This window comes from Bacillus sp. SB49 (genome assembly GCF_000469135.2).
Classification (GTDB): Bacteria; Bacillota; Bacilli; order Bacillales; family Halobacillaceae; genus Halobacillus.
In genome coordinates, this window is record NZ_CP048117.1 from 3,660,422 (window position 1) to 3,718,092 (window position 57,671).

Below are 57,671 nucleotides of genomic sequence, written 5' to 3' on the forward strand. Positions count from 1 at the left end.
ACCAATTCTTTGTTTCAATGAACTTCTCCCCTCTCTTTCCTTATTCATACGGGAGGTCGAGCAGAGAAGATTCATTTATTTTCCAATTATTTCTGATTTCCGGGAAGCAGCTGCTGCAGCGTCTCCTTCAACTGAAGGATGTCCGCTTCTTCCATATGCAGACGTTCGAGCAGCAGGTCCGGAATGCACTCCGCTTTCTCTTCCGCTTCCTTCCCTTTATCCGTCAAAACGACGTCAACGCTCCGTTCATCGCGTGTCGAACGCTCTCTCCTGATCAGACCTTCCGACTCCATCCGCTTCAGCATCGGCGTCAGCGTCCCGGAATCCAAATAAAGCCGGCGGCCAAGCTCCTTCACCGTCAGCGGACTCTCCTCCCATAAAGCGAGCAGCACCAAATATTGTGGATACGTAATATTCAAATCGGCTAAAAGCGGACGGTACATCTTCGTCATCTCGCGCGTCGCCGCATACAAAGAAAAGCAAATCTGATTTTCCAACTTCATTTTTTCATCGGCCATTCGGCAACCCTCCTGGTTCCATTATAGCAAATGCCTTGCCAAACACAATTCAATTGTGTACTATTTAATTGTGCACAACCTAAATAACAATTAAGGAGTTGTTGAACATGGTTAAACCTCTATACACAGCGAAAGCGACAGCAGAAGGTGGACGTCAAGGCGTCGTCAAATCTTCAGACGGAACATTGGAACTGGATCTTACGATGCCGAAAGCGCTCGGCGGCAACGGAAAAGAAGGCGCAACAAACCCGGAACAGCTATTCGCAGCAGGTTATTCTGCGTGCTTCGACAGTGCTCTCCAACTAGTCGCATCCCAGGCGAAAAAGAAAATCACATCGAAAGTGACAGCGGAAGTGAGCATCGGCAAACAAGGCGAAGGCTTCGGACTTGCAGTTAAACTGTTCGTCGAAATCGAAGGCGTAAGCCAGGACGAAGCAGACGAACTCGTCAAGAAAGCCCACCAAGTCTGCCCTTACTCCAACGCTACGCGCGGAAATATCGAAGTCGATCTGGAAGCAAAAGCCGTTTAATTTTTATCATAGAAGAAAATTTTTTAGAAACATTAAAAGGAAGGGATTATGCCCTCAAAGCCTTATTCCCTACAAGCTTAAGGAAGTAAATAGCAGCAGAGGGCGTAGGGAAGAGGGGCAGACTCCTGCGGGAGATGCGGCACAGGTGAGACCCCGGAAGAGCAGCGCGATGAGGAGGCTCACCGGCCGCCCCGCGGAAAGCGCCCCTCTTCCCGGAGCCCTCCTCCCTGCAGTAAAAAACGAAAGGCCGATGACGGTCTTTCTTTTTTTGCAGAAAAAGGATTACTGAACAGAAACCGTTCGGAGCACCATAAGAACAGGCTGTTTGCTGCCGAACCAGCCGACAATTACGGACAAAATCCGAAGCATATCGGTTGAACTCTCAACTTCAAGATATTATAATACGTGTGTTAATAAACTTGTGAGGACAACAACTTAGGAGGTTTTACAAGTGAACGTATTAGTTATAAAAGCAAACAACCGTCCAGACGGTATTTCAACGAAGATGTACGACGCGTTTTTGGAAAATATTGAGCAGAATCAAGACGTCAACGTCGAAACGTATGATCTGTTCGCCGAAGATACACCATATTTGAGCCAGGATCTATTCACTGCGATCGGTAAAATCCAGGAAGGTGCCGCTATGAACGAAGACGAGCAGCGCTTGATGGATGCGAAGCAGAAAGCGAAAGACGCGTTGAGCAAAGCAGACGTCGTCGTTGTCGCGTTCCCACTATGGAACTTGACGATCCCTGCGAAACTGCAGACGTTCATCGACTATGTAGCCGAAGCAGGCTTCACATTCAAGTACACGCCGGAAGGTCTGAAGCCGCTTATGACAGACAAACAGGCGATCCTTCTGAACGCCCGCGGCGGCAACTATTCCGATCCGTCCATGGCACCGATGGAAATGTCCTTGAACTACATGCGTAACGTTCTTGGTGGACTATTCGGCATGAAGATTACAGAAGAAGTAATCATCGAAGGCCACAATGCGAACCCGGATCAAGCGGAAACTATCGTTAACGAAGGTCTTGAGAAAGTCGCACAAGCTGCGAAAAACGTCGCTTACCAAAACGTATAAGGATTACAGAAAAGGCACTGGGATCGTTCCCAGTGCCTTTTTTCAATTTGATTTATCTTCTTTTCACCAACACCTAACTTTAGCCATTGATATCGAATAACAGCGGATTATTGGGCCGGTCCTTATCTGTATTTGATAATGAAGGGCCATGTCAGGCAAAGGACGGAGGGGAATGGAGCAGACTCCTGCGGGAGAAGTGGCTCAGGTGAGACCCCGGAAGAGCAACGCGATGAGGAGGCTCACCGGCCCCCCGCGGAAAGCGCTCCATTCCCCGGAGTCCGCCCTCTTCTCCAATCTTTTTCAATAAAAAAGAGACACCGGATCCGGTGCCTCTTTTCGCATGTGATTAATGGCCTTCTGCTTCATCGACGTGATGGACGTGCTTCGCGTTTACAGCGACAAACAGCACAGATACCAGCACGACAACCCCCGCCACATAGAACGGTACGCTTGAGTTATATACTTCCGCCAGTTTACCCGCAAGGAACGGTGCCAGCGCACCACCCAAAAAGCGCAGGAAGCTGTAGGCCGCAGAAGCCGTCGAGCGTTCGACAGGGCTTGCGTTCATGACCGCTGTCGTAATGAGCGTATTGTTATTACCGAGCAGCGCACCAGCGAAGATGACCGCAGCGATGACGACCCATTGTGTAGATGTCCAAGCTCCCATAGCAAGGAGAACAAGACCGAAGACGACGAGCATCAGGCACATCGACTTCACGGTTCCGAACCATTTTTGCAGCTTCGGAGCAGTGAAGACGGATGTGACGGCAAGCAGAATTCCCCAACCGAGGAAGACGAATCCGAGTCCGTGTTCATCCAGTCCGAGAACGAACGGGGAATAGGCGAGCAGCGTAAAGAACCCGAAGTTATACAAGGCGGCCGTAATTCCGAGCACCAAGAGAGAACGGTGCTTCAATGCACGGAACGGATCGCCGAGCGATGTTTTTTTCTTAGCAACGCCTGCTGCCGGCTTCGCTTTTGGCATGAGCGTCGTCAGACCGATGAAAGCAATGACCATAAGCGTCGCAACCCCAAGGAACGGTCCTCTCCATGACATCGCTCCAAGCCAACCTCCAAGGAGTGGACCGACGGAAATGCCGAGACCGATGGCTGCTTCATACAGGATGATCGCTTTTGCGTTTCCGCTGTTGGACAACGTGACGATCGCTGTTAGAGCTGTGGCAACGAACAGGGCGTTACCGAGTCCCCAGCCTCCGCGCAGGAAGACAAGCTCCCAGATTCCGTTGGAAAGACCACCAAGGGCGGAGAAGATCGCGATAATGACGATCCCTGCAAGAAGCGTCTTCTTCATTCCGATTCTCGAAGTGATGAACCCCGTGACGAGCATCGCAACGGCCATGACGGCATTATAACTAGTGAATAAGAGCGTAACCTGACTTGGTTCTGCATCCAGCTGCTCGGCTATGGCAGGCAGGATCGGATCGACAAGACCCAGTCCCATGAAAGCGATGATACAGGCGAAAAAGACCGCCCACACCGATTTCGGCTGATGTAAAATTCCAGGTTCCTCGGCAATAGTCACCGGTGGGACCTGGTTTGTTTGTGTAGACATAATAACATGTCCCCTTTCCTTATAATTTCGAATGGAAGATGTGGCGGATCACATCACCGCGGCTGATGATCCCGACGAGTCTGCCGTCCTCTTCAACCGGAAGCTTTTTGACCTCGTCTTTCCCGAGCAGGGCGGCGACTTCCTCCCCTGCTGTCTCCACCGACGCCGTAAGAACGGAATCATCCGCAAGCTCCATAACGTTCAAGTCGAGGACCTCTTCAATCCGCTCATCGAACGGATGACGATCTCCGGGTATGACCGCTACTGTGTACAAAGAATCGACGAAGAAGTCTTTGTGCTTCCCTATATAACGCATGATGTCTTCCTCACTGATATAGGCGACGATGTTTCCAGATCGATCCGTCACCGGCATCCCGCTGATCTCCTCATGAATCAACTTGGCAAGAACGGTCCGAATCGAATCCGTGTGATTTACGCGATGCACGTCATGCATCATCATATCTTGTGCCTGCATGGTATCTCCCTCTCCCATTTAGTTGCATGATACAAACAATTACTTGTATAATACAACTATAAAAGTTCTTATGTCAAGACAATGCGTTCAACTATGTTATGATAAAAGGAGGAAAAGGATTAATGGAGGTGGCAGGATTGAGTGACAGATCCGTAGAAGTGATCGAACGACAAGTCACAGACTTCATCCGCCGGATCGTATTGACAGAGAAACAGGACGACAGTCTGGAACGTTCGGCATATATTCTGCTCCGTCAGCTGACTACTTATGGTCCGGCCGGAGTGAAAGCCCTTTCGGAAGACCTGCATCTGGACGTTTCGACGATCAGCAGGCAGGCGGCGGCTCTTGTTGCCAAAGGGTATGTAGAGAAGATACCGAATCCAAACGATGGGCGCGCCTACTTCTACCGGATTACAAAGCTCGGTTCCGAAGAACTGGAGGGCAATAAACAGCGCCGGTTTGAGCGTTTGTCCCGCGTGCTTTCTGACTGGACGGACGAAGAACAGGAAACGTTCGGAAGACTATTGAAGAAATACAATGAAACGATCAATAAACGGCTCAACTTATAGCCGAAAAAAAGCCAGGCATGGGTCTCTCCCGTGCCTGGCTTCTATTTGTTCTCAGGAAGCTTGGTTTTCATCGACTTTCGTCAGTGCTTCCTCGAGCGGTTCCCTCAATCCGACAGCGAGCGTCTTCGAATAAAGCGTTCCGATATGGTGTTCATCCCGGTACACGTACACGTTGCCGATAACCGGCTTACAGCTGTCTTCCTCACAGAAGTAATCCGACAAATCAGCATAGGTCACGTTCCCAGGCAGGTCTTCTGTATTTTCCCACGGTACGACGTCCGCCAGCGCTTCCCTGCGCGGTACCGAACAGTCATCGACAGAATCATTCTGTTCGAGGCAGATGAGCGGATCCTCTTCCATACGAGGATTATCCCGGATGGCGAAAACTTCCGTAATACCTTCGAGTTTCCGCCACTGTTCTTTATACCCGTCCGGAACTTTGTCTCCGGCACCGACCGTCGCTGTCGTGACGACAAGGTCCGGCGGCTCTTCCAACAGTTTCGCAAGCAAATCTTCATTCCATTCCACACACGTCTCATTCAACTTGCCGTTGAAATCGTCGGCAGAGAACCGGCAGGCATCTTTATTATAAACATCGATCTGCAGGTTAAAGTCTTTCGACAATTCCTCAAGCGCCGGGAACCAGTGTCCGGAATGGGAACCACCGACAAGGGCGACCGTATAATCCGGATTTTCCGTCTCCCCTTTGGAGCAATATTCAAGCCCTTCTTCATTCGTGTACGTGAAGCAGCTGTCATCTTCATAAAAAGACGGCAGGTTCTCCTGGACTTCGATCGGCGTCGGATATGGACCTTTATCGTCAGCAGGCTCGATATCCCCCATAACCGCTCTTGCACCCGGGTAGTCTTCTACGACATAGGCCGATCCCTTCACTTGACTGCTGTAAAGGTCCCAAGCCGTATTGAGAGCAAGCGTCGGGATGATGAAGAAGCTGAGTGCGAGAACAATTCTTCGTTTCGCCGTCCGTACGTTCAGCTTCCGGATCGGCTTTTCAATATAATTCACAGAGACGTAGGCAAGAACGACCGTAATGGCAAGAACGATGATTCCAGCCCCTGTGGAGATCGTATCGGTATTGAAGTAGGAGTAATACAAAATAAGCAGCGGAAAATGCCACAGATAAAATCCATACGAAATCCCGCCGAATTTCAGGAACGGCTTCGATCCGAGCAGTTTGTCGACACCGAAGCGTCCTCCGTTCTCCGCAGAAACGATGACGAAGATGACCCCCATTGTCGGCAGGAGAGCGATGTAGCCCGGGAACATCGTCGAAACGGGAACAACCATCCCTGTGAAGACGACGATGGCAAGGCCGACCCACCCCATGACGATGCTGATTCCTCGTTTGAATTTTAAATAAGGAAGCAGCAAGGACAGAATACCGCCGAGGCTGAACTCCCACGCTCTCGCAAACGTATCAAAATAGGCCCACGGCTGATTGACTGCCGTCTTGTAAATCGAATACGCGATGGAACAGGTGAACAAGACGAGCAGCACGCCGAGAAGCGTCTTTCTCACCGGCGTCTTCAATACTTTACGTGCTAAATAATAGGCGAGCATAATGACAAACGGCCACGTAATATAGAACTGCCCTTGCAGCGACAGCGCCCAGAAATGCTGGAACGGGCTGGCAAGGTTGTTCTGAGCCAAATAATCAACCGAACTGAAGGCAAGCTGCCAGTTCTGGAAGTAGAAAGCGGACGAGAACCCTTCCGCAATGATCTGCTTCCACTGCGCCTGCGGCATCACGATGAACGAAAGCACGATCACCGTGAACAGAACCGTGAAGGCAACCGGGAACAGCCGCCTTGCAAGACCAAGGACATATTCCTTGACGTTCAGGCTCCCTTCCCTTACCATCCGTGATAACAGCGAAGTGGTGATCAAGTATCCGGATACGATGAAGAAGACGTCGACCCCTCCGGAAACGGAACCGAGCCATATATGGTAGATAGCGACGAGAAGTGCAGCGACCGCCCGCACACCTTCAATTTCGGGCCGGAACCGCTTTTCCGGCGCTCTTAAATCTTTCATACTATCAAAACCCCCAAGTAATCAACGACGCATTGCTGCAGCATCATTCAGTATAGATACGTTAAGCATAACAGTTTTCCCTAATTTTTTGACCAATTTCCAATAATTTAACAAATGAATTACAATTCGAACTATTCCCTTTTTCAATAGAATGCTAATGATTGAGAATTAACCGGCCCGTTTCTCATCCGATGAAATTGGATATACTAGTAACACATCCGTAAATGTGACAATTTATCGCAGCGGTTGACAAACATGGAGTTTTATTTAATAATAGGTGTCGTATTAGAATTATTATAAATTACTGCTTTTTGAAGCAGAAAACCATAACTCAGGAGGAATTCAACTATGTCTCTAATCGGTAAAGAAGTACAACCATTCGAAGCAAAAGCATTCAAAAACGGTGAATTCGTAGACGTAAGCAACGAAACATTCAAAGGTCAATGGAGCGTTGTCTGCTTCTATCCTGCAGACTTCTCTTTCGTATGCCCTACAGAATTGGAAGACCTTCAGAACCAATACGAAGATCTTAAAGCACTTGGTGCAGAAGTTTACTCTGTATCCACTGATACGCACTTCGTACACAAAGGCTGGCACGACAGCTCTGAAAAAATCGGTAAAATCACTTATACCATGATCGGGGATCCTTCCCAGACGATTACCCGCGGCTTCGACGTCCTTGATGAAGAGTCCGGTCTTGCAGATCGCGGAACGTTCATCATCGATCCAGACGGCGTTGTTCAAACTGTAGAAGTGAACGCAGGCGGAATCGGCCGTGACGCTAGCACGCTTGTAAACAAAATCAAAGCAGCTCAATATGTACGCAACAACCCAGGTGAAGTATGCCCTGCTAAATGGGAAGAAGGATCTGAAACACTTACACCTAGCCTTGATCTAGTAGGTAAAATCTAAGGAGTGACAGTGACTTATGGCACTTGATGCACAAATCAAAGCACAACTAGACCAGTACCTCCAGATGATGGAAGGGGACGTCGTGCTGAAGATCAGTGCAGGCGAGGATGACACATCGAAAGAGATGCTGGCTCTTACAGAAGAGCTGGTATCCATGTCTCCTCGGATCACTGCAGAAACAGCACAACTGAAGCGCACCCCAAGCTTCAGCGTCAACCGTCCGGGCGAAGAAACAGGCATCACATTCGCCGGCGTACCTTTGGGACACGAATTCACTTCCCTCGTCCTTGCCTTGCTGCAAGTGAGCGGAAGAGCTCCCAAAGCTGACGAAAACGTCCTTGAACAAATCAGAAACATCAATGGAACGTACCATTTCGAAACGTATGTCAGCCTGACATGCCATAATTGTCCAGATGTTGTCCAAGCGCTTAACTTGATGAGTGTCGTCAATCCGAACATCACCCACACGATGATCGATGGTGCCGCTTTTAAAGAAGAAGCAGAAAGCAACAACGTCATGGCTGTACCTTCCGTATATCTGAACGGCGAATTCTTCGGCGGCGGACGCATGAGCCTGGAAGAGATCGTCAGTCAGATCGGAGACGGTCCGGACCCGGATGAGTTCAACAACAAAGATCCGTATGAAGTCCTTGTCGTCGGCGGCGGCCCTGCAGGAGCATCTGCAGCGATTTATACCGCCCGTAAAGGAATACGTACTGGAATCGTTGCCGAACGCTTCGGAGGACAGGTACAGGATACGATGAGCATCGAGAACTTCATCAGTGTGAAGAAGACCGAAGGCCCGAAACTGGCTGCAAGTCTGGAAGAACACGTGAAGGACTATGAGGTCGACGTCATGAACCTTCAGCAGGCCCGCTCGCTTGAGAAGAACGATCTGTTCGAACTTGAGCTTGAGAACGGCGGCGTACTGAAGAGTAAAACCGTCATCATCTCCACAGGTGCCCGCTGGCGTCAGCTCGGCGTACCGGGAGAAGAAGAATTCAAGAACAAAGGTGTCGCTTACTGTCCACACTGTGACGGCCCGTTGTTCGAAGGCAAAGACGTAGCAGTCATCGGCGGCGGAAACTCCGGTGTCGAGGCGGCGATCGACCTTGCCGGTATCGTGAAACACGTCACGGTCCTCGAATTCGGCGCGGAACTGCGTGCGGATGAAGTGCTGCAGGAACGCCTGCACAGCCTTCCGAACGTAACCGTCCTTACAAATGCACAGACGACGGAAATCACCGGCTCTGATAATGTGAATGGTCTCACGTACATCGATCGTGAAACCGAAGAAGAGAAGCATGTCGAGCTTGATGGTGTCTTCGTCCAAATCGGTCTCGTACCGAATACCGAGTGGCTCGGTGACTTCGTCGATCGAACACGCACAGGCGAAATCGTCGTCGATAAACGCGGCGCAACGAGCGTACCCGGCCTGTTCGCAGCCGGCGACTGTACCGACAGCCCGTACAACCAAATCATCATTTCCATGGGAGATGGAGCGAATGCAGCCTTGGGTGCGTTCGACCACCTGATCCGTAACTGATGGAATTTAAGCCCTGTCTTTTCGAAGACAGGGCTTTTTTAGTCTGCCGCGAAAATCTAAGGAACAGGTAAAGCCTTCCCCCCTTTGAAATATGAATCAGGCTGCATCAATAAATCAAAGGAAAGGCGTGTATGGTAAAGGGTGGAGGGGAATAGAGCAGACTCCTGTGGGAATGGTGGCACAGGTAAGACCCCGGAAAGCGCTCTATTCCCCGGAGCCCGCTCTCTACCTGAAAATCACTTCCTCTTTTCGAAGTCAGAACTTAACAGGCTGTCGGGAAACTTAAGTGGCTAAAGCAAATATAGTTAACCTACGGAGAGTTTTGACGGTGAGGGAGTTATCTGCTATGATAAGCGCGTTATTCAGCGGACTCTTTCAAGAGCCCAGTTTTCCACTGTCCGCACCGCCGGACGGTTGGCATGGAGGCTTATTCAAACATGAAGGCAGGAAAGATACTTACCCGTATCACCCACCGCCAATGGATCGTCATCACCCTGCTCGCCATCACCTGCATCGCTTCGATGGTATTCGTCAACCATAATGCCGGACTTTACGGCCGCACGATTGCAGAAGTGACCGATACGAAGACGGTCGATACGGAGAATGTTACAGACATCCACGACAATAAAGACACCATTTCTACACAAACCATTTCCGGGGAAATATTGAACGGACCCTATAAGGGTAAAAAAATCGACATGAGCAACGAATACTCTTCTTCGGAAGCATACGACCAAAAGTACGAGGAAGGGAATGAAGTGTTTGTTTCCATCGATGAAGATTCGCTGCAGGAAGATGGACTGACCGGTGCGATCATCGATGCAAAGCGTGACAAATACGTCCTCGCTGCCGCCTGGGTCTTCCTTTTTCTACTGCTGATTGTCGGCAGAAAGCGCGGCGCACTCTCGATTGTCAGCCTCGTCGTCAACGCAGCCTTGATGTACTTCGCGCTCGATCTTTATATCGCCAATTCCGACGGTACCCTGCTCTTTATCTGCAGCGGGCTCGTCATTTTGTTCAGCATCGGTTCACTCCTTTTCTTAAACGGATTCAATCAGAAGACGTATGCTGCCATTCTATCTACGCTGATCGGCATTTCCGTTTCTTTAGCGATCGCCTATTTCGTCATCCAGGCCCTGCAGGGGAACGGCCTCCGCTATGAGGAAATGCAGTATTTGACCCGTCCGTACAGGGAAGTATTCATGGCCGGGCTGTTCATCGGCTCGCTTGGTGCCGTGATGGACGTATCGATCACGATCGCTTCGTCACTGTTCGGACTCTATGAGAAGGATGCCGCCATCACAGGAAAGGCATTGTGGAAATCCGGTATGGACATCGGAAAGGACGTCATGGGGACCCTGACGAGCATCTTGTTCTTCGTCTATGCGGCCGGCTCGATCCCGTCGATTCTTCTCTACTTGAAGAATACATCGCCGCTCGGCTTCACGCTGTCCATGAATCTGTCGCTTGAAATAGCCCGGGCGCTTGTCGGCGGCATTGGCATTGTCCTGACAATCCCGATCAGTGTCTACACTACACTGTTCATCATTAACGCAAAGAGGAAGAGATCATGAATGTACTAGTCGCCTTAACCGCCATATTATTCCTATTGATGGTCCTCGTCGGAGGAAAAAAAGGAGTGCGATCGTTCGCTTCGTTATTCTTCAACTTCGTCATTCTCATCGTCGCGCTGTTTTTCATGCTCGATCCGCACATCAATCCGATCATCGTGACCATCATCGCCTGTGCGGTCATCAGCTACGTCAACCTGATTTACGTGAACGACTGGAATTTGAAGACGGGCACCGCGTTTCTCGCTACGATGGTCACGATCGCCATTTTGCTCGTCGGCATCCATTTGATTACAGATATGTCAATGATCCAAGGGTTCAGTGAAGAAGATTCCGACAGCCTCGCGCCCTACTCGTTATACATCGGGCTTGATTTCGTGAAAATCGCCGCCTCCGTCATCATCATCGGGACGATCGGCGCCATCACGGAAGTGGCGATTTCCATCACGTCATCGATGAGTGAGGTGCAGCACCACCATCCGGAGATCTCAAGGAAGGACTTGTTCGTCTCCGGCATGAACGTCGGCCGCGACATCCTCGGAACGGATACGAACACGCTGTTCTTCGCCTTCTTCGGCGGCTACCTTGCCCTGCTTATCTGGTTCAAGGATTTGGACTATTCGCTGGGCGAAATCGTCAATTCCAAAGTGTTCAGTGAAGAGATGATTGCGATCTTTTGTGCCGGCATCGGCATTGCGCTCATCATCCCGGTCGCAGCGGCCATCCATTCCTTTTTCGCGGTGCGGAAGAAGGCGATGGCTGCTGAATAATAGCCCTTAGAAGAGGACGGGGCGTCCCCATTTACCGGAGCCCGCTCTCCAAACAAAAAAGCGTCCGGCTCGTAAGCCGGACGCTTTTTCTATACTATCTATCTCCAAACTTCCTCTGCAATTTCAAGCACGTGGCGGATCTTCGCCCACTGTGCTTCCTCTGAAATCACATTCCCCTCTTCCGTCGAAGCGAACCCGCACTGCGGGCTGAGACAGAGCTGGGACATCGGCACATAGTCGGATGCCTCTAAGATCCGGGCTTTGATCCGGTCCGGGTCTTCCAGTTCGCCGGTCTTCGATGTAATCAGGCCGAGGACGACCGACAGATCCGGGCGGTTGACGTGACGGAGCGGTTCGAAGCCGCCGGAGCGTTCATCATCGAATTCCAGGAACAGGCCATCGACGTCCAAACCGTCGAAGATCGTCTCCGACAGCGCTTCATAGCTCCCTGTCGTCATGAAGGTCGAACGGAAGTTTCCGCGGCAGATGTGCATCGTGATCAACAGGTCTTCCGGACGCTCTGCGATCGATTCGTTGATCGAACGGGCACACAGGGTAGCGGCACGTTCCGGATCGCGGCCTTCCGCAGCAATCGCTTCTCTGCCTTTTTCCGAGAAAAAGCTTGCCCAGGCGGTATCATCGAGCTGCAGGTAGCGGCACCCTTCTTCGTAAATCCGCTGAATGAATCCTTGGTACGCATCCACCAAATCCGCGAGCAGCGCTTCATCCGTCGGGTAGATCTCCCTGTCGATGTCGGCACGGAATAGGAGCATGTTGGGGCTCGGAATCGTCAGCTTTGCGACGGAATCGCCGGCGATCTCTTTCAGGAAACGGAAGTCCCTGATGGCCGGATGATCCGTGAACCCGACCTTTCCAGTCACTTTGACACCGCGCGCCTTCGTCTCCACCCCGTCGAACGGAAGTCCCTTCTCCTTGTCGTAGCCTTCCACTCCATCGAGTCCTTCAAGGAAATCGAAGTGCCACCAGCTGCGACGGAAATCCCCGTCTGTCACGGCAGGAAGTCCTGCCTCTTTCTGTTTCGCGACAAGCTTCGTTATCTCTTCGTCTTCGATCCGGCGCAGCTCTTCTTGGGAAATCGTCCCCTCCGCTTTCTGCCGGCGCGCTTCCTTCAAACGCTCGGGTCTCAGGAAGCTCCCGACATGATCGCCTTTGAATGGAGCTCGTTTGATGGTTGAATTCGTCATCTCTATCATCCTTCTTCCGTTGAAATTAAAAAAATCCACACTTCTCACCATAAGAAGAGCGGATTACCTGCGTATCTAACCTCTTCTCATCTGCAAGCACGTACGCTTCTGGAATTAGCACAGTACCACCCGTCAGGAGTCTGCTGCTAAGGCTTCAAAGGGCCAGTCCCTCCACCTTTCTCGATAAGAACGTTTATCTATGAAGTTGTTAGCCCCACTATACAGCAATTCTCAAACGATTGGCAACCTGTTGTCGGAAAATTTTGTCGATAAGTCGGACGTACGACCTGTCTCTATTTTATTGCTAGCTTTTTCCAATTCAGCTACTTTAGACATATGTTCCATGAATCAAACATTTGTCCGGAGGGCTGTCTATGTTACCAAACAAACTGACCGACCGCGAACGTCAGGTCTATGAACAGATTGCAAATAACCCGTATATTTCCCAACACGACCTCTCCCAAATCCTCGCCTTGTCCCGGTCCACCGTCGCCAACGTCATCTCCCAGCTTGTACAGAAAAACATTCTGCTCGGCCGCGCCTATGTCCTGAATCATTCCCGTCCTGTCCTCTGCATCGGTGCCGCCAACGTCGACCGCAAGTATCACTGCCTGGAGCGCTTCGACTATAAGACATCGAATCCGGTGCGGTCGACCGCAAGCGCCGGCGGCGTCGCCAGAAACATCGCAGAAAACCTCGGGCGCCTCGGAAACCGGCCGACACTCATCACTGCTGCCGGCAGAGATGCCGACTGGGAAATCATCGCCCGCGCCTCTGCCGAGTATATCATAATGGACGGCGTCCTCCATCTGCCGGACCGGAACACAGGCACGTACACCGCTGTCCTCGACGAGCATGGAGAAATGACGATGGCCTTCGCCGATATGGCTATTTACGACGCTGTTCTTCCGGAGGAGATCCGTCGTCACGAGAAGAAATGGAAGCAGGCCGAATGCGTCATCGCCGATTTGAACTGCCCGCAGGAGACGCTCGCCTTCCTGCTTAAGGAAGCAGCCGCCGACCACACGCCGGTCGCCTTCATCACCGTCTCGATACTGAAAATGAAGCGGCTGCCCTCGGATATCAGCGGCCTGACGTGGCTGATGACGAACGTCGAAGAAAGCGCCGCACACTTCGACATTCCCATTCAAAACGAAGCCCAGTGGAAAGACGCCGTTGAACACTGGCTCGCCTGCGGTGTCCGCTATGTCACGGTGACGTGGGGCAAGCGGGGTGTCATGGTCGGGGAAAGCGGCGGCAGCATCCGCCACTATCCCGCCCCTGCCCTCGACACGACCGTAGACGTCACCGGCGCCGGAGATGCATTCTCCGCTGCTGTGCTGCACGCCTGGCTCGACGGCAGTCCACTGTCCGAAGCCGTCCATGCCGGACTGAAGAGCGCCGCCCTCTGCGTCCAGACGACAGCGACCGTCCATTCCGATTTGACGACCCATCTATTAAAAAAACAGGAGGAGTTCCTATGAATCTCAATCCCTATCTCTCCCTATCACAAGAAGTGAACGAAGCTTTGGAAACAGGAAAGCCTGTCGTCGCCCTCGAATCCACCATCATCTCCCACGGTATGCCGTATCCTGAAAACATCGAAACGGCGAAGGAAGTCGAGCGGATCATCCGGGATAACGGAGCCGTCCCGGCGACGATCGCCATCCTTGACGGCCGGATCAAAATCGGACTGACAGCGGAAGAATTGACAGCGCTCGCCTCAAGGGATGATATCACCAAAGCTTCCCGTAAAGACCTCCCGTATCTGCTTGCGACCGGCCGCTCCGGTGCGACGACGGTAGCCGCAACGATGATTTGTGCCGACCTCGCCGGCATCCGCCTGTTCGTGACCGGCGGCATCGGCGGCGTCCACCGCGGGGCCGAAACGACGATGGACATATCGGCAGACCTGGAGGAGCTCGCCAGGACGAACGTCGCAGTCATCTGTGCCGGTGCGAAATCGATCCTCGACCTCGGCCTGACCCTCGAGTATCTGGAAACGAAAGGAGTACCAGTGATGGGGTATCAGACCGACTCCCTTCCTGCCTTCTTCACGCGCACATCCGAGTTTGCCGTCCATTTCCGCGTCGATGACGCAGAGGAAATCGGGCGCATCCTTCATACGAAATGGGAGCTCGGTCTTCAAGGAGGAGCCGTCATCGCCAACCCGATCCCTTCCGGTCACGCCCTTGATGCGTCCTACGTGACGGGCGTTATCGAAGCGGCGCTCGTTGAAGCGAAGCAGCAGAGCATCACAGGCAAGGACGTCACACCGTTCCTGCTGGATCACGTCAACCGCGCCACCGAAGGCAGAAGCCTCGCCGCTAACATCGAACTTATCAAAGCGAATGCCGGACTCGGAGCCGCTGCAGCCGTCGCTTTTTATGAACAAAAGAAAAAAGCCTATCAGCGATAGGCTTGTCCAGGAAGAAGCTTTGTTTCCATCCGCCGGCGGGAAAAGGGGGTACCTTTCCCCTTCTCCGACCCGATCGGCGACTGCTTTTGGAAAACGATATGCTTCTTATTTTTTCTTCTTTCTATACACCCCTAACTAAAGATCAGTTCCTTTTTTGCCAGACCAAGCGCCTCATCTGTCGTACGGTGGATATCCTGGATCATCCGCGGGTGATCGACGAGCGATACGCCGTAGGATGGAATCATCTTGGCGAGCTTCGGCTTCCATTGATCGATATGGTCAGGGAAGCAGCGGTTCAGCACATCGATCATGACGTGCACGGCTGTCGACGCCCCCGGGGATGCCCCGAGCAAAGCCGCAATCGAACCGTCCGCACTGTTCACGACTTCCGTCCCGAACTGGAGCGTTCCTTTGCCGCCTTCCTTCGTATCCTTGATTACCTGGACACGCTGGCCGGCAACGACGAGGTCCCAGTCGGAGCTCTTCGCATTCGGGATGAACTCCCGTAAAGCATCCATCCGCTGCTCCTTCGACAGGAGTACCTGCTGAATCAAATACTTCGTCAGCGCCATTTCCTTCATTCCCGCTGCAAGCATCGTCAAAATGTTGCCCGGTTTGATCGATGTGAACAAATCCATCAATGAACCTGTCTTCAGGAACTTCGGCGAGAACCCTGCGAACGGACCGAACAACAGCGTCTTCTGATCGCCGATATAGCGGGTATCCAAGTGCGGCACCGACATCGGCGGTGCACCTACAGGAGCTTTGCCGTACACCTTCGCTTCATGCTGTTCGACAATCTCCGGATTCTTGCAGACAAGGAACTGCCCCCCGACAGGGAAACCACCGATTCCTTTGCCTTCCGGGATGCCGGACTTCTGCAGAAGATGGAGACTTCCACCACCCGCACCGAGGAATACGAAATCCGCCTTCCGGGTTTCCAGCTTATCGTTCTTATCATCGTACATCTTCAATTCCCAGCGGCCGTCGTTCGTCCGATATAAATCCTTGACGTGGTGATGATGCTGCACTTCCACCCCTTTGGCCTCCAGATTCTGAAACAGCTTCCTTGTCAAGGAACCGAAGTTGACGTCGGTACCGCTATCCATCTTCGTCGCCGCGACCGGTCCGTGAGTATGGCGGTCGTTCATGATGAGCGGAATCCACTCTTTCAACTGCTCTGGATCTTCCGAATACTCCATCCCTTTGAAAAGAGGATTTTGTGACATCGCATCATAGCGCTTCTTCAGGAAGTCGACATTCTCTCCTCCGAAGACGAGACTCATGTGGGGCAGTGGCCGGATGAACTGTTCCGGGTCCTTCAACTGGCCGGTCTTCACCAAATGAGACCAGAACTGTTTGGACACCTGAAACTGTTCATTGATCGAGACAGCCTTCGTCATATCGATCGAACCATCCGCCTTTTCCTTCGTGTAATTCAACTCACACAAAGCCGCATGGCCAGTCCCTGCATTATTCCATTCATTCGAGCTTTCTTCTCCGGGCGTTCCGAGCTTCTCAAAAACGGTAATGTTCCAATTTGGGGCTAATTCTTTCAAGAGTGAACCGAGGGTCGCACTCATAATGCCAGCACCTATCAAGATCACGTCTGTTTTCGTTTCTCTGCTGCTCATATTAACCATCCTTATATCATGAAATTTGCAGAAAAGATGCCGAGGTCACAAAATCGCACCTCTCCTGTCATTTAATGACCCTGTCTCTATGATACCGCTTTATACACCGAAAAGTCACTATTATCTAACAATTATATACAATTTTTCATATCGGAAAACGGCAGGAAAGGCGTCTGTCCGCACATGACCAAGGAAAAATACGTTCTCCGATATAGTAAGAAAAGAAAGCATGTCCCGTGCATGCAAAAAACACATGGGACGAAAATTGGAATCGTGCTACCATTTCCCATAGAAAGGGTGCTATGTATCTTCCTGAAACCATGACAAAATAGGTTCCGGATCTCCTCACATTTTTACTTTTGTATCAGAAGAAAGGATGCTCGCCGTGAAGGGCGGAGGGAAATGGGCAGACTCCGACGGGATTAGCGGAAGAGGTGAGACCCCGGAAGAGCGCAGCGATGAGGAGGCTCACCGGCCGCCCCGTGGAAAGCGTCCCATTTCCCGGAGCCCGTCCCTCTTACCTGAAAATATTTTTTTCAAAAAGCAGAAGAGAGGCGTAGATTACGCCTCTCCTGATTCCTTCTCCTTAAGCAGCTGCCGTCTCTTCCTGGCAACGGTCGAAGCGACGACGGCATAGCCCATCAAGAAGATGGCAAGCAGACTGTACGCCGCTCCTTCAAAACCTCGGATCATGACGAAGCCGACAAAAAACAGGATGGTGGCAGCCAGGGCCGCCAGCATCGTCGGCAGCATCTTCACCAGCAGCGGCAGATTCTTCTGCGCCAGCCAGTACGAGAGTATCACGACCAGCACCCCGGGAATCGTCGCAACGAGAAATGGTCCCCCAATCATCATCCTTTCCGCCTCCAATCCGATTAGATTAAGCTAATACTATCCAATATTAACCCGTTCAGCAAGGGGCATTCTCCCAATCTACAAGAAACGAAAAAAAACGCCGGAGTCTCCGACGTTTTTCGTCATTTTTCATAGTAGTAACAGGGACAGACCAGGGGCAAGGATCGACACGATGACGGCGCTCAGCACCATGGCGATCGTACTGATCGAGCCTTCCAGCGTATCGCGCTCCATCGCCGTCGCTGTTCCGATGGCGTGGGAGGCACTTCCCATCCCGACGCCGCGCCCGATCCGGTGCGTCAGGTTCGTATAGCGCATGACGAACGGATGGATCAGCACACCGCCGATGCCGGCGATCATGACGAAGACAGCGGCGAGCGGCATCGCACCGCCCGTCGATTCGGCAATGGACATCGCAACAGGCGTCGTCACGGATTTCGGGACGATCGAATGGATGATCAGGCTGCTGAATCCTGCCCACTTACTGAGGAGCAGACCTGACGTGATGCCGACGATGGCACCGATGAACGTACCTGTGACGATCGGGACGAGCATACGCTTCAGAATCTCCCTGTATTGATACAACGGATACGCAAGCGCCACGACGGCCGGCCCCAGCAGGTGATCGATCCATTTCCCGCCTGTCATATACGTTTCATACGGCAGGTGGAAGACGAGGAGGAACGCGATGATGATCACCGTGGAGACGATGATCGGCGCCGTGTACATCCGGTTGTGCTTCCGGTAAACGAAGGTCGCCGCCTTATAGGCAGCCACCGTGAGGACGACCATGAAGATTCCGATACCTATCTCCTTCATGCTTCCTCCCTCCTTCTGACCATCCGCTGGGTGACGACTCCGGAGAGCCCCATCACAAGCGCGGTGCTGAGAAGGGCGATCACGATCAGAAGCAGCCCTTTTCCTTTAAAGACGTAAGCGTAACTGATGATACCGACGGTCGCAGGGATGAAGAAGAACGGGAGGTTCGCGATCATGAAGCCCGTCCCTTTCCGGAACCACTTCTCCGGTACCGCCTTCAGCATCAATAATACGAATAACAGAAGCAGGCCGATGACGCTGCCGGGAATGAACAGGTGGAGCGCCGACTGGATCCACGTCCCGATCAGATAAATAAGATAGAGTCCGGCTATTTGTAAGAGAATCTTTGCTGCTTTTGACACAATGAATCCTTCTTTCCTTAATGAACTTCCAACCCCTAGTATAGTACGCTTCCCGTCTCAGGTCACCGTTTTTGCAGGTAGAAAAATGCCCCCGATGTTACGTAAGCGTCTTCTTTTGCCTGCCCATGCGCTTGAACTCATACATCTTCCGGTCGGCTGCCGTGTACAGTTCCTCTGTCGACATGCCCGGCTCATACGCTTGATAACCGTAGCTGAAACGAGTCTGGCGGAGAAGCGCCTCCTCCTGCCGCTTCAACTTCCGCTCGACTTCCGTGACCGCAGGCACGACGTTCCGGATCTCCTTCTCGACGACGACGATGAATTCATCCCCGCCGAGGCGGGCGCAAAGCCCTTTGTGCTGGAAGACCTTCTTCAACACACGGGCAAAGCCGACGAGAACCTGATCGCCCTCTCGGTGGCCGTATTTATCGTTGACTTCCTTGAAATGGTTGAGATCGATCAACAGTATGCCGAAGGGACGACGGATCTCGATCAGGTGATTGACATAGACTTCATAACTCTGCCGGTTATAGAGCTTCGTCAGGAAATCCTCCTCCGTCGTCGCCGATTCAAGAAACGTATAGGAGACGAGAATCCCGATCACGATTGCCGTCCATGAGAAATAGATCCGCGATTCGAACAGCTGGACGACCATTCCGACGATCGGCAGCGCAAAGAAAAGGAGGAAGAGACCGGTGACATACGAGGGCAGCCGCTTTCGATTCTTAATAACGAATGCGAACATATAGACATATTGACTGCCGAGGACGACGTAATGGACGTCTTTGAACGCGGCGCTGCTGTATTTATTGATGCCCGGTTCGACGTCGAAGTAGATAGGATGATAGATATTGATGAGAAGGACAGCAAGCGTCACGATGCTGAGCTGCTGGTAGTACATGCGTTTCTGCACACGGGAAGGATCTTTGAAAAGGTGGTAATCGACATACGACAGCATCAGACCGCCGAGGACCGGTCCGATCAGGAACAGGAGGAAGTTGGTCGAATACTCGAGTACGAATGCCCCGGGGAACAGCTTCTTGTCGAAAATCCACGTCATCGGTTCGAGAACGATCGCACAGGCGGTCGCTGCCATGATCGTCTTCAGCACCTTCTTCCCGAAGCTCTCCACCTTGGACTTCGCCCGCATGATCATATACAGGACAGCCAGAATGACAAGGGCAAATAGATTGATTTGAAACTGCACGATGATCTCCATACACCGCTCCCCTATACCGATAGATTTTCTTCTTACTTTCTACCTTTCTCCCATACTCTCCTGCATCCCGAACAGCAAAACGTCCTTTTTCAGTAAAAAAACAACAAAAAACGCCCTCATCCGAGGACGTTTTTCACCATCATTTTCTTTCAAGGAATGCACGCATATAACCATTGACCTCTGCCGGCTTCTCGTGGTGCGGCGCATGGCCGACCCCCGGCATACGGTGGATCGTGATATCCGGAACATACGCTTCGATCCCGTCCAGGTTACTGTTCTCAAAAGCGATATCGTCATCGCCCCAGATCAGGAGTGTCGGCGCTTCGAACGTGTCATACGGCAGGCGGAGCGGCTTCTTCAGATGCTCCTCGAACGGGAAGAAGGAAATCGCCCGGTAATAGTTCAGCATCGCGTTCATCGCTCCCGGCTGTGTCCAGGCATCGACGTATTTCTGCGCCTCCTCCTCGGTCAGGTAGCCTTTCTCGAGCCCCGGATAGGTCACAATCTTCTTCACCCGCTCCGCATCATTCTGAAGCAGGAGCTCATGCGCATCCGGACGCTGGAAGAATCCCATATAGCTGCTCGCTTCCCGCTGGGCCGGATTCTCCGCAAGCTCCCGACGGAACGTATGCGGATGCGGCGCATCGAACATGATCAGTTTTTTCACATAAGAAGGGTCCGTATAGGCAAGCGACCAGGCAATCGCACCGCCCCAGTCATGCGCGACGAGGATACATTCCTTCTCTCCGAACGCTTCGATCACTTTCTTCACATCATCAACGAGAATCTTCATCTTATAAGCCTCGACATCCTCCGGCTTATCGGAGAGGTTGTAGCCGCGCATATCGACCGCGACGACCTTATAATCCTCCGCGAAGGCTTCCATCTGATGGTTCCAGTTGTACCAGAAGTACGGGAATCCGTGAAGGAACAGCATCAGCTCTCCTTCTCCTTTGGTAACGTAATGAAGATGGACATCATTCACTTTTACATAGTCTTCTTTCCACATCTGCCTCATCCTTTCTGCTAAAACTTTCCACATCGAGACACTTTACTCCTCCCCCGGAATGGAATCAATGAAACAGACCTCTCTACTGAAAAAACAGGAAAGGAAGACTAACAATCAGGGAATCACGGAAACGATCTGAGCGGAAGGTCACAGAAGAGGCGGTCAGACAGTCGGAGTCGGCGTGTTCTTTTTTTGAAGTAAAAACGTTCCTTGCTCCGGTAAAGCCTCCAGACTCCCCTCTCCCCGTTCTTCAAATCTACCGAACTCTTTGCGGAAATACATTGGAATGTCTCCAACCGGGCCGTTCCGGTGCTTGCCGATATGGAGATGGATTTTATCCTTGTGTGCTTCATCCTGCGGGTCCTGGGATTGGTAGAGGAAAGTGATCATATCGGCATCCTGTTCGATATTGCCGGATTCGCGCAGGTCAGACAGAAGCGGAGGCTTCTCGCGGCGCTGGTCGACCTGGCGGGAAAGCTGGGATAGGAGGATGATCGGAATGTTATATTTCACCGCCATTTTCTTAAGGGAGCGGGTAATGTGGCCGATTTCGAGGTCGCGGCGTTCATGGCGGTCATTCGTGGACATCAGTTGGAGATAGTCGATGATGATCATCGGACGCGGAGGTTTATGTCTGCGAAGGTAAGCTCTCGTATGAGCGTGGATATCCTCGTAGGTAGAGGCGTGGGTATGGATGTCGAGTTCCCATTCGGAAATCCGCCCGACCGATTCCACGACGCCTTCATAATCGCTGTCGCTGAACATCCTCGACCGCCATTTCCTGCCGTTCACCGACGCATCCGCCGAAATCATCCGCTGCAGCAGCGGCTTGACGGCCATCTCCAGGCTGAAAATCTGGACACTGCCTCCGCCCTCACAATGATTGGCCGCAAGATGAAGCGCATAGGCCGTCTTCCCCATCGACGGACGGGCCGCCAAAATCACCAAATCGCCGGGCTGAATGCCGCCGGTTTTAATATCGAGCAGCTCATTACCTGTTCCATAACCGGTCTTCCCCTTCTCCGCTTCATCCATCTCACGGACGATTTCAAGCAGCGTTTCTTCGATCTGCTTGTCGGTGCAGTCCAGACTCAACTTGCGGTATTTCTCCGAGAACTGATAGAGTTCTTCGATTCCGTCATCTGTCGGGTCGTTCATATAGCGGGTACAGGCCTCTCCCAACGCCCTGTGACGATAGGCATCGAGGACGAGCCGCTGATCGTGCCGGAACGTAGTGGTCGTCGCAATCGATCCTGCCAGTTCCGCCAAATACCCGACGCCTCCCACTTTGCCGATTTCTCCCTTCAGCTCTGTCGTGACCGTGAGGATGGTGACCGGCTCGTTGCGCTCATGGATATTCTTCATCCCCTCATAAATCCGCCTGTGCCCGGGATTCGAGAAGTGGACCGGAAACAACAGCGCATCCTCCATCAATCCCCCATCCAACAAAATCGATCCGATCACTACTTGTTCTGCCGCTTCATTTATAAACATCCTGCGTCACCTTCCTCATCAGATTTTTCATCGCTTCTTCGAATTTCCGCTTCGTTTCCATGGATACTGCCGCCGCTTCCTGCGCCCATTTCCGTTCTTCTTCCAGCTGATCCTCCACTTCTTCCGGATACGACGCAATATCCACGAGCCGCGGTGGAAAAGGATTCTCCCACACATACGCCGTGAGACGCTTCATCACCGGTACATACTCCATCTTCTCGATTTCCGGGACAAGCATGGCGATCGTGTTCTCAGTAAGCTGGAATTTATCCGGATAGAAATCCTTGATCGTCTTCAGCACCTTTACCGCTTCTTCATACGTCATTGCTCCCGCTCCCTTCGGAATGCTTCGAACAGGTCTTCCCCGCCGCCTGCCTTCTCCTTCATCGAGTCGATGCGGTCCACATCAGCGACCGTCTTCACCCCGTCTGCCGCCCACCGTTTCAGGATCGCTTCACAATACCGGAAGAAATGCTTGTTCTGCTCCACGGAACGTTTGACGGCCTCGATCACAAGCCTGTCCGAAAGCTCCTCACACCAGTAGGTGATCCGTTCGATGATCAACGGATTCAATGGGCCGATATGCTGCTCGTAGAACGTATGAGGATCGATCAAAGGAGCGTCCGCCTCCTCATGCTTGTTTTGTTTCTTTTCCTTTTGTTTATATAAAGGGGCTGTCCCACGGGCTGTCCCATGGTCCGGCTCAAGGGCCGTTCCTCCGGCCGAACCGGCGGTCTGTTCCGGACCCAGCTGCGAGATCATCTCATACACCGGAGCACGGTTTCTCGCAACGAATGTGTGCTTGATATACCCCTTCTCCTTCAGCTCCTTCCGCGCCCGTTTGAAGGACGTTTCCGACAGGCGTGCCTTCGTCATGAGCACCATCGACGGCAGCGCGAACTCCTTCTTCCATCCTGCTTTGTTGTTGAAATGCATGAGCGACACCCAGAGGATCGCTGCTCCTGCGCTCATCTCCTCCATCTCCAATCGGTCCAGGAACACGTTCAACTCTTTCAAATAATTCATCCTTCCAACTCCTTTCATTCTCTGGAGGACTATAAAAAGCCTCTCAATCTATAATCGAAAGAACCTCGCATTTTGGTGTCACGTTTTTGCAAAAAAAATATTTTTTTCTGAAGAAATTCGAAAAACGATTCTGTTTACAAACCTAAAAAGTGGGAATATAATAGTCGTGTGTTAAGTTTTTACCTCAGGCAACTTTTTATGATAAAGGCAAAATATACAGAAACAGGTGAAGAAACATGAGTAGTACCAGCACAACCACATCCGCAGCAGAAGCGGTGCTGCGCGGGGATGTAAAGGGGCTGAAGCGTCTCCTTCCGTTCCTCGGACCCGCGTTCATCGCAGCCGTCGCCTACATCGACCCCGGGAACTTCGCAACGAACATCGCCGCAGGCTCCACCTTCGGCTACCAATTGTTATGGGTGATCGCCTTCTCGAATTTGATGGCGGTCCTGATCCAGTCGATGTCCGCGAAGCTCGGCATCGCGACCGGCCGTAATCTCCCTGAAGTGGCACGCGACCGCTTCTCGAAAAAGACGTCGATCTTCCTCTGGATCCAGAGCGAGCTCGTCATCATCGCGACCGATCTTGCCGAATTCATCGGAGCGGCACTCGGCCTGCACCTGATCTTCGGCATCGGCATGGTTCCTTCCGCCGTCATCACGGCACTTGCGAGCTTCGCCGTCCTTGAAATGCAGCGGAGGGGGTACCGCGCCTTCGAAACGACGATATCCGCCATGGTGCTGATGGTCGTCCTGGCCTTTGCGCTCCAGACGTTCTTCGCGCACCCTGACTGGACCGAAGTCGGCCACGGCATCGCCGTCCCGAGTTTCGAAGGCACAGACAGCATCATCCTCGCCGCCGGCATCCTCGGCGCGACCGTGATGCCGCATGCCATCTACCTGCACTCGGCACTCACGAACAAGCGCGTCGTCGGCAGGACCGAGAAAGAGAAGAAGCAGATCTTCCGCTTCGAATTCATCGATATCGTCCTTGCGATGATCATCGCCGGTGCCATCAACATGAGCATGCTCGTCATCGCAGCCGCCCTGTTCTTCGACCGCGACATGCGCATCGACGACTTGACCGTCATGTTCAACGAACTCGGCTCGACGCTCGGACCTTTCACAGCGATCCTGTTCGGCCTCGGCCTCCTGATCGCAGGACTCTCGAGCTCATCCGTCGGCACGATGTCCGGCGACGTCGTCATGCAGGGCTTTATAAGAAAAAGCATCAACCTGTACCTCAGACGGGCCATCACGATGATCCCGCCGCTTGCGATCATCCTCTCAGGCGTCAACGCGACGAAAGCCCTCGTCGCAAGCCAGGTCGTGCTGTCCTTCGGCATCGCCTTCGCGCTCGTACCTTTGATTATGTTCACAAGCAACAGGGAGATCATGGGCGGATTGAAGAACCATCGCGTAACGACGGCGGCCGCCTGGGTGATCTCTTTCATCGTCATCCTGCTGAACGCCTATTTGATCGTCGATACGTTCCTGTAAAAAAGCACAAAAAGAGCCGAACCTCGTCCTGAGGTTCGACTCTTTTTTTTCGTCTATGAAATTATCCTGCTGCCCGTTCGGTCTGATGCTCCGGGAACCTGCCCTTCAGCTTGTGGTCGAGCACGAAGTTTCCGAACGGAATCACGGAAGCGGCGAGGGCGCCGATCATCCATTTCTTGGACCAACGGACTTGATAGGTGACATAACCGACGACGAGGACATACAACACGAACAGCGCCCCGTGGATCATCCCGTTATACGTCACGAACTCCGGAATGTCCCATATATACTTCAACGGCATCGAGATGAACAAAAGAAACAGAAACGACAAACCTTCCAGGAATCCCGTCACTCTCAATTTTCCAATCGTTGTATTCAGCATGTGCAATCTCCTTTAATCAAGGTGTTAATAGAATCTACCTCCATCTTAATCGCTCGGATAGACGGGCGCAATCCATACGGGAGGGGGATTCCTGCCGTTACGCAGCCATTCCGTCCTTCCTTTCCCTTCCGAACGTTGATAGGACAGGCTTCACGGGGACGGAACTCCATGAATCGAGGGTTTGTGACAATTCGTTGAAACCTGCTTTTCTGCACAAAAACAGACACGGGAGCGCCTCCCATGTCCTGTCACCTAAAGCCCCTGTGGAAAGCGGAACACGTTGTACGGATCATACCGTTCATTCACCATGTCCAGCCGCTTCGCATTGGCTCCGAAATATTCCCGTTCATAATCCTTCAACCCGCTGATTGGAAAATTCACATACGACCCGTCCGTGATCCGCTTGATATACTCGAAGCGCTCGCGGACCCATGCCTTGTTCTTCTCAGCGAACATATCCTCTGTCCATACGGATTGAATCCCGATGATATAGTGCGCATCCCGGTAGTAAAATGCCGTATCACGCTTATCGATCTTCGAGATCTGTCCCCCCATCGCATAGAACGAGACCGCTGCATACACCGATCCTTCCGCCGGATTCTGGACGAGCCCGGCTATCGTCTCGAGCTCCTTATCCGTAAATCGCCGATCGACGAACCGCCCCGTCGATTTGAATTTCTCCGACGGCGGATACGTCTCCTCCACCTTCTGCACCGCCTCAAGGAACGGCGACTCCTCAAGCTCCACCCGGAACCCTTCCACTACCGCAAACGGCGCCAGCAGCAGCCGCGCTTCTTCCGGCGGACCGTAGAAGAACCCTTGAGCGAAGATGCCGAGCCCTTCTTCCGCCGCATGATAGAAGCTCGCCACCAGCGTCATCCGCTTGTCGAGACAAGGCAGCCACTCCTGCCAAATGTCCATCACCGCCGCCTGCTTCTCCACCGTCGTGCCGACATAGTAGAAACGGACAAGCGTCACGTGACTGTTGACCGGCTTCGGCAGCTGGAATGTCATCTCGACGACGACACCGAAATTCCCGCCCCCGGCGCCCCGGCACGCCCAGAACAAATCTGCATGGCGGTGCTTGTTCGCTTTCACGATCTCCCCTTTGAAATTGACGAGCTCCATCTCCACCAGACTGTCGCACCCAAGACCGAGCAGCCGGCTGGAAAATCCCCAGCCGCCCCCGAGCGTGAACCCGGCGACACCGACCGTCGGACACGTCCCCCCGGGAAAAACGTAGCCCTTCGAACCGACAAAATCGTACACTTCGGTATTCTTCGCCCCAGCCCCCATATAAAGGAGGTGGTGATGCTCATCCAACCGCAGCGCATTCAACCGGCTGATATCGATCACCAGCACGAAATCCCCCGTCGAATACCCCTCATAATGATGCCCGCCCGACCGGATCCGGATGCTCACCCGGTGCCTGCGCGCCCAGCGGATCGCATTCTTCACATCCTCTTTCCGCTCACAGTACACAATCACGAGGGGAAACTTATCGATCGCCCGGTTCCACTCCTGACGTGCCTCTTCATATTCCTGGTCCTTCGGAGTAACCACCTCTCCTGTCAGACCTTTCAAAAACGGTATTTCCGACCCCACTTCTTCCACCTCTATTATGATAATCGTTATCTATTATTCTATTCTTGCGTGGGAGAAAGGTGAGGGTTCCAGAATCGCAAAGCCCTACGATACCTATACTTTTATCAGGGATTATTTCCGATAGGCCATAACCCATTCACTAGGAACGAACGATAGCCACTTCCTTTCTTATCCGCTCATACCGCAGGAAACGATCGTCTAAAGGAGATATTCCCCGCAGCTGAAAGACTCCTACGAACCGATACCTGTGAAAACCGAGATGATCTTTGTATTTAGCAAACACGACACGCTGCTGATCCGCCTTCCCTCCTGACCCATACGTCTCTTTCCTTTCCGCAACAATCGCAGCATCTTCGTGGGATTCATCGATATAGGACCAATCCTCTGCCAAACGATTGATCCACCCCGCCGCAGCCGACTTCCAACTACCTTCTTCGACAATCGATAACTTCGGACACCACAACCACGTCTGTTCTCCAATAGAAAAATAGCTGCGTTGGTACCGCTTTGAATTTTTACCGAAGACCGTATTGGCAATGTCCTTAATATCTTTGAAAGTATAAGCGTCGTGCACGGATAAGAATTCCTGGGAGCGGCATTGTTCCAGCTCCTCTTCATATGTAAACCATTCCGCATGAACCTTTGTTGCTCTCCGGTTAATCTCTGCCACGACTTCGTCTATTCTCCTATGAAGATCGTCGACAGGAAGCGTCGCATCTATACGTAAGACAAGGAAATCTTCTAATTCATCCTCTTCCACGGCAGCAAGAATATCATCCATCCGAAGCCCATCCTGTGTTTGGTTGCTTTTATGGAAGGCTTCGTCCACTTCTATGCCGATGTGGAGCTGTGGAAAATATAAATCCAAGAGCGCAAAGGATTCTCCCCGCTTTACGTATTGCTGGCTGACCGGTTTTACGTTCAAGTTCCCGAGCTTATGCCAAACAGCGGTCAATATATAATTCTCGTAATCCTTCCTTTTCGTCCTGGAAAAGGTTTTGACCAAATAATCCCGTTTGTCCACCCTGCATACCTCCCTGGATTTAACTGTTGAATGGTTTTCTCTATATTAACCCCACAACTAAAACTTCACTAGTATGAGCGAAGCATAAAACAGAACAAAACTCCCGGTCCTATGAACCTTATTTAAAGGAATTACATGTAAAAAATGATAGAATGAAGACAGGATAACCAAGCAATTAGGAGGAGACACATGGAAGTAACGAACAACACCCGTCTACTGAAGCTGCGCGACATCCTGTTCGAGGAAACAGACGAAAACAATGAGCTCAGCATCACAGAAATCGAAGATAAATTGAAGCTTCATTTCGGCACGGATGCAAGCTTCGACCCACGTACGCTGAAGCGGGACATTGAGATCTTGGAGGAATCGGGAGTGGACATTGCCCGTAACAAAGGCAAATACGGGAAGGTGTATTATAGCTATCAGGATCACCTATTCGAAACTTACCAGCTCCGCTTCATCAACGATGCCGTCTTGTCAGCCAAGTTCATCACGGAGAAGGAAAAGAAGACCCTGATCCAGAAGACGAAACAGATGACAAGCCGCCACATAGCGAAGACTTTACCCGACCCTGTGCTTTTTTCGCAGTCGTCGAACGAAGATTACCAACTAGTCAAATTGAATATTGATTACATACACAGAGCTATTTCTGACCAAAAAGTACTCCAGTATCATTACGGCAGGTACAACTTAAAGAAAGAATTCGAATTCAGCCGTAACGGCGATCTGTACGAAGTCGAGCCATACGCCCTGATCTGGCAGAGTGATTACTACTACTTGATCGGCAAATTCCGCGGCAACGGAGAGATGCGTCATTACCGCCTGGATCGGATGCGCCACATGGATATGAAGGAAGAACGGTTCCGCCGCGATGCATTTACTATCCAGGACTACGTGGACCAAAGCTTCCACATGTTCACCGGAGAAGACAGCCGTATTAAAATCGAATTCGACGCCTCGCTCCTGAACGTCGTCATCGACCGTTTCGGAATCGATGCTTCCATCACACCCGTCACTGACGACCGCTTCATCCTGTCGACACAGGCAAAAATCAGCCGTGGCCTCATTAACTGGATCCTGACCTGGGGAGCCAAGGCGAAGGTGCTGTCTCCGGATAAGCTTGTCGAAGATATCAAACAGGAAGTGGAACACATGTACAAGCACTACCAATAAATAAGAACACGCGTTGGGTGAGCAAATTTTTGCTCACCCTTTTTATTATGATGAACGTACCAAATCGAAAGGGAGAGGTCATCATGAAATCATTTGTAAAAGTATTAGGAGCCGTCATCATCGGAGGAAGCCTGCTCACCGCCTGTGCAGCCGAAGAATCGACGATGTCAAGCGGAGACGAACCGAAGCAGGCGGAAGCAGAAGAGAAAGCCGATCAAACCGAAGCACAGCTGGAAGTGAAATCGGAGACGTTCGACGCTTGGGAAGACAGCATCGGAAGCATTTACGCGAGTTATTCCGCAGAAATCACAAACACAGGAGACGCCCCCGCATCCGTTGGTGATATCCAAGTGAACTTCGAAGGAGAAGACGGTTCCATCCTTGGAACGATGCAGATGGTCCTGCCCGTCCCTGAGATTGTCCAACCGGGAGAGACCGCCTACATCGGCGAAAACACCATCCTCGATACCGTCACATCCGCAGAAGAGATTGCCAACGCCACGATGAACATGGACTTCAGCCAGACGGAAGAAGATCCTGCTCTTCTCACGACGGAAAACATCAAACTAACCGAGGGTAAAGATGAATACTCCAGCGTCTACACCGTGACAGGAACCGTCCTCAACGAAACGACGGAGAAAGCCGACGATATCCGTCTTGCCGCAGGCCTGTATGATGCAGAAGGCAACTTCCTCGGCACCTTGAACGGCAGCATCGAGGTCAGCCTGAACCCGGACGGCAAAGCAGGATTTGAACTGAACTATCCGGAACTCCCTGCCAATATCAAAGGCAAAGCGACAGAAGCCAAAGTGAAAGCCTATAACTGGTCATTCTGATTAAAAACCAAGGAGGAATGAAACATGAATAGAACGACAGAAATGGTACTGGGAATCATCGGTGGCCTGATTGGGTTCGGAGGCGCATTCTTCGCCCTCTTCATGGGAGCCTTAGACGAATCCTTCAACGGAACGAGCGAACTGAACGGCCTTGGGTCGAGCGCATTCCTGTTCAGCATCCTCGCCATCATAGGAGCGATCGTCGTCAAATTCAAACCGAAACTGGGCGGATGGCTCATGCTGATCAGTGGTGTCGCCATCCTGATTTCCATCAGCCTGTTCGGTGTCGTCCCGGCACTGTTCCTTGTAGCGGCAGGGTTGATGGGGATTCTGAGGAAAGGGAAAAAGTCGCAGCGTGCGGCTGCTTAAAAAAAGGGAGGACCGATAATCGGGCCTCCCTTTTTCGTTCTATTCCATTCTTTTAAACATACCAAGTAAAATAATAATCGCACCTAACACAAAACAAAGAACCTGGAAATAAATTAAATGGTAAGCATTCATATCGTCTATCCCCAGTTCCATGTAAGCCGTAAATACCTTCAAGAAGAATATTAATACCAATTAAAATAGAAAACGCGCCAAAAATTATGTAGCTCTTGTTTATTCTCGCCAGTCCTCCAAAAAGATAAAAAAGGAAGCAGGAACGAGTAGAGTTCCTGCCTTTGTTACTTTATTCCGTTAAAAATTTAAAGATTTTTTCCTTAACATTTTCTTCAGGTTTTTTATCACCTTTAAAAGAATACTTTAAAATAATGTCTTTATTAAAGTCTGTGGAAGCATTAGTTAGCCAGTCCTCTAACTCCTCTACATCCTCTACAATACAAGGCTTTAAGTCATCTTCTTTGGACATCTCAAGCAAGAGCGTGGAAGAGTCTATTTCGTTCGTTCGAACAAAAGTTCCTTTCTTAAAAGAAATGACTGCTCCTTTTCCTATATAAGAATCGAGAGAATTTACAAAGTCATACTCCCCCTTTTTTAGCCGTTCTGTAAGTTCATTTTGCAACTCATAATTTTTACTATGGAAGAATTTCGTTTGTGTAATTCTTTTTGCATTAGACGTAAATAGTTGTACAAAAAAGTTTTGATAGAAACGTTTTATAAATGAATCCTCTCTATCAATAGTCTGACTCTTAAGCAATGAACTGGTTTTCTCAAGTTGTTCACGAGCCTTATTAATTACACTTTCATGATTGTGCCCTATTTTAACTTCAATAGGATAAAGATGTATTTTTACACCATTATCTTCTTGCTCCAAACCAATTAAAAGGACGTCATCACTATGTTTGCCCGAGACACCCAGGTTCTTAGCTGTAAAGATACCACCGGATTTGTTTAGGCTAACTGCACCAGCAACTCTTAATACCTCTTCCAACGAAACCGGAACCCACAGAATATCTTCATGATTGAAGTAAGCTAAAGCAGTTTTGATAGCAGCTAATATACTTAATTTTTCTTCAGTAAAATATCCTCTATTACCTAGTATTTTCAGTAGCCATTCTCCGTTGATCGTGTTAAAACCAGAAATAGCCTTATGTGCAGTCTTTAGCCGATCATCAGAAGTTATGTTAATCGAAGCCAAAAACTCTCTAATAACATCGTAATATTGTTCAGCACTACTCGTTACAGTTATAGCGTCATACCGACTAGATGAAGAATACTGATCATTGTAATGTATAACAAGCGAACCTTCCACTGTGTTTTCAAAGAAATCAAGATCAACACCAGGATCTATAAAGGTGACCCAGTTGGAGGATTGCAGGACACTTTGAATAACATGTAAATCGTCTAACGTCGTACATGCTACTATTCCTCGACCTTTATCATACGTGTTACTTGGATTATCCATATTAGAGGCTAACTCATTTAAGTAGTATGCACATTTAATCAATAGGTCGTCTTCCTCGAATTTGTAATCCATAATTCCGAAACCACTTCTATAGTCTTCTACATGTTTCTTAGCGGGAACAGTTGTGTAAAGCCCCTTCATAGACACGCCCGATTCTAATTGGTCCATTGGCTGGGAAGCAAACTGCTTTTGAGATTCCATCTTATAAAAAGATATATGAGCATATTCGAAAATGGAAGGTGGTTCACCTACATAAAATTTAATATTTTGATGTAATTCTTCTAGCAAATCTTCGGAAGACAGATTTGGATCATTGGATTTAAGCTTTAAATTAAAAACCTCTTCGAACTCATGGACACTTCTTGTTTCAGCAAATTTTTCACAAAAGCTGTCCTCTGAGTGATTGCGATATACATTGACAATTAGCGCTGGCATTCTATATGCACTTTGCTTATTCTTCTTATCTAAATACCACTGAAGAAGTCCACGAATAGCTCTATAATCATTCAATATGTTTATAATATTCACTTTGACTGGAGCCTTTGAGTTTTTTAAGAATAAATAAGAGAAATGTTCTTCAAATTGTTGTAACTTATCTTTAACTACTTTATCTAAATAAAGATCCGCATCCGCCACATTAGAAGTATCCATCCCCTTATAAACCATCCATCCTGGGATATTTTCTTGTGAGTCTGGACTATACACTACTTCCTGTTCACCGAAAATATAAGGGAGCAAACCATCTGGTTTCAAACGATCAAGTATCCCCTGATCTATTTGTTCATCCCTTAACTCAACAAGCTTTCTTAACTCAAAAGCAACATTTAATGGATGAAATGGAGTTAGCCACATTTCTTCCCCATTATTCTTATTTATGGTTCCTAACTTAAATAAACCTTTACTTTTGTTACCTGCTGGTTGTGTAGGATCCATATTTTCAACTTCTTTAGTAAACTGAGTAATATACTCTGTAGCTCGTTTCGTGATCTTTTCATCCCAATAAACAATGGAGGGTTCTCTCTTCATGAAAATATTCACAAATCGGTTATAAGCATTCCTGAGTTCAGGGGATAACTTAATATCTTCATCGATTATGAAATCCCCGCCAACATACGCACCTGCGCACGCCAATTCATCCACCCATTGATATTCTACATCCAAGAAAGTTTTATAATCATTTGGAATATAGTAATCTTGAGCGTGATTTCCGTTACTTGTTACTTTTGTTCCCTCTCTAGCAAAACTTAACTTTTGTTCGCGCTTAAGTTTAGCTAATCTGTTTGCTTTTATTGGGTGTGCATCTGGCTTTTCCCCATCTAATTCAATCCAAATATCAGTTTCTGAGTATCTTACCTTATAAACAATTCGGTCATCGCTATCTAACAGGACACTAGGAATTACGTATTGAGAACCATCAGAACTTTTCACATCCAAAACTTGGGATTCATCATGTATGTCTTCTATAGAACTTGGATTAATTCCTAGAGTAATTTTATCACTATCAAATGGCAGTTTAATGTATTGCTCTTTTTTCTTAACGACCACTTCAAACGAGCTATGGTAATCTTGAAAAATATGATCTTCAAATGGTAGAACACAAATATTAAACTCTGCACCTTTAGATGCTTTATCTTCATGCTTATAAACAAGTTTTTCATAAAGAGGTCCTTGGGAATCTCTATTTGAGAAAGACACTTCTAGCGATCTTTTTCGAACTTTAACATCTGTACCTAGAATCGGTTCTTTTAAGAAGTTTTTATGGAGTCCATCAACTTGGCTATTCTTTACGTCTATGTTTATGTGAAAGTTTAATTTCTCGGGCTGATTTGTATAGAAAAGAAGCTGATACTTTCTTTTTCCCGCCCCTTTATCAGAAAACGGCCGTAAGTAATAGTGGCAACTCACATTAGTTGGAATTTTTATGTCTTCAAATGACACTTTGGTTCCTTTGTCAACTTCCTTCCTAGCCTTGTTCGATTGAAAAACTACTGCAAAATCAAGTTCTTTCCAATTTTCTTTTTTTAGTTTGGGAATATCCTTATCTAAAAAGAACCTGGCAAACTCTTCGTCTTCTTGATTTAGTTCATTAAGCTGCTCTAATTTCAAATACAACTCTTTATTTTTATTTAGTCTTTCATCCAAATTATTACCTTTGGATTTACTCAGTTGTTCATCTCTAAACATCCCTAAATTTTGGTAATCTTGTTTTGATAATTTTTTTCTATTAATTATTTCAATTAGCTCTTTGTAATCATAGAATGTGGTAAACTGAACGATTCTCTCTTGATCAATTTGAGAGAGATAACTGGTTAGTACAATTTGGTCGGTAGAATCGCTTACACCTTCCTGAATGTTCTCTCTCAGAGTCTCAGAAAGAACATCTGGGTGCAGAGGCATTCCTTCACTCTGAAGCGAAACGCTTCCCCCACTTATAGAATCTAAATCATCAGAAATTATGCTGAGGAGAGCTTTTCCTTGCCAATTGTCTACTTGATCCCCGACTCGATTTCGCAGCGTGACCAAAAAGTCGTTAGTAACATAGCTTCCCGTATCCGCAATAACTAGATTCGCGCCTTTCCCACATTCCAATTGAGTTGTGGAATATTCTCCGCCACTCTCTAAGACATACTCAAAGCCTTTACTATTACTACAATTATTTAATGCTTGTTTTAAGGCTGATACATCTTCCGCATTATTTAATCTTAGATAATACCTTTCACCAGGTGTTGGATTAGCTCTATTAAAATAGTTATTAATTATCCTTGCTATGAATTCAAAGAATTGGTTTGACATATTGCGCATCACCACTATCACTCTTCTTTTCAATATAATTTTGTTGTTCTAATAAGCGAACCGCTTCCTTTTTGGAGTACTGATCAAACGTCATCCCTCTTCGTTCAAGTTCTTTAAAATAAGTTTTTAGAGGGATCTTTTCCTTACCAACAGCCACTGCACTTAATAAAAGAAAATCTTCTTGCTTGAGAGATAAAACAAATCCATGCTTTCCGCGCGCTTTCAAGAACTTTCCTTTGCCCAATTTTTCAATATTGTCCCCATACTTTTTATACACTCCTTCACTCATACCCTTATGAAGTTGACTAAACAAAGTGTTAAATAGTTCACTGAAAGACATATCGGAGTGCAAATCAGAAGGAATCGTTAAATATGCCAAATCAGAATACGTACGAATCCAATTTATTAATTTCTCCTTCTCCATCATTTGCTCTTCATTATTCAACCGATCAAGTTCTTCAACCAATTTTTGGTATGATTGTATATCTTTATTTGGGTTACGTGTGTTATGGCTCAAATGCGACATCGTGTGAATGTGAACAAAAAGATTTTTAGCATTCTTTTTGATGAACTGGAAATCCAGAACAGCATTTCGATAGCTTCCAACGCCTGTTTCCCAATCAAAGGTGAAGTGAAGAGGATTCATAAATTCTGTCGAATGAGCATTCCCAAACCTTTGAGCGTTCCTTAAGAATTGGAGGACGTATTGAAAAACATAATAGTGTATGAGATGAAAGAAATGAGTAATAAAGTAATCCTTATGTTCACTTAAAAACATAAAATCACACGCAAACATTTCTTTTATATCTGGGCTAATACTTGAGAATTTAGTTGCATTTAAATGATCTCCTGTATTAGCCTCCAAATCCGGAAGTGAAGAAATGATTAGCTCTGTTAAAAGGTTGTCTGTGTCTTTTTTAGAGAACAAAGAGGATATTTCTGGCTTGTTATAGAATAATAAATCATAAATAAACCTCGCGTACTTTCCTTTTTCTCCTTTGTTTTCCGTGCTTGTAATATAATTAAACAAGTATAGGTGAAGCGGCTTTAAATCTGACCCATTCTTGTATAAATACTCCTCCAAAAACTTCGTAAGTACCTCCTGATGCATATCTTCAGGAAAACTCACATCTTCAATTACCATGTTTACTAAGGGATACTCAGAAAAATAATAATCCCCTTCATACTTTAAATTGGGTTCTTTTAAGCTATTACTTAATCGAACCAACTCTCCAATGATCTCGTTGATTCCCTCGCTAAAAACGTTAGACTTACGAGAAGAATTAAAGGGGAAAGCGTTTTTTATATCCCCTGTATCATGTGACAAACGACCATCTTTTTGCTTTTTACGTAAGATTCCTTCAATAGGTTCAAAATTAAAAAATCCGCTCATTAATCTTCCACCTTCTCAAATGCAAATAATCCCGTAAATTGCTTTTCCAAGCTAAACAAATCTTTTTCCCCATGATAATGAATAAGAAGATCCGAATTTTTACTTTTCGAGATTAACTGATCCATAAATGTTATAAAACTCAGCCCGTCTTCATAATCCTTTTTGTTAGGTCGATATCCATCGGATACCTTGGAGAGTAACTGAAATAATGGATAGTCTATTTCTAGGCAAAGGTCATTAGATGGCATACTCCCAACGAATCTCAAGGAAATAGTTGTGCTGAAAGACTCAAATTCTTCGTGTGTAATTTGTGCTTTTGAAGTATCTAGCAATGGTCTATATTCGAGTTTTTGAGCCACTCTATAAGATTCACTCAAGTTGTTTATATATATATATCCTCGCTTAGGTGAACCTTTCCAAGAAAAAATAACATTCCTAATTTTTTCATAGATTTCTGTGATGATTTTTTTGTCACCGCGATTATATCCATACAGAAAGCGAATATACTGCTTCATATATTGGTTATCTAATTCCTCTTGTAAGATAGGATCAGTAAGATAGCCAGCGCGCAGAAAGCACTTTGTTAATGATTGGAACACTTCGTCTTCAAGTGAGTTCTCACTTTCTTGAAGCAATTCGATAATTGGATTAAAGATTTTTTTGTAACTCTTCTCACCTATATTTTCATGAACTACTTTTTTGAAATTATTAGTGCTGTAAATACTATTTATAACTTTATCTAAAGTTTTTGACCTTAAATGTATTGGGTCATACTTATAAAAGCGGTCAATTAATTCACTTTTGCCTCTGTTACTAAAGATAAGGGAAGGCAAAGAGTACTCTATGCGCTCAAACTCTGTCATATTCTCAATACGGATATCTTCTAAATCTGTATTTGATGGAATTAAAATATCAGCAAGGAAATTTAAAAATGATCTAGTAGAAATAACTACTTTATCCTCTAAGATCATAGAACAAAGAAGCTTATTTAAGATTCTTTGCGTTTGCTCATTAGATAGTAGTTCATAATTTAAATGAACAGCAGTATAAACATTCTTTTTAAGATCTGATTGAAATGCTTGGTAAAAAGGATTACTTTTACTTACTTCCGTAATCTTATTCATTATTTGGTCAAAATATTGCGAAAAAGCCTTCGTTTCTTGTAATTTGAATGCTTGATAATCTGAAAAGTTAATAATGGATAAACAGTCTTCGCTATATACCTCCGTAACCTCTTCAGAGAACAAACCACTATCTTTAATAAAACCCTCTAACTTTGAAAAAGTGTGCGAAGAATGTTCGTAGCTAATAAAGTTATGTAGCACTCCTAAATTAATCGCCAGTATTATTTTTTCGTTTCCTTCTTCGTAATGTTCATCACTAAAACCTGCAAGTTTATCTGTTAGTGTTTCTAAACTGCTTTTTTCTGGGGAATCACTTTCCGTAGCATCATTGATTATAGTGAAATCCTTAATTAGTTCAGACTTATTTTCCGTTAAGTAAGAGAGCAAGTGTGACTTACCATCTCCTACACTTCCCGAGAGTAAGACGAGTTTCTTAGTCTCACCTTTAGCATTTTCGAGTTCCTTTTCTAAGTTAAACTGAATATTTCTCTCTACATGCATATAATTCTTAAACTTGGAAAAACGCCCTACATTCTCTAGCGCTTCCTGCGAAGAAGCCTTTAACCTATTTAGCTCTCGTATTAAATAACTTTCGTTCTCATCTAAGTCTTCAGAAATCTCAAAAGTAATTTCGCTTTCTTCTTCGTAAGTCTCCATACCTTCTTGTGGACGAGCTTCTGGTATAAGATTACCCTCCGTGAATTTACTAATATGCTGTTTGATCAAGTCTTGTATATGTTCCTCACTTAAACTTTGGGCTGGTTTTGGTTCTTCGTATTTCGGCATTTCAAAATCAGCAGATCCGTAAACCTCTTTATACCAACCGGCTAACTTAAAAACTTTCTTATGTACTTTTAGAGATGCAATCAGTGAGTGGTCTCGAGTATCATGTGCCGCCTTATTCCCATGAAGTCGTAAAAATTCTAAGTCTTCTTGTAACTTCTTAGAGAATACCCCTTCTCTATATAATTCTTTCAACATATCATAAAGTTTCGGACAAGCTCGTTCATCCTTTACATCTTTTTCAATTATATATATTTCTTTTAATAGAGTCTCTGTGAATTTTCTTCCCTGAAATACAGCGGAAGTAGCATCAACGTAGACAAGGTCATCCACCTTTTGGGCTATTTTGTACAAGTTCTCGCTAAAATCTTCTAAAAAAGAGCAAAATGCACCTTGTTGTTGCATAAGAATATACCTCCGAATAAATGTCTAATTTACTGCAATCTTAACATAAAATAACACTTAATTAGATAGTTAATATTTTTTGGTATTTACAAACATGAATTCTTGTGATGAGAGCTTATGGCAGATATAATATAATCATGAAACTACGTACGTAATCAGGAGGATGGTCATGGATTTTGGTTTTAGTTACAACTTCCCTGCTATAAAAGGGGTGCAAGCTGGACAAGAGTATTATATTGCCATGTGCCCGTTGAGAGTGATACCAAAGATTTTCTTGTTTGATGAGGAAGAAATACCACCAGATTACCGTGCACAAAGGATTATTAATAAAAACCGCATTCCCGAAATGACCAACTATATTGTTAATAATAAGGATGATTATGTATTTTCTTCACTTACTGCGTCGATTGATGGAGATGTGGAGTTCCACTCTATTTCAAGTCAACCCTCTCTCAATGATATAGGCATGCTCACCATTTCATTAGACTCTCGATTCTTAATTAATGATGGGCAGCATAGAAGAGCAGCAATCGAAGAAGCTTTAAAGATAAATCCGGAACTTGGTAGTGAAACGATCTCTGTAGTATTCCTAATAGATTCTGGCTTGAAAAAATCGCAGCAGATATTTTCAGATCTAAATCGTCATGCGGTGAATACTACTTCTTCTTTAGGAATTTTGTATGATCATCGCGACCAATTGGCGAACGCTACAAGAAAAGTAATAGAAAATAATACATTTCTAAAGAGATATACTGATCGAGAAAGAGTTTCCCTATCAAAAAACTCACCAAAAATAATTGCACTGAATCATATTTTCAATACTAATTTAAAACTTCTCGGAGTGTCTAAAGGGCAAAACATTAACAAAGAAGATGAGGAATTCTTGATTGATTTTTGGAATACATTAACCGACTCTATTTCAGAGTGGAAGCAAGTTCTAAACAGGGAGTTAACACCTAAAGAATTGCGGATAAATTTCATAGTTGGGCACGGTGTATTCGTTGAGGCTCTAGGATATATAGGAAAAGAATTACGTGAGACACATCCACAACATTGGAAAAAGATTATAAAATCTTTGGATAAGATTGATTGGTCAAGAACCAACACAATCCACTGGCAAGGAAGAGCTATTAATCACAATGGACGGGTCCAAAAGACAACGAACACCGTCCGATTAACCGCTATACAAATTAAAAAACAATTGGGTCTTTCATTAAACAAACAGGAAGAATTAATAGAAGACCAATTTATGAAAGGAACATCATAAATGAAAGGCATAATTTCACAAGCATTTGACGAAAAGACATCCATAACAGACGCGGCTAAAGAGGAGGTAAAACAAACATACTTAGGAGATGATCGTCCCTGGGTTATTGGATATAGTGGAGGAAAAGACTCCACTGTTGTAGTTCAATTAGTCTTTGAAGCCCTTTGTGAGCTTCCAAAGGATCAACTAACGAAAAAAATTCATGTCATATCATCAGATACTTTAGTAGAAACTCCTTTAATCATTCAATCTATCAACACCACACTTCGTCGTATTGAAGAAAAAGCTTTGGAGTTAAAACTTCCTATTGAAACACATAAAGTTAAACCGATGGTTGATCAGTCATTTTGGGTAAATATAATCGGTAAAGGTTACCCATCTCCGAACCAACAATTTAGATGGTGTACCGATCGCCTGAAGATTGATCCTGCCAACCAATTTATAAAAGATAAAGTAGATTCTTTTGGGGAAGTTATTATGGTATTAGGTGTTCGTGAGTCTGAAAGTGCAACTCGTGCCAACGTTATAAAGTCTCACTCTGTCGAGGGTAAAACACTTATGCGACACTCGACCTTATCTAATGCCTACGTATATGCTCCAATTCGAAAGTTTGATATTGATGATGTATGGAATTATCTCCTTACATTTGATTCTCCATGGGGAGATGATAATTATGAGCTTCATCGTTTATATAAAGAATCTGGAAGTGGCGAGTGTCCTTTAGTAGTAGATAAAACTGTTAAAGAATCCGCAGGGTCTTGTGGTAACTCAAGGTTCGGATGTTGGGTTTGTACAGTAGTAAATGAAGACAAAGCTCTAAGTGGGTTTATAGATAGTGGTCACGATTGGATGAAACCTTTACTAGACTTCCGGAACTGGCTTGCTTCAATTAGAGATGACAGGACAAGAAGAATGAAATATCGAATGGATGGACAGGTATACTTTAGGCCAATGCAGATTAAAGAGATTGACGATGTCTCCTATGTTCTAATACCTAAAAAAGGTAGCCGTCGCAAAGATCTAATTAATTTAGAAGAATTCGAAATTATTGAGAAATCTGAGCTAAAACAATATTTAAACAGCCATAATATTGACCTGTCTTCTTCTGATGATCCAATGGTGTTAATTAAAGATGAGAAAGGCAACTTATGCCGCCTTGGGCTTGGTCCTTTCACACTCGAGGCTAGAAAGGAAATCCTTCAAAAACTATTAGAAGTGCAACACAATCTTACACACCCTTTTGATGAAGAATATGACTTGATTAAGGAAGAAGAGCTAAAAGAAATTAGAAAGATCTGGTTCAGTCACGGGGATTTCGTTGACAGCTTGCCTACTATTTATGAAGAGGTTTTCAATGAAAATCTTAATTGGGAAAAAGATGAACGTTTATTCTTCGATCAAGATGAACTTCACCATCTTGAAATGTTATGTCAAGAACAGGATATAGATTTTAAGCTTGTAAAAAAACTGTTATTGATTGAAAAAGATTATACAGGTTTTAAAGTACGCCGGGGATTAATGGATCAATTATCCTCAGCACTACAACAAGACTACTTACACTTATAATGTGCAACCATTGAAAGGAACATTCACTTTATGATCTTAAAAAAGATTATTATAAACAACATCGGCCCATATGAAGGGCTAAACTCATTTAACTTCCAAACAAAGGAAGATGCCAGCACTGTTCTAATTGGCGGAAAGAATGGTGCAGGTAAAACTACTTTTCTTAACAGTGTGCGCATCGCTTTGTATGGACCGTTAGCTTTTGGCTACAAAACTGTCTCAAATGAATATATAAAGAAAATACGAGCTCTTTTAAACTCTCAGGCCGTAAAGCAAAACCAAAATGATTTAAAAGAATACCAAAATGAATTTAAAGTACGCATCGATTTTTCAATGATAGAAAATTTTCAAAGGGTACATGCATCTATAATCCGCTATTGGGATATCACTGGTACCTTTAGAGAGAATGTTAGTGTAATCAAAAACGGTGTAGAAGTAAATGAGGTAGAGAAAGATCAATTTTTCACTCACCTACGCACAAGTTTCCCCCCTTCCTTGTTAGAACTTTGTTTCTTTGACGGGGAAGAAATTTCTCATTTAACAGATGAGAATAATTTATCTAATTATCTTAAGGTACTATCGTCTAAAATCTTCAATTTAGACCTTTTCCAAAACTTAGAAAAAGATTTAGGTTTGTATTTAGATCAAAGCTCCAAATCTGAGGAGCAAGCTCGACTAGAAAACGATGAAAAACTAGCAGAAGAAGATTTGCGTCAACTACTTAAGCATATTAGTGAGCTGAATGAGGAACTAGAAAACACTCAAAACGAATTAGAGCTGAATAAGCAAAAATACAGTGCTGTAAAAAATGATTTTTCAGTACATGGTGGAGTGGCTTATGACGAGAGAGAGAAAATACAGGACAAACTTAACACTATTGAAGGTCAAAGGAAGCACCTCTTAGAGAAAACCAAAGAATTTATAGCAAATGAGCTTCCGTTTTTCATTGCCTTCCCCACTGTGTACGATTTAGTAGAGCAATTAAAGAATGAAGAAGAATATCACGTTTCCAATATTCTGAGAGGAAAAATAAATCAGCTTCCAATGGAGTCCATGTTAGAAAATCTTAACTTGAACTTATCGAACGACGATGCACAAAATTTAAAAGAAACACTTTCTTCCCATCTGGTTAATACAAACAGTACTCAAATAATACACAATGCTTCAAATACCGAAGCTAACCAAGTGTACACGTTGCTCGAAGAAACAAATTTAATTCGCTTGAATGAAATAATAGAAATCATTAGACAAAATCACAGTCTACTAAAAGAGGCACAAAGGTTAAGAAAAATTCTCAAGGACAATCATGAATCAAATGAATTCAATAAAATGATAGAAAGCATGGAAGACTACAGTAGAAGGATTGTAGATCTTGAAGATAAGATATCGTCCTTAAACAGTCAGAAAGAAGAAGCGAGTATTAACGTAGACAATAGAAATAAAGAGTACGAAAGAATTAAGCAGCAGCTATACAAGATACGTAAAACTAAATCATCCTTTGCTGAGTCCCAAAAAATTATTAATATCAGCCGAAAATTCCAACAACAGCAACTTAGAAATAAATTAAAAGATATTGAATACTTCTCTTCAAAAATGTTTAAAGATCTTTTACGCAAGAAATCATTTATAAAACACATCATGATTGACCCAGAGTCTTTTGAACTAACAATTATTGACCACAATAATGACTCTATAAATAAAGATATACTTTCTGCAGGAGAAAAGGAATTACTGGCCCTTTCCATAATATGGGGTACTATAAAATCTTCTAAAAAAGAGCTACCACTCATCCTTGATACGCTTTTAGGAAGACTTGATAATGAACATAAGCTTGCCATTATTTCTAAGCTTCTACCACGCCTTGGCGTGCAAAACATTGTTCTTTCTACCGATTCAGAAATTGATTACAAATTATACTCAAATCTTCGTAAAAATGTAGCTAATGAATATACACTAAATTACGACAACAACAACAAGAAGACTAATATTGAAAGACACTTCTTTAATTTTGAGAAAGAAAAGGTGGAGCAAGAATGAACTTTCGTCTGAAAACAACGGTTGAAACCGCAGAATTACTCAAAGGCCTTCAAAATTCCACCGGATTGACGCCAAATATTTTAGCTAGACTTGCAATCTCACTATCTGTATTAATCCCTGAAGAACCCGAGTTGGTCTCTTCCGATAGCAAAGGGTTAGAATTTAACCGGAATACCTTAACAGGTGACCGTGATTACTTTTATAAAGCAATAATTCGGCAAAATGCAGTGAGAGAGATTCATGAAGATGAGTACTTCCCCACTATGTTTAATGCACATTTGTCTAGAGGAACAAAGCTTTTAAACGAAGAATATAAGCACTCTGGTAATTATGATAAACTGCTTAAAAATTTACTTAAGCTTGCGGAAGAAAACATAAAGGGGGCGTAGGTGATGCTCTATCTGGATAACAGCGCTACTACACATATTCTTCCAGAAGTAAAAGAAGCTATGGAAACGTTCCTAACATCTGAGTATGGAAACCCTTCAGGTAAATATTACAATTTAGCAATAAATGCAGAATCAGCAATTAGTCAAGCTAGAGAGCATGTTTCTAAGCTTATTAATTCATCGAGTAAAGAGGTCATTTTTACTAGTGGTGCTACAGAGAGTAATAATATGGTCATTAAAGGTGTTGCTGATTATTATTCAGATAAGGGAAAACACATAATTACATCAAAAGCAGAACATAATGCAGTACTAGATGTTTGCGTGTTTCTTGAAGAAAAAGGCTTTGAAGTTACTTATTTAGACGTTGATCAATATGGAAGAGTGAATCCTTTAGAATTTCAAGCTTCCATTAGAAAAGATACAATCCTAGCAACTATTATGTGGGGTAATAATGAACTTGGCTCACTTAATGATATTAATTATCTATCAAAAATCTGTGCGGAAAACAATATTCTATTTCACACCGACGCTACCCAAGTTATGGGTAAAGTAGAAATTAATTGGAATGATTTAGATAGTGTGAGCTTCTTGTCTTGTTCTGCACACAAAATGCACGGACCAAAAGGAGTCGGGGCGTTGGTCATTAGAGCAGATCAATATGGAAGACTAATCCCTTTTACTCCTCTTCTTCATGGTGGTGGGCAAGAGAATGGGATTAGAAGCGGAACCTACTCTGTCCATAATATTGTCGGCTTTGGCGTAGCAGCAAAAATAGCCAAAAATAATTTACAGAAACATATGAAACATCTATGGAATCTAGAAGAGAAACTGCGAAAAATACTGATGGATCAGTTTGCTGATAACATTGCATTTAATTCAGATGATGAAAATAAGATTCCTGGTGTCTTGAATGTTAGATTTAAAGGGTTAAATAACGAAGTTCTACTAAAGAAACTGGCACCTGTAATTGCTGCCTCTTCGGGATCCGCTTGTAGTAGCGCTCATCCTTCTCATGTTTTACAGGCCACGGGGTTAAATTTAAAGGAGGTTAGAGAGTCTATACGATTTTCCTTCTCCCCTTACACTAGCATAGAAGAAGTTGATATTTTCACGGAATTATAAAGAGCAAGGTATAATACCTTGCTCTTTTTATTACAAGTTCAAATCTTTTAATAAACGATTTTTATTTAGCTCTTCACAATCACTAATCGATTCAAATTCTTGAATATAATCAATGACTATTTGTAACGCATTTTTTTCATCTTGCATAATTAATTCTTGTAACTTTTTTATCCCAGCGCATGCATACTCTTCAGCTATTGTTATTTTACTGTGAAACTGTTCTTCTGATCCATTCATTGCGAACGAAAGATCCCCTGTATCTAGCACAGCAATTAAATTAATCAAAGGTTCGTCCGTACGCTCTTTAAATACTTGCCATGGAATTGGCTCTGCTGATTCATTAAAAGAAATACGTTCACTTTCTAAGAATCCTATAACCAAAGACAGCATAAATATATCCTTATACGTGTCAAAAATACCAAATTCTTTTTTATTAGTTAATCTTAAATATAGCTCTTCCTGATCTTTTGGCCTTCTTATTCTCCGATTGTACATACCTTTTACCACCTCCGTATTTCTGTATATTCATGTGAATCATTCTTTCGAGGATCATGATAATGTAATTCATAGTGATTACTTACATAAGGAGACAAGGACCTTTCTACTTCGCCCTTCCACTGAGAAGTGGAGACTATTACTATTATTTGTTCAGAGAGCTTCGGGATCCCTTCAGCGACTCTTTCTCTATGATTAGAATCTAAAGCTCCAAAAGGAGAATCCATTACTAATGGATAAATACCACCTTCATTTATTACTTTCGTTGCTTTTCTTTGATAATGCTTCCGCGCAATATCAACAATTGCTCCAATAAAAGATAAACTAGTAATTTGCCTTTCCCCTTGAGATAATGGTACCTTTTCTCCATAATGATTCTTAACCTCTAGTTTAAAGTCATCCGTTAAAGATATTTTGTATCCTTTGCGTAAGAAATTACTGTACACCCCTTCTATCGTTTCCTGAAGATCTGTTTTCACTTCTTTTTCTTTTAATACGTATATTTTCTGCATAACTTCTTTAAGTTTGTTACTGGTGTTTAGTCTTCTTTTTGCTAATTGAGCTTTGTCTTCTATCTGCTGTTGCTTGCTAATTTGTTTCGCTACTTCTCTTCTTCTCTTATCAAGATCCTCTAAAGTATGTTCTATAACTCCGATTCTCTTCTGATATTTAATACTTTTCTCCTGGTGTTCCCTTCGATTATTCTCAAGAGCTGATACATTCTCTACACTACGATTACTGAGGTCATGGCTTATTTCTTCTAATCTGTTTCCAATATCTCTAACTAATTCTTTTAATTGATACAGTTCTCTCTCATGTGTGGATACATCTTCCATAAACCACTCTTTTTTATCTAAAATTAGAGCTATTTGAGAATATAAATTATTCTTTAGCATCGTTTGGTTTTGCGGCCCCAATTGCCCCAACAAAGATTCCAAATGTTTTTTTTGTTGATTACATAAGTCCTGTCCACAAATACAGACATTTTTATTCAGAATTGCTTCTATAAGATCAGTAGATAAATTTGGATAAACGATCCCCTCTGGTTCACCAACACTTTTAAATTTTTCTTTTGCCTTCTCTGAAAGAATGCTGCTCATCGCCAAGTAGCCATATTTACTTACTAATCTACTGAGAGCATCTTCTTTGTGATCCATTTTTTGTTTTGTTTCTTTTAAATTCGCTTCCAGTTCTTTTCTTTCCTTATACCTTTCTTCAATACCCCTCACTAAGTTCAACTGTCCGTCTATATCTGCGACTTGTCTTGTAAGTATTTTTATATTACTTTTTAATTGTGCTTCTTCTTCTATAAGATCTGTCTTTTCTGACTCTAAGGCCTCTTCCGTCTCTAGTAATTCCTTTGTTTTCTCATCCGCTAAGCTAATCCATTCTTTCTGGAATTCTTTTCCTACATCCTCTATGTGTTTAATTCCTCTATCAATAATTTCTAGGTCCATTACTATTTTTACAGCATCTTGTATTTCACCATTATCCTCATGTCGGGATAAACTGTCTATTCGTTCCCCATCAAAAAAGAAATAGTTTCTTAAATTCTCAGGCATAACTCTATTAATTTCTACTGAAGGGTTACTAAGCTTTTTCAACCGGCCCTCTTCATAAAATTGAAGCAGTACATCACTTTCCTCATTTCTTATTTCTCCAGTATTCTTCCTACCTGTCTTGCTTCTTTTAAGTATGTAGGTGATTTCTTTAGATATAAACTCCATTTCTACAAACATAGCTATAGTATCTCCACTTTCGGTGGTCTCAACAGCCTGTGAGTTCATTAATTGGTTAGAGTCAGGTAAGTCCGTTACCCCGTATAAGCACCAGTTAAAGGCATTAAGCAGCGCTGTTTTTCCCGATCCGTTCTCTCCATGAATGACAGTTACATTTTTATCGTTTGAATTGGAAAACTCAATGGTTTGGGTTCCATAGTATTGACGAAAATTATGCAAAGTAATTTTATTAATAATCACTTATTTCACACCCTCTCGGATGAAATTGTATATGTCTTTCTTAATAGAGGTCCCTTGAAGAGACTTTCGATGCAATAAATCTTTTTCAGCCTTAACAATCTTCATAAATATTTCTTGCTCATTGTTTTCTAACTCATCTAAAATACGATATAAATCATTCTCGTTCATGTAATAAACACTCCCTATATATCCATTAAATTGAATTCTTTTTTAAGTTCCCATATAACATCTTCCGCTTCAGGTCCATTAATAGCTAAACTGGAAAATTCTTTAAATCTCAAAAATTCTTTTTTTAACTGCGACCTAACCATATTGTGGTAATCATCTGAAGCGTCCGAAATTTCTGCTAGATCGGGGGGGACCACAATGAAATCATATATTGTAGCCGCCTTCTTACCGCTATGTTTTCTAAGCACTCTTCCACGCCTTTGTACAAACTCCTTAGGGTTACCGGAACTTGCTATCAAATACGCGTATTTAGTTGCAGGGACATCAATCCCTTCATCTAAACACTTGATTGCAACTAAAGCCTGCGTGCTACCGGCCTCAAAATTTGAAAGGAGATCATCTCTTTCCAAATTTGTTTCCCTGGATGTAAATCGACTTGCTTTTAGCTCAAAGTGCTCTCTTAATATCTTTACTACCACATCTACCTGTCTTTCCCCTTCAAATTCTCCATCCCCACAATAAAATAAAGAGTGAGAGTTGACTCCTGTTTCTTTTAACAGTCGAATGAGCTCATATAATTTATTTTCGGCAGACTGAATAATACGAGCACGTCGTAAAGATAACTTTTCCATCGATTCCTTAGCAGAAGAATCCTCTTTAGAACGAAAGTACAGTTTCTTAATTTTCTTTGTAAGCTCGACATACTCTTCAGTCTCACGATCATTTAAATGAACTAGCCTTGGATAATAATAATATTTAGTTAAAAAACCCATTTCTATAGCTTCTTTTAGGGAAAAGGAAAAGACAACTTCATTTCCAAAGTAGGATAAGAGGTTATCCGTCCCTTCTATATCTCTCCATCTAGTTGGAGTAGCTGTCAAAGCTAACCTATACTTCACGTGCTGTGGTAAGGACCTATTTAATTTATTTGCGCCGAAGTAATGGGCTTCATCCACAATTAATAGTGTGTTTTCGTCCATTTTGTTTAATTTTTCTTGAAAAGAAGGCATGGAGAAGGTAGCATTTGTTGTTACAGTCACTACCAAGTCCGTATAGCCCTTCTTGTAAGCTCTAATGGCGTCATCTAATTGTGCTTGCCATAACTTTGAAGCTTGGTATCCTTTTATGGGTTTCAAGCCGAAGTTTCGGCACTCATCCATCCATTGGGACGATAACTGAGTAAACGGAGTAACAATTATAATATTAAGTCTTTTCATATCCTGGAATAGATCACTTGCCAATGCCAGTGCGGTAATTGTCTTACCCGTGCCCGTGGCCATTTCCAGCAAGCCCGTACCTTTATTTTGTCTCCAATTTCTTATTGCCTTCTTTTGATAATCCCTTAGCTGAATATATTCAGGTAAGTGAAAAGTCATGTATAACACCCTCTCTTCCTAACACTATTCTACCAAATCATTATTCAAATTTTTAAGTCAAATTACTATCACACCTTGCTTATAAGCAATATTAATTAGTAAAATGAGAGTAGTTCTGCTAAAAAAGGAGAAAGTATATGCATTATACTGAAAGATTATTGGTTCATAAATTAGTGAAAAAACATAATATAAGTTTTGAAATGGTACAAAAACTTCTAAAAGAGTCGAAAAAAAGTTCCTACGAAAATCAAAAAGACTCAAAGAAAATTGCTGAAATAGAAAACCTTATTACGTTCTATGTAAAGAAAGAAGAAAAGAGTGATTAAGGATGAGATTTAAAAAAATTGCATTTGAAAATTACAAAACATATTATGGAAACCAAGAGATAGACTTATCTCTTTCGAATGACGATCAAGAACATGGGCGAAACATTATATTATTGGGTGGATTAAATGGTGCTGGTAAGACTACTATCCTAAAAGCAATTCGATACGCTTTATTTGGAAAAAGAGGGATCACCAAAGAAGAACAAGAGCGGCTGGTAGCTAACACTATTAATAATACATACTTTGAAGAAGGTGGAAGGGATTGTTCTGTTTCCTTATCTCTTCAAATGGATTCAGGAGAAGAGTGGCGTTTAAAAGTTAAATGGCGCTTTGATTCTCGCAAAAAAAACACAGGAGAATATAGAGAAATATTTGTAAAAAAATCTCCTGCTTCCTTAGAAAAAAAATTAAATGTTACCGATCTAGCATCATTTAACTACTTCATTGATCGGATTATTCCATATAATGCTGCGCCATTCTTCATTTTTGACGGAGAAGAAATTAAAGAATTAATTACCAAACAAAGCAGTGCAGAAATGAAAAGAGCCATTCACCAAATTACTGGATTGGACAGCTACAAACTATTAGTTAGCAATCTAAATACACTAGAGTCTCAATTGTATAAAAAACTTTCTTCTGCTACTAATCAAGATACAGTTAATCAAAAACAAAAAGAGCTACAATCATTAGAAAAAGATATTCTGAAATATGAAAAGTATATTAAAAAAACAAAAAAAGAACTACAAGAGGTCGACGAATCCTTAGCAAAAGTGACAGATGAGAGGAACCAAAAAATATCCAGTAATTCTAAGTCTCGGGAAACACTGGTGAAGAAACAAGCAGAGCTTGCTACCAAACTAAAGTTAAAGAAAGAAGAATTTGAGACAGTGTATAAAGACAATATTTTATACATTATCTTAAGTGATGAAATTAAGAGCTTAAAGAGTAGCTTGAAGAAAGAAAATGATGTTAAAAACAAAAAGATCATGAGAGAGAATGCACTAGAACCTTATAATACATTCATAAACAATTTATTAGGAAAAGATATTGATCCTCCATTAACAAAAGAACAACTCAATCAGATCAAGAAGATTGGAGAAAGTGTTTGGTTGAAAGAAGACAACCAATCATCCGAAGTGAAGGCACCTGAAATCCACGACCTATCTACAAGAGATCAGTCCATATTAAATAGCTTACCTATAAAGGATAGACACCTTCTTTATAAAATTAAAGAGGACTTATCTAAATTAATAGAAAAACACCAGCTAATGGAGCAAGAGATCCTTTCTGCGCCCGAATCTGTAAATATAGAAAAAGAAAGCAAACAAATTGCTTATTTACAAGAGAAACGAGGGGTCTTAAACGATAATATCCGCAAGGCATTTAAGAAGTTAACACCGATGAAAGAGCAATTAACAAATGTCAGAAATCAATTAACACGCCTTACATCTTCAGATGTATCATCTGAGGAATTAACTAAGAAATTAGAATATACTACTTACACCAAAGAGTTTGCAGAAGAATTCTTAAATGAAGCAACTCAACTTAAAGCCACAATGATTAGAGATGAATTTGAAGCTATGCTCAAAAAACTCTTCAGAAAGACAGATGAATTCGATGACGTGGTTTTCGATATAAACAATTATTCTATAAGACTTTATAATGAGCTAGGACAAGAAATCAGCATTTTAGATCGTTCTGCTGGCGAAATGCAAATGATTTCATCTGCTCTTATTTGGGCTCTCATTAAGGCTTCAGACTTAGATCTTCCTATGGTAATCGATACGCCTTTGGGTCGCTTAGATAGTGTCCACAGAAACAATTTAATTGAAAACTATTATAAAGAGCTTTCGGATCAAGTAATTATTCTATCGACAGATACAGAAATTACAAAAGAGTACGTTGATATGATGAAAAACCATTCCGCAAAGCAATATCTTTTAGACTATAATGAAGAACATAAATATACATTAATTCGTGACGGATATTTTGATATAGTGGAGGTAAATTGATGGCAAATAAAAAAATGAACTTATCCAAAACAGGAAAAGAACTTCTAGAAAATGCTATCAATTCATTAGATTTGGATAGGCCTTTAGTAATAAAAATAGCATTAGCTAAAGGGCTAGCCTACAATGGTGAATTTGAATTTAATACTGATTCGACACCAAAATGGCCAATACCAGAAGGAATTATTAAGAATAACGAGTACTTAATGTTTAAACACATCATCATTAACAACCTTCAAAAAACTATAGAAGACCAAGAGGTTTCTACCTACATGTTACATTACTTGGAAAAAGGATTACGTGTTATTGATTCTGTAATTAAAGAGAAAAATAGCCTAGAAGACAGTAGGTTTGTTATTTTATAAAAAAAGCAGTAAAAGGTTTCAAGTAACCCTTTTACTGCTTTTTTTCATTCAGAAACCGCCAACCGCACGACAAGCTCCAATCCCGTTTCCAACACATCCTCATCCAAATCGAACTTCGGATGGTGGTGAGGATACCGGCTCTTCTCCCCCTGCATGCCCACGTTGATGAACACTCCTTCTTTCTCCTTCAAGTAATAAGAGAAATCTTCCGCTCCCATCACCGGTTCCAGCTCCATGAAGGCGTCCGCACCGAAGCTCGTTTCGATGAGGGCTTTCGCTTTCTTGCAGGATTCCGGATGGTTATAGAGCGGCGGGGTGCCTTCGATGAATTGGTAGTGGCCTTTGGCACCGAAGCTGTCGCTGATTTTTTCCGTGAGGGTCACGGTTTTCTGGTGCATCATGTCCGCGCCTTCGAACGTGAGGGCGCGGATCGTCCCCTTCAAATGGACTTTATCCGGCACGATGTTGTAGGAGTGTCCCGCTTCCATCTTGCCGAAAGAGATCACGCCAGGGTGCATCGGGTTCAGGTTACGGCTGATGATCGACTGGAAGCTTTGGATCAGATGGGTCGCGATATAGATCGGATCGACCGTTTCGTGCGGGTTGCCGCCGTGGCCGCCGTTTCCTTCGATCGTGATGTCGAAGTCATTGCAGGACGCCATCGCGTAGCCCTCGGCGAAGCCGATTTTTCCTTTCGGGACGTTGGACATGTAATGGATGCCGTAGATGGCATCCACGCCTTCGAGCACTCCGTCTTTCACGAGCTGCTGGGCGCCGCTCGGCGATTCCTCTTCCGAGCTTTGGAAAATCAACACGATGTCGTGCTTGATCTGATCCGGGTGCTCCGTCATCCATTTGGCCGCACCGAGCAGCGTCGCCGTATGGCCATCGTGGCCGCAGGCATGCATGACGCCGGGCACTGTAGAGGTATAGGGATTGTCGCCTTCTTCCTGAATAGGAAGGGCGTCCATATCGGCACGGAGGGCGATCGTTTTCTTCCCTTCCGTCCCTTTGAAAAGGGCGACGACGTTCGGTTCCGAGAATCCAGGCAGAACCGGGATGCCGAGTTCCTCCAGCTGTTTCTTTACGTAAGCGGACGTCTCGTGCTCCTGACCGGACAGTTCCGGGTGCTTATGGAAGTGTCTCCGCTGGTCGATCGTCCATTGGGTCAGTTGTTTATCTATCGCTATCGTTGTCATCATGTCAGCTACCTCCGTTGGTCATAAAGCTTAGAATGGGCCGAATTGGATGGCCTGGGCGATCAGCAGGAAGACGATGGCCATGCCGATCTGGATAAGGATGAGCGGGTACACCCACTTCACCCACTTCGTATATGGAATGCCCGCCATGGCAAGTCCTGCGACGAGGACGCCCGATGTCGGGAAAATCGAGTTCGAAATACCGTCGCCGAGCTGGAAGGCGAGGACGGCTGTCTGTCTCGTCACACCGACGAGGTCCGCGAGTGGTGCGATGATCGGCATCGTCAGCGCCGCCTGTCCGCTTCCGGACGGGACGAGGAAGTTCAGGAACAGCTGGACGAAGAACATGCCGGTCGCGTTCAAGGCAGGCGTCAGTTCTCCTAAGAAGCTCGCTGCATAGAACAGGATCGAATCCATCAATTTCCCGTCCTGGAAGACGACGATGATCGCCTGGGCGAAACCGATGATGAGGGCGCCCGCCATCACCTGTTTGGCACCGTCCATCAGGCTGTCCGCGATTTTATTCGGGGACATTCTCGCAATGATTCCGACGAGGACGCCGAACAAAAGGAAGAGTGCAGCGATCTCTCTGATATACCAGCCGAACTGTAGCACACCGTAAATCAGTACGCCGAAGTTCGCAAGGAAGACGAGAAGGATCCATTTGTGATGCGTCTCCATCTTCACTTCCGATGTCGTCTTGAATTTATCTTTCGGAGCATTTCCGAAATAACGGAGCTCCGGATACTTTTTCACTTTTTTCGCATAGCGGTAAATGTAGAAGACTGCGACCAGATAGAAGCTCGCAAGCAGGATGATCCGGAATCCCATGCCGGAATAAAGCGGCAGTTCGGCGATCCCTTGAGCGACAGCGACGTTGAACGGGTTCATCACCGCACTCATGAAGCCGATGTTCGCCCCGACCGCAACCATGGCGTAGCCGACGATCGAGTCGAATCCGAGTGAAATCGCAAGCGGAGCGACGATGGCGATGTAGATGATCGTCTCCTCCGCCATCCCCATCAACGACCCGAGGATCGCGAAGAACAGGGTCAGCACAGGTATCAGCAGCAGTTCCTTATCCGCAAGCTTCTTCGTAAGCGTGAAAATCAGCGCATCCAGCGCCCCGGTCGCCTTCAGGATTCCGAAGGCACCTCCGATGATGAGGACGAAGAAGATGATCCCCGCTCCGTTCACCATTCCGGTATGGATGCTTCCGAATACGTCGAAGAAGCCGACCGGCGACTGATCCGTGAACTCGAAGGAATCAGGATCGACGACCGTACGTCCGTCCTGTTCGACCCGCTGGTATTCCCCCGCCGGCAGGATATAGGTCAGTACCGCGGAAAGGATGATGACCCCGAAGATGAGTGCAAAGGCGTTGATGTTGATTCCCTTATTCTCCTTCGGTTGATTCGGTTGTGGTGTCGTTTGCTGATTACTATGTGCCATCTGCCTGATCTCCTTTTCGTGAAGCTGGAAGTAAACGAAAAACAGCAGCGTCCCCGCCGCTGCTGCATCAGTAGGTATGTATCCATCATGCCGTGACAATGATTCCGATCCAAGCTTCCCTCTGACTGCGCTTTTGACGTCCAACTCTATGAATGTTTATGCATTATATCGTATATTAAAACAATCAATAACGCAAGGAGATAATCAATTAATTTGAATAAAAAGATGGATTTTTGTATAAATATTCGTTTTACAGCTTCATACTCTCATAGATTTCCAGAAGCGTACCGGCCGGATCCCGGAAATGGGCGACCTTGATCCCCCAATCCTTCTGTTCCGTCGGCGTAGTAAGAAACGTCACCTTCTCCCGCATCTCCTCATACACCGCTTCCACATCATCCACCCGGAAGATCAGCGCCGCCGTATCGACCCGAGGGATTTCCTCCTTATATATCTCCCCGACCGCCTCCATCATCTGCCTGCGCTCGAACAGACCGAGCGTACAGCCTTGGAAACGGAAGTCAGCATAGTTCGAATCCTCATCTCCCCAAACGACCGCAAAGCCGAGGACAGTCTTATAGAAGTGAAAGCATTCCTTGTAGTTATCGACAAGAAGGCGGGTGTGCGTCATTTCCATCTGCAGGTCTCCTTTTACGGTTTCCTTCATTTTACCAAATTTTCTAACTATTTTCTCCACAAAAAAAAGCAAGGCTCCATAGAGTCCTGCTTCTTTCATAGCGGTCTGTCCAGCCAGCCTCAGCCGATGCTTTTTCTCATCTGATACTGTTGGATGACATCCCCCGCCACAAGATCCGCCAACCCTTCATATTCCTTCGTATCCATCATTAAATTATGAACGGAAAGCTGTTCGATTCCGAAGTCCACCTTCAACTGCTGGAGGATGGCGGGGATGCGGGACGTCAGCGATTGATCGGTCACCTGCATCTGCAGGACCATCGCCTTCGCTTCTCTCTGCATGAAGGATATCCAGCCGACCCTTTCCCCGTCCAGACAGATGTGGTACGCATTCCCCGTCCGTTCCAGGCGGTTCTGCCACGGCGTGCGGTACGGTTCCGTCACATCCTCCTCCTCTTTTTCAAAGCGTATGTCCGGAAGACCATCATCCGGGGACGGCAAAGCGCCAAGCCCGGCGACCATCAGTTCGTTGATGGTTTCGAATCCGTATGCCTCATAAATCTGCCAGGCACGTGTGTTTTCCGTGATGACTTCAAGCAGGACTTCGGCACAGTCCGCTTCTTCCGCGGTTTTGACAGCGAAGTCCAGCAGTTTTCGGGCGATGCCCCTTCCCCGGAACTTCGGACGGACGGCCATGCCGCCGATCCACGCCTGCTTCGTCTCCTGGAACACATCGATCCCGAGCAGCAGAACGGCGGCGATTTTCCCTTCTTCTATGTACACGACCGAGTGCTCCTTCGATAATCCCTGCTTCTCGATACGGTTCGCGAGTTGCTCTTCTGTCATCTGCATCGGCACGACGTAATCGGAGAATCCGTCGTTCATCGCCTCCGTCACATCCCCGAGCGGCACAGCTTGCATAGATTGGAACATTTCCAACGCCTCCTCTAGCCCTTTTCTATTATTATACCAAGAACCCCCTCCCTAAAGTCATAGAACGATAGGTACATATCCCCCGAAACCCGTTGAAATCCTTTCCAGTTATGTTACGGTGGAATTAACTGGAAGTTATCAAACAACTAAAGGAGTGGAGCGCATGAGAAAAAGCTTTCAGCTGTTAGGCATGGCCGTCGTCCTTTTGGTTTTCGGTTTCAGTCTCCCGATCACATCCTTCGCCGCCGGCACGGGTGGACAGTCGGGATCGATCGACCTTGCGAACTTGAATGATAACGAAAACGTTACGATTGAAAAATTGACCTATGATGAGATGATTGAAGAAATCGCCGCCAATGAGGGTATTTCCGTCGAGAAGGCGAAAGCCCAGCACCCGGATAAATCGAACGAACTGCAGAACGCCGCATCCAAACGTGCGACGACAGAAGGAAGCTCTTGCGGAGCCGTCGACCCGCACCGGATCGGCGTCAGCCTTGATGTGAGTTCTTCGTACAAGCCGACCCTGAACCTCTATGTCTGGACATGCGGTAGCGGGTCCTTCTATTCTTTTGAAGAAATCGAGGATGTCGATATCAACCGCTCCTACAATGGAACATCAAAAGGCTTCGGTGGCAGCATCAAAGCCGAATTGACGAGCTCGACGACCATCTGGTGGAAGGTGAACGGAGATTTCTATAACAACCAGGAAATGACGATCTCCGGCTCTGCGACAGCGAGCGGCCTCGTCTGGTCCGGAACAGCCTCTGTCAGCAGCACATCCAACCACTACGCCTATATCTACGACTATGACACGTATTCCATTTATTAAAAAAACGACCAAATAGAGGCATCCGCCTATTCAACAAAATCGGTCCATCTGTTAAGGTGTCTATAAATACGGCTCCAAAGAGGTGCATACCATGAAGCTATTCAAATGCTTGATTGTCGGTTTATCCGCCCTGGCTCTGGTCGCATGCCAAAGCCAGGACACCGCATCCGGAAACGAAACGGAAGATACCGGGGCTTCGGAAGAGGAAGCGTCCTATGACGGGAAGCCCCTCGTCTTTGCTTACGCAGGGGAAGACGAACCGCCGGAAGTGGAGAACCTGGAATTGGTCCCTGTCGATTTGGCAGAGCTTGAGAGCGATGAACGCGACTATGACGGCTTGATCGTATCGAAGGATGCCTTCGATACGGCCGACGGGAACGAGTACGTCGAGTTTTACGAGCAGTCCCCGTACCCGATTTTCTTCCTCGGAGCGGATGAGACGCACATTCATGCGTTTCTGATGGAAGACCTGTCTGTCGGTACCGTGAATAACGAAGGTGCCGGCTACGTCCAGGGCGTCTACAACAGCCCGGACGGCGAGAAGAAGACGTGGGACATCTACCCGGAAGAAGGAGAGGAGAACGTCGATGAAGCGATGATCTACGAGATTGCCGACGTCGTGGAGACGTTCCAGAACGAACAGGAAGCATGATCATAGAAGCCGCCGCGCCTGTCCCCCGATGGGCGCGGCGGCTTCTTGATGTTTTGACTCCCATAATTTTCTTCCCGTATGATGGAAGGGACAAAACCATAGGGAAGTGTAACCAGTGAATAAAAGGATAAACCAGGAGCTGCGGGAACATCTCGACCAGTTTCCCGGCTTTGACGACTACATGAACGAAGCCTATCTGCCTGCGATCCGTGCGAATTCCGCGGAAAGGAAAGAGCCGTACACGGATCCGGCCGTTTCCATTACCGATGAGACGATCACAGGACCGGACGGCGATGCGCTGAAATGGAAAATCTACCGGCCGAAGGACAGCGACGAGACGCTGCCCGTCCTGTTGTGGATGCA

53 protein-coding genes and 1 riboswitch (2 of these 54 running past the window's edge) are annotated in these 57,671 nt (G+C 45.7%); of the genes, 24 read left to right on the forward strand and 29 right to left on the reverse strand.

Annotation, left to right across the window (positions count from 1 at the left end; genetic code table 11):
* Together M662_RS18940 and M662_RS18945 are read right to left on the reverse strand one after the other, a co-directional pair.
* A protein-coding gene (locus tag M662_RS18940) for a DUF418 domain-containing protein (RefSeq protein WP_026577689.1) crosses the window boundary here: on the reverse strand, positions 1-18 show its start. The gene continues 1,161 nt to the left of window position 1, outside the view; 18 of the gene's 1,179 nt are visible here — the first part of the coding sequence; the start codon lies at positions 16-18; the stop codon falls past the left edge of the window.
* Between the two features lie 68 nt (positions 19-86).
* Positions 87-518, reverse strand: coding sequence for a MarR family winged helix-turn-helix transcriptional regulator (locus tag M662_RS18945; RefSeq protein WP_008636211.1), 432 nt, complete (start codon positions 516-518; stop codon positions 87-89).
* A gap of 107 nt (positions 519-625) precedes the next feature.
* On the opposite strand from M662_RS18945, the gene M662_RS18950 reads away from it, so the two are divergent.
* Positions 626-1,048, forward strand: a complete 423-nt coding sequence (locus M662_RS18950; RefSeq protein WP_008636215.1) for an organic hydroperoxide resistance protein — start codon at positions 626-628, stop codon at positions 1,046-1,048.
* A 451-nt stretch (positions 1,049-1,499) separates the two neighbouring features.
* Positions 1,500-2,132, forward strand: a complete 633-nt coding sequence (locus tag M662_RS18955) for an FMN-dependent NADH-azoreductase (protein ID WP_008636217.1) — start codon at positions 1,500-1,502, stop codon at positions 2,130-2,132.
* Positions 2,133-2,478: 346 nt separating this feature from the next.
* Here M662_RS18955 and M662_RS18960 read toward each other — a convergent pair whose 3' ends face one another.
* Both M662_RS18960 and M662_RS18965 read right to left on the reverse strand, forming a co-directional pair.
* Positions 2,479-3,705, reverse strand: a complete 1,227-nt coding sequence (locus M662_RS18960) for an MFS transporter (RefSeq protein ID WP_026577688.1) — start codon at positions 3,703-3,705, stop codon at positions 2,479-2,481.
* Between the two features lie 19 nt (positions 3,706-3,724).
* Positions 3,725-4,180 (reverse strand): CBS domain-containing protein, encoded by a 456-nt coding sequence (locus M662_RS18965; protein ID WP_026577687.1) that lies wholly within the window; start codon positions 4,178-4,180, stop codon positions 3,725-3,727.
* Between the two features lie 122 nt (positions 4,181-4,302).
* Here M662_RS18965 and M662_RS18970 point away from each other — a divergent pair, with 122 nt between their 5' ends.
* Positions 4,303-4,749 (forward strand): MarR family winged helix-turn-helix transcriptional regulator, encoded by a 447-nt coding sequence (locus M662_RS18970; protein ID WP_008634291.1) that lies wholly within the window; start codon positions 4,303-4,305, stop codon positions 4,747-4,749.
* 51 nt (positions 4,750-4,800) lie between these two features.
* On the opposite strand, the gene M662_RS18975 is transcribed toward M662_RS18970, so the two are convergent.
* A complete protein-coding gene (locus M662_RS18975; protein ID WP_008634292.1) occupies positions 4,801-6,804 on the reverse strand; it encodes an acyltransferase family protein in 2,004 nt (667 codons plus the stop codon).
* Positions 6,805-7,152: 348 nt separating this feature from the next.
* On the opposite strand from M662_RS18975, the gene ahpC reads away from it, so the two are divergent.
* The 4 genes from ahpC (at position 7,153) to M662_RS18995 (ending at position 11,603) form a co-directional block, all read left to right on the forward strand.
* Positions 7,153-7,716 carry an alkyl hydroperoxide reductase subunit C gene (gene ahpC / locus M662_RS18980; protein WP_008634293.1) on the forward strand — a complete coding sequence of 188 codons (564 nt, stop codon included), beginning with the start codon at positions 7,153-7,155 and terminating at the stop codon, positions 7,714-7,716.
* 16 nt (positions 7,717-7,732) lie between these two features.
* Positions 7,733-9,262, forward strand: a complete 1,530-nt coding sequence (gene ahpF / locus M662_RS18985) for an alkyl hydroperoxide reductase subunit F (RefSeq protein ID WP_008634295.1) — start codon at positions 7,733-7,735, stop codon at positions 9,260-9,262.
* Between the two features lie 437 nt (positions 9,263-9,699).
* Positions 9,700-10,836 (forward strand): YibE/F family protein, encoded by a 1,137-nt coding sequence (locus M662_RS18990; protein WP_026577686.1) that lies wholly within the window; start codon positions 9,700-9,702, stop codon positions 10,834-10,836.
* Positions 10,833-11,603 (forward strand): YibE/F family protein, encoded by a 771-nt coding sequence (locus tag M662_RS18995; protein WP_008634297.1) that lies wholly within the window; start codon positions 10,833-10,835, stop codon positions 11,601-11,603. Before M662_RS18990 ends, M662_RS18995 begins: the two co-directional genes overlap by 4 nt.
* A 98-nt stretch (positions 11,604-11,701) precedes the next feature.
* Here the strand turns inward: M662_RS18995 and M662_RS19000 are convergent, their stop codons facing one another.
* Complete coding sequence (locus M662_RS19000) at positions 11,702-12,808, reverse strand: 5-methyltetrahydropteroyltriglutamate--homocysteine S-methyltransferase (RefSeq protein ID WP_026577685.1); 1,107 nt, start codon at positions 12,806-12,808, stop codon at positions 11,702-11,704.
* A gap of 83 nt (positions 12,809-12,891) precedes the next feature.
* A riboswitch (SAM riboswitch) is annotated at positions 12,892-12,998 on the reverse strand.
* 184 nt (positions 12,999-13,182) lie between these two features.
* On the opposite strand from M662_RS19000, the gene M662_RS19005 reads away from it, so the two are divergent.
* Both M662_RS19005 and M662_RS19010 read left to right on the forward strand, forming a co-directional pair.
* Positions 13,183-14,292 carry a carbohydrate kinase gene (locus M662_RS19005; protein WP_035388109.1) on the forward strand — a complete coding sequence of 370 codons (1,110 nt, stop codon included), beginning with the start codon at positions 13,183-13,185 and terminating at the stop codon, positions 14,290-14,292.
* Positions 14,289-15,227 (forward strand): pseudouridine-5'-phosphate glycosidase, encoded by a 939-nt coding sequence (locus tag M662_RS19010; protein ID WP_008634303.1) that lies wholly within the window; start codon positions 14,289-14,291, stop codon positions 15,225-15,227. The genes M662_RS19005 and M662_RS19010 overlap by 4 nt, the downstream gene beginning before the upstream one ends.
* 131 nt (positions 15,228-15,358) lie before the next feature.
* Here M662_RS19010 and M662_RS19015 read toward each other — a convergent pair whose 3' ends face one another.
* From M662_RS19015 to M662_RS19055, 9 genes are all read right to left on the reverse strand, one after another.
* Positions 15,359-16,861, reverse strand: coding sequence for a malate:quinone oxidoreductase (locus M662_RS19015; RefSeq protein WP_008634305.1), 1,503 nt, complete (start codon positions 16,859-16,861; stop codon positions 15,359-15,361).
* A 561-nt stretch (positions 16,862-17,422) separates the two neighbouring features.
* On the reverse strand, positions 17,423-17,716 hold the full coding sequence (locus tag M662_RS19020) for a YesK family protein (protein WP_008634307.1): 294 nt from the start codon (positions 17,714-17,716) through the stop codon (positions 17,423-17,425).
* A gap of 129 nt (positions 17,717-17,845) precedes the next feature.
* Positions 17,846-18,535, reverse strand: a complete 690-nt coding sequence (locus M662_RS19025) for an LrgB family protein (RefSeq protein ID WP_008634309.1) — start codon at positions 18,533-18,535, stop codon at positions 17,846-17,848.
* Positions 18,532-18,897, reverse strand: coding sequence for a CidA/LrgA family protein (locus M662_RS19030; protein ID WP_026577683.1), 366 nt, complete (start codon positions 18,895-18,897; stop codon positions 18,532-18,534). The genes M662_RS19025 and M662_RS19030 overlap by 4 nt, the downstream gene beginning before the upstream one ends.
* A 97-nt stretch (positions 18,898-18,994) precedes the next feature.
* A complete protein-coding gene (locus M662_RS19035) occupies positions 18,995-20,116 on the reverse strand; it encodes a GGDEF domain-containing protein (RefSeq protein ID WP_008634318.1) in 1,122 nt (373 codons plus the stop codon).
* Positions 20,117-20,255: 139 nt separating this feature from the next.
* Complete coding sequence (locus M662_RS19040; protein WP_008634319.1) at positions 20,256-21,158, reverse strand: alpha/beta fold hydrolase; 903 nt, start codon at positions 21,156-21,158, stop codon at positions 20,256-20,258.
* A gap of 129 nt (positions 21,159-21,287) precedes the next feature.
* Entirely contained in the window at positions 21,288-22,619 is a 1,332-nt protein-coding gene (locus M662_RS19045) for a replicative DNA helicase (RefSeq protein WP_035388106.1), read from the reverse strand.
* Entirely contained in the window at positions 22,606-22,944 is a 339-nt protein-coding gene (locus tag M662_RS19050) for a hypothetical protein (protein ID WP_008634321.1), read from the reverse strand. Before M662_RS19050 ends, M662_RS19045 begins: the two co-directional genes overlap by 14 nt.
* Positions 22,941-23,645, reverse strand: a complete 705-nt coding sequence (locus M662_RS19055) for a DnaD domain protein (RefSeq protein ID WP_026577680.1) — start codon at positions 23,643-23,645, stop codon at positions 22,941-22,943. Before M662_RS19055 ends, M662_RS19050 begins: the two co-directional genes overlap by 4 nt.
* A gap of 236 nt (positions 23,646-23,881) precedes the next feature.
* On the opposite strand from M662_RS19055, the gene M662_RS19060 reads away from it, so the two are divergent.
* Positions 23,882-25,144 carry an Nramp family divalent metal transporter gene (locus tag M662_RS19060; RefSeq protein ID WP_026577679.1) on the forward strand — a complete coding sequence of 421 codons (1,263 nt, stop codon included), beginning with the start codon at positions 23,882-23,884 and terminating at the stop codon, positions 25,142-25,144.
* Between the two features lie 61 nt (positions 25,145-25,205).
* Here M662_RS19060 and M662_RS19065 read toward each other — a convergent pair whose 3' ends face one another.
* The 3 genes from M662_RS19065 to M662_RS19075 all read right to left on the reverse strand — a co-directional run bounded on the left by M662_RS19065 (position 25,206) and on the right by M662_RS19075 (position 28,155).
* Positions 25,206-25,526, reverse strand: coding sequence for a DUF3817 domain-containing protein (locus M662_RS19065; RefSeq protein WP_008634324.1), 321 nt, complete (start codon positions 25,524-25,526; stop codon positions 25,206-25,208).
* 252 nt (positions 25,527-25,778) lie between these two features.
* Complete coding sequence (locus tag M662_RS19070; protein ID WP_026577677.1) at positions 25,779-27,131, reverse strand: FAD-binding oxidoreductase; 1,353 nt, start codon at positions 27,129-27,131, stop codon at positions 25,779-25,781.
* A gap of 139 nt (positions 27,132-27,270) precedes the next feature.
* Positions 27,271-28,155: an AbaSI family restriction endonuclease gene (locus M662_RS19075; RefSeq protein ID WP_026577676.1), complete on the reverse strand. Its 885-nt coding sequence runs from the start codon at positions 28,153-28,155 to the stop codon at positions 27,271-27,273.
* A gap of 189 nt (positions 28,156-28,344) precedes the next feature.
* Between M662_RS19075 and M662_RS19080 the strand changes: the two genes are divergently transcribed.
* The 3 genes from M662_RS19080 to M662_RS19090 all read left to right on the forward strand — a co-directional run bounded on the left by M662_RS19080 (position 28,345) and on the right by M662_RS19090 (position 30,533).
* On the forward strand, positions 28,345-29,328 hold the full coding sequence (locus M662_RS19080; protein WP_026577675.1) for a helix-turn-helix transcriptional regulator: 984 nt from the start codon (positions 28,345-28,347) through the stop codon (positions 29,326-29,328).
* Between the two features lie 83 nt (positions 29,329-29,411).
* The gene (locus tag M662_RS19085; protein WP_026577674.1) at positions 29,412-30,164 is read left to right on the forward strand and encodes an FxLYD domain-containing protein; all 753 of its coding nucleotides are present in this window, start codon (positions 29,412-29,414) and stop codon (positions 30,162-30,164) included.
* A 24-nt stretch (positions 30,165-30,188) separates the two neighbouring features.
* Positions 30,189-30,533, forward strand: coding sequence for a DUF4064 domain-containing protein (locus M662_RS19090; protein WP_026577673.1), 345 nt, complete (start codon positions 30,189-30,191; stop codon positions 30,531-30,533).
* A 301-nt stretch (positions 30,534-30,834) separates the two neighbouring features.
* Here M662_RS19090 and dptH read toward each other — a convergent pair whose 3' ends face one another.
* The 3 genes from dptH to dptF are packed head-to-tail and all read right to left on the reverse strand — an operon-like array spanning position 30,835 to position 38,508.
* Complete coding sequence (dptH, locus tag M662_RS19095; RefSeq protein ID WP_081694885.1) at positions 30,835-34,812, reverse strand: DNA phosphorothioation-dependent restriction protein DptH; 3,978 nt, start codon at positions 34,810-34,812, stop codon at positions 30,835-30,837.
* Positions 34,784-36,196, reverse strand: a complete 1,413-nt coding sequence (gene dptG / locus M662_RS19100; protein ID WP_026577671.1) for a DNA phosphorothioation-dependent restriction protein DptG — start codon at positions 36,194-36,196, stop codon at positions 34,784-34,786. Before dptG ends, dptH begins: the two co-directional genes overlap by 29 nt.
* On the reverse strand, positions 36,196-38,508 hold the full coding sequence (dptF, locus tag M662_RS19105) for a DNA phosphorothioation-dependent restriction protein DptF (protein WP_026577670.1): 2,313 nt from the start codon (positions 38,506-38,508) through the stop codon (positions 36,196-36,198). Before dptF ends, dptG begins: the two co-directional genes overlap by 1 nt.
* A 169-nt stretch (positions 38,509-38,677) precedes the next feature.
* Between dptF and dndB the strand changes: the two genes are divergently transcribed.
* From dndB to M662_RS19130, 5 genes are read left to right on the forward strand one after another with little or no spacing between them, the layout of a single operon-like run.
* Entirely contained in the window at positions 38,678-39,775 is a 1,098-nt protein-coding gene (gene dndB / locus M662_RS19110; RefSeq protein WP_026577669.1) for a DNA sulfur modification protein DndB, read from the forward strand.
* Complete coding sequence (gene dndC, locus M662_RS19115) at positions 39,776-41,341, forward strand: DNA phosphorothioation system sulfurtransferase DndC (RefSeq protein WP_026577668.1); 1,566 nt, start codon at positions 39,776-39,778, stop codon at positions 41,339-41,341.
* 30 nt (positions 41,342-41,371) lie between these two features.
* Positions 41,372-43,378: a DNA sulfur modification protein DndD gene (dndD, locus tag M662_RS19120; protein ID WP_026577667.1), complete on the forward strand. Its 2,007-nt coding sequence runs from the start codon at positions 41,372-41,374 to the stop codon at positions 43,376-43,378.
* On the forward strand, positions 43,375-43,767 hold the full coding sequence (locus tag M662_RS19125) for a DndE family protein (RefSeq protein ID WP_026577666.1): 393 nt from the start codon (positions 43,375-43,377) through the stop codon (positions 43,765-43,767). Before dndD (M662_RS19120) ends, M662_RS19125 begins: the two co-directional genes overlap by 4 nt.
* 3 nt (positions 43,768-43,770) lie before the next feature.
* Positions 43,771-44,889 carry a cysteine desulfurase family protein gene (locus tag M662_RS19130; RefSeq protein ID WP_026577665.1) on the forward strand — a complete coding sequence of 373 codons (1,119 nt, stop codon included), beginning with the start codon at positions 43,771-43,773 and terminating at the stop codon, positions 44,887-44,889.
* Positions 44,890-44,919: 30 nt separating this feature from the next.
* Here the strand turns inward: M662_RS19130 and M662_RS19135 are convergent, their stop codons facing one another.
* From M662_RS19135 to M662_RS19150, 4 genes are read right to left on the reverse strand one after another with little or no spacing between them, the layout of a single operon-like run.
* On the reverse strand, positions 44,920-45,384 hold the full coding sequence (locus M662_RS19135) for a DNA phosphorothioation-associated protein 4 (RefSeq protein WP_035388103.1): 465 nt from the start codon (positions 45,382-45,384) through the stop codon (positions 44,920-44,922).
* A gap of 5 nt (positions 45,385-45,389) precedes the next feature.
* On the reverse strand, positions 45,390-47,363 hold the full coding sequence (locus M662_RS19140; RefSeq protein ID WP_026577664.1) for an AAA family ATPase: 1,974 nt from the start codon (positions 47,361-47,363) through the stop codon (positions 45,390-45,392).
* Positions 47,364-47,531 carry a hypothetical protein gene (locus M662_RS19145; RefSeq protein ID WP_162129322.1) on the reverse strand — a complete coding sequence of 56 codons (168 nt, stop codon included), beginning with the start codon at positions 47,529-47,531 and terminating at the stop codon, positions 47,364-47,366.
* Between the two features lie 14 nt (positions 47,532-47,545).
* Positions 47,546-48,907 carry a DEAD/DEAH box helicase family protein gene (locus M662_RS19150; RefSeq protein ID WP_026577663.1) on the reverse strand — a complete coding sequence of 454 codons (1,362 nt, stop codon included), beginning with the start codon at positions 48,905-48,907 and terminating at the stop codon, positions 47,546-47,548.
* 137 nt (positions 48,908-49,044) lie between these two features.
* Here M662_RS19150 and M662_RS19155 point away from each other — a divergent pair, with 137 nt between their 5' ends.
* From M662_RS19155 to M662_RS19165, 3 genes are read left to right on the forward strand one after another with little or no spacing between them, the layout of a single operon-like run.
* Complete coding sequence (locus tag M662_RS19155; RefSeq protein WP_026577662.1) at positions 49,045-49,233, forward strand: hypothetical protein; 189 nt, start codon at positions 49,045-49,047, stop codon at positions 49,231-49,233.
* A 2-nt stretch (positions 49,234-49,235) separates the two neighbouring features.
* The gene (dndD, locus tag M662_RS19160; RefSeq protein ID WP_026577661.1) at positions 49,236-51,245 is read left to right on the forward strand and encodes a DNA sulfur modification protein DndD; all 2,010 of its coding nucleotides are present in this window, start codon (positions 49,236-49,238) and stop codon (positions 51,243-51,245) included.
* Positions 51,245-51,607 carry a hypothetical protein gene (locus M662_RS19165; RefSeq protein WP_026577660.1) on the forward strand — a complete coding sequence of 121 codons (363 nt, stop codon included), beginning with the start codon at positions 51,245-51,247 and terminating at the stop codon, positions 51,605-51,607. The genes dndD (M662_RS19160) and M662_RS19165 overlap by 1 nt, the downstream gene beginning before the upstream one ends.
* A 44-nt stretch (positions 51,608-51,651) precedes the next feature.
* On the opposite strand, the gene M662_RS19170 is transcribed toward M662_RS19165, so the two are convergent.
* From M662_RS19170 to M662_RS19185, 4 genes are all read right to left on the reverse strand, one after another.
* A complete protein-coding gene (locus M662_RS19170) occupies positions 51,652-52,809 on the reverse strand; it encodes a M20 metallopeptidase family protein (RefSeq protein WP_035388100.1) in 1,158 nt (385 codons plus the stop codon).
* A 27-nt stretch (positions 52,810-52,836) separates the two neighbouring features.
* Positions 52,837-54,258 (reverse strand): YfcC family protein, encoded by a 1,422-nt coding sequence (locus M662_RS19175; protein ID WP_026577658.1) that lies wholly within the window; start codon positions 54,256-54,258, stop codon positions 52,837-52,839.
* Positions 54,259-54,508: 250 nt separating this feature from the next.
* Positions 54,509-54,895 carry a VOC family protein gene (locus M662_RS19180; protein ID WP_026577657.1) on the reverse strand — a complete coding sequence of 129 codons (387 nt, stop codon included), beginning with the start codon at positions 54,893-54,895 and terminating at the stop codon, positions 54,509-54,511.
* A gap of 119 nt (positions 54,896-55,014) precedes the next feature.
* Positions 55,015-55,827, reverse strand: coding sequence for a GNAT family N-acetyltransferase (locus tag M662_RS19185; RefSeq protein ID WP_026577656.1), 813 nt, complete (start codon positions 55,825-55,827; stop codon positions 55,015-55,017).
* Positions 55,828-55,990: 163 nt separating this feature from the next.
* Between M662_RS19185 and M662_RS19190 the strand changes: the two genes are divergently transcribed.
* The 3 genes from M662_RS19190 to M662_RS19200 all read left to right on the forward strand — a co-directional run.
* Positions 55,991-56,656 carry a hypothetical protein gene (locus M662_RS19190; protein WP_026577655.1) on the forward strand — a complete coding sequence of 222 codons (666 nt, stop codon included), beginning with the start codon at positions 55,991-55,993 and terminating at the stop codon, positions 56,654-56,656.
* Positions 56,657-56,747: 91 nt separating this feature from the next.
* On the forward strand, positions 56,748-57,308 hold the full coding sequence (locus tag M662_RS19195) for a hypothetical protein (RefSeq protein ID WP_008634345.1): 561 nt from the start codon (positions 56,748-56,750) through the stop codon (positions 57,306-57,308).
* Positions 57,309-57,423: 115 nt separating this feature from the next.
* A protein-coding gene (locus tag M662_RS19200; protein WP_026577654.1) for an alpha/beta hydrolase fold domain-containing protein crosses the window boundary here: on the forward strand, positions 57,424-57,671 show its beginning. Its footprint extends 703 nt past the window's final position; only the first 248 of its 951 coding nucleotides appear in the window; the start codon lies at positions 57,424-57,426; its stop codon lies off the right edge, out of view.

Excerpts from the sequence above, each read along its gene's own strand:
- M662_RS18975 (WP_008634292.1), bottom strand. The coding sequence starts at position 6,804 with ATGAAAGATTTAAGAGCGCCGGAAAAGCGGTTCCGGCCCGAAATTGAA.
- M662_RS19020 (WP_008634307.1), bottom strand. The coding sequence starts at position 17,716 with ATGATGATTGGGGGACCATTTCTCGTTGCGACGATTCCCGGGGTGCTG.
- dptG (WP_026577671.1), bottom strand. The coding sequence starts at position 36,196 with ATGAGCGGATTTTTTAATTTTGAACCTATTGAAGGAATCTTACGTAAA.
- M662_RS19055 (WP_026577680.1), bottom strand. The coding sequence starts at position 23,645 with ATGAATTATTTGAAAGAGTTGAACGTGTTCCTGGACCGATTGGAGATG.
- M662_RS19010 (WP_008634303.1), top strand. The coding sequence starts at position 14,289 with ATGAATCTCAATCCCTATCTCTCCCTATCACAAGAAGTGAACGAAGCT.
- ahpF (WP_008634295.1), top strand. The coding sequence starts at position 7,733 with ATGGCACTTGATGCACAAATCAAAGCACAACTAGACCAGTACCTCCAG.
- M662_RS18960 (WP_026577688.1), bottom strand. The coding sequence starts at position 3,705 with ATGTCTACACAAACAAACCAGGTCCCACCGGTGACTATTGCCGAGGAA.
- M662_RS18970 (WP_008634291.1), top strand. The coding sequence starts at position 4,303 with ATGGAGGTGGCAGGATTGAGTGACAGATCCGTAGAAGTGATCGAACGA.
- M662_RS19085 (WP_026577674.1), top strand. The coding sequence starts at position 29,412 with ATGAAATCATTTGTAAAAGTATTAGGAGCCGTCATCATCGGAGGAAGC.
- M662_RS19060 (WP_026577679.1), top strand. The coding sequence starts at position 23,882 with ATGAGTAGTACCAGCACAACCACATCCGCAGCAGAAGCGGTGCTGCGC.
- M662_RS19065 (WP_008634324.1), bottom strand. The coding sequence starts at position 25,526 with ATGCTGAATACAACGATTGGAAAATTGAGAGTGACGGGATTCCTGGAA.
- M662_RS19040 (WP_008634319.1), bottom strand. The coding sequence starts at position 21,158 with ATGTGGAAAGTTTTAGCAGAAAGGATGAGGCAGATGTGGAAAGAAGAC.
- M662_RS18990 (WP_026577686.1), top strand. The coding sequence starts at position 9,700 with ATGAAGGCAGGAAAGATACTTACCCGTATCACCCACCGCCAATGGATC.
- M662_RS19045 (WP_035388106.1), bottom strand. The coding sequence starts at position 22,619 with ATGTTTATAAATGAAGCGGCAGAACAAGTAGTGATCGGATCGATTTTG.
- M662_RS18945 (WP_008636211.1), bottom strand. The coding sequence starts at position 518 with ATGGCCGATGAAAAAATGAAGTTGGAAAATCAGATTTGCTTTTCTTTG.
- M662_RS19165 (WP_026577660.1), top strand. The coding sequence starts at position 51,245 with ATGGCAAATAAAAAAATGAACTTATCCAAAACAGGAAAAGAACTTCTA.
- M662_RS18995 (WP_008634297.1), top strand. The coding sequence starts at position 10,833 with ATGAATGTACTAGTCGCCTTAACCGCCATATTATTCCTATTGATGGTC.
- M662_RS19180 (WP_026577657.1), bottom strand. The coding sequence starts at position 54,895 with ATGGAAATGACGCACACCCGCCTTCTTGTCGATAACTACAAGGAATGC.
- M662_RS19135 (WP_035388103.1), bottom strand. The coding sequence starts at position 45,384 with ATGTACAATCGGAGAATAAGAAGGCCAAAAGATCAGGAAGAGCTATAT.
- M662_RS19015 (WP_008634305.1), bottom strand. The coding sequence starts at position 16,861 with ATGAGCAGCAGAGAAACGAAAACAGACGTGATCTTGATAGGTGCTGGC.
- M662_RS19175 (WP_026577658.1), bottom strand. The coding sequence starts at position 54,258 with ATGGCACATAGTAATCAGCAAACGACACCACAACCGAATCAACCGAAG.
- dptF (WP_026577670.1), bottom strand. The coding sequence starts at position 38,508 with ATGCAACAACAAGGTGCATTTTGCTCTTTTTTAGAAGATTTTAGCGAG.
- M662_RS19000 (WP_026577685.1), bottom strand. The coding sequence starts at position 12,808 with ATGACGAATTCAACCATCAAACGAGCTCCATTCAAAGGCGATCATGTC.
- M662_RS18965 (WP_026577687.1), bottom strand. The coding sequence starts at position 4,180 with ATGCAGGCACAAGATATGATGATGCATGACGTGCATCGCGTAAATCAC.
- M662_RS18950 (WP_008636215.1), top strand. The coding sequence starts at position 626 with ATGGTTAAACCTCTATACACAGCGAAAGCGACAGCAGAAGGTGGACGT.
- M662_RS19170 (WP_035388100.1), bottom strand. The coding sequence starts at position 52,809 with ATGATGACAACGATAGCGATAGATAAACAACTGACCCAATGGACGATC.
- M662_RS19190 (WP_026577655.1), top strand. The coding sequence starts at position 55,991 with ATGAGAAAAAGCTTTCAGCTGTTAGGCATGGCCGTCGTCCTTTTGGTT.
- ahpC (WP_008634293.1), top strand. The coding sequence starts at position 7,153 with ATGTCTCTAATCGGTAAAGAAGTACAACCATTCGAAGCAAAAGCATTC.
- dndD (WP_026577661.1), top strand. The coding sequence starts at position 49,236 with ATGAGATTTAAAAAAATTGCATTTGAAAATTACAAAACATATTATGGA.
- M662_RS19025 (WP_008634309.1), bottom strand. The coding sequence starts at position 18,535 with ATGAAGGAGATAGGTATCGGAATCTTCATGGTCGTCCTCACGGTGGCT.
- M662_RS19155 (WP_026577662.1), top strand. The coding sequence starts at position 49,045 with ATGCATTATACTGAAAGATTATTGGTTCATAAATTAGTGAAAAAACAT.
- M662_RS19035 (WP_008634318.1), bottom strand. The coding sequence starts at position 20,116 with ATGGAGATCATCGTGCAGTTTCAAATCAATCTATTTGCCCTTGTCATT.
- M662_RS19125 (WP_026577666.1), top strand. The coding sequence starts at position 43,375 with ATGAACTTTCGTCTGAAAACAACGGTTGAAACCGCAGAATTACTCAAA.
- M662_RS19185 (WP_026577656.1), bottom strand. The coding sequence starts at position 55,827 with ATGTTCCAATCTATGCAAGCTGTGCCGCTCGGGGATGTGACGGAGGCG.
- M662_RS19150 (WP_026577663.1), bottom strand. The coding sequence starts at position 48,907 with ATGACTTTTCACTTACCTGAATATATTCAGCTAAGGGATTATCAAAAG.
- M662_RS19080 (WP_026577675.1), top strand. The coding sequence starts at position 28,345 with ATGGAAGTAACGAACAACACCCGTCTACTGAAGCTGCGCGACATCCTG.
- M662_RS19130 (WP_026577665.1), top strand. The coding sequence starts at position 43,771 with ATGCTCTATCTGGATAACAGCGCTACTACACATATTCTTCCAGAAGTA.
- M662_RS19050 (WP_008634321.1), bottom strand. The coding sequence starts at position 22,944 with ATGACGTATGAAGAAGCGGTAAAGGTGCTGAAGACGATCAAGGATTTC.
- dndB (WP_026577669.1), top strand. The coding sequence starts at position 38,678 with ATGGATTTTGGTTTTAGTTACAACTTCCCTGCTATAAAAGGGGTGCAA.
- dptH (WP_081694885.1), bottom strand. The coding sequence starts at position 34,812 with ATGCGCAATATGTCAAACCAATTCTTTGAATTCATAGCAAGGATAATT.
- dndD (WP_026577667.1), top strand. The coding sequence starts at position 41,372 with ATGATCTTAAAAAAGATTATTATAAACAACATCGGCCCATATGAAGGG.
- M662_RS19145 (WP_162129322.1), bottom strand. The coding sequence starts at position 47,531 with ATGAACGAGAATGATTTATATCGTATTTTAGATGAGTTAGAAAACAAT.
- dndC (WP_026577668.1), top strand. The coding sequence starts at position 39,776 with ATGAAAGGCATAATTTCACAAGCATTTGACGAAAAGACATCCATAACA.
- M662_RS19195 (WP_008634345.1), top strand. The coding sequence starts at position 56,748 with ATGAAGCTATTCAAATGCTTGATTGTCGGTTTATCCGCCCTGGCTCTG.
- M662_RS19090 (WP_026577673.1), top strand. The coding sequence starts at position 30,189 with ATGAATAGAACGACAGAAATGGTACTGGGAATCATCGGTGGCCTGATT.
- M662_RS19005 (WP_035388109.1), top strand. The coding sequence starts at position 13,183 with ATGTTACCAAACAAACTGACCGACCGCGAACGTCAGGTCTATGAACAG.